The 57671-nt window shown below is 43.2% G+C and carries 53 protein-coding genes and 1 pseudogene (1 of these 54 running past the window's edge); 31 read left to right on the top strand and 23 right to left on the bottom strand.

From position 1 onward, the window contains the following. Positions 1-141, top strand: partial view of a sulfite exporter TauE/SafE family protein gene (locus tag ACE1CD_RS11380; RefSeq protein WP_374824030.1) — the 3' end only. Its footprint begins 654 nt before the window's first position; only the last 141 of its 795 coding nucleotides appear in the window; the start codon falls outside the window, past its left edge; the stop codon is at positions 139-141. 98 nt (positions 142-239) lie between these two features. Here the strand turns inward: ACE1CD_RS11380 and modB are convergent, their stop codons facing one another. Continuing rightward, positions 240-2090: a molybdate ABC transporter permease subunit gene (gene modB, locus ACE1CD_RS11375; protein ID WP_374824027.1), complete on the bottom strand. Its 1851-nt coding sequence runs from the start codon at positions 2088-2090 to the stop codon at positions 240-242. 105 nt (positions 2091-2195) lie between these two features. Continuing rightward, positions 2196-2993 (bottom strand): molybdate ABC transporter substrate-binding protein, encoded by a 798-nt coding sequence (modA, locus tag ACE1CD_RS11370; protein WP_374794981.1) that lies wholly within the window; start codon positions 2991-2993, stop codon positions 2196-2198. A 127-nt stretch (positions 2994-3120) separates the two neighbouring features. On the opposite strand from modA, the gene ACE1CD_RS11365 reads away from it, so the two are divergent. Continuing rightward, positions 3121-3600, top strand: coding sequence for a molybdopterin-binding protein (locus ACE1CD_RS11365; RefSeq protein WP_374794982.1), 480 nt, complete (start codon positions 3121-3123; stop codon positions 3598-3600). A gap of 42 nt (positions 3601-3642) precedes the next feature. On the opposite strand, the gene purN is transcribed toward ACE1CD_RS11365, so the two are convergent. Next, positions 3643-4299, bottom strand: a complete 657-nt coding sequence (gene purN, locus ACE1CD_RS11360; RefSeq protein ID WP_374824024.1) for a phosphoribosylglycinamide formyltransferase — start codon at positions 4297-4299, stop codon at positions 3643-3645. 18 nt (positions 4300-4317) lie between these two features. Between purN and ACE1CD_RS11355 the strand changes: the two genes are divergently transcribed. Continuing rightward, the gene (locus ACE1CD_RS11355) at positions 4318-5208 is read left to right on the top strand and encodes a carbohydrate ABC transporter permease (protein ID WP_374824021.1); all 891 of its coding nucleotides are present in this window, start codon (positions 4318-4320) and stop codon (positions 5206-5208) included. 254 nt (positions 5209-5462) lie between these two features. Here the strand turns inward: ACE1CD_RS11355 and ACE1CD_RS11350 are convergent, their stop codons facing one another. The 3 genes from ACE1CD_RS11350 to ACE1CD_RS11340 all read right to left on the bottom strand — a co-directional run bounded on the left by ACE1CD_RS11350 (position 5463) and on the right by ACE1CD_RS11340 (position 9090). Beyond that, on the bottom strand, positions 5463-7811 hold the full coding sequence (locus ACE1CD_RS11350; RefSeq protein WP_374794985.1) for a heavy metal translocating P-type ATPase: 2349 nt from the start codon (positions 7809-7811) through the stop codon (positions 5463-5465). A gap of 286 nt (positions 7812-8097) precedes the next feature. Beyond that, positions 8098-8292 (bottom strand): heavy-metal-associated domain-containing protein, encoded by a 195-nt coding sequence (locus ACE1CD_RS11345; RefSeq protein ID WP_374794986.1) that lies wholly within the window; start codon positions 8290-8292, stop codon positions 8098-8100. A gap of 69 nt (positions 8293-8361) precedes the next feature. Beyond that, complete coding sequence (locus ACE1CD_RS11340) at positions 8362-9090, bottom strand: DUF305 domain-containing protein (protein WP_374794987.1); 729 nt, start codon at positions 9088-9090, stop codon at positions 8362-8364. 302 nt (positions 9091-9392) lie between these two features. Between ACE1CD_RS11340 and ACE1CD_RS11335 the strand changes: the two genes are divergently transcribed. Beyond that, positions 9393-10286, top strand: a complete 894-nt coding sequence (locus ACE1CD_RS11335) for a branched-chain amino acid ABC transporter permease (RefSeq protein WP_374824018.1) — start codon at positions 9393-9395, stop codon at positions 10284-10286. A 31-nt stretch (positions 10287-10317) separates the two neighbouring features. Here ACE1CD_RS11335 and psaX read toward each other — a convergent pair whose 3' ends face one another. The 3 genes from psaX to ACE1CD_RS11320 form a co-directional block, all read right to left on the bottom strand. Beyond that, on the bottom strand, positions 10318-10458 hold the full coding sequence (gene psaX, locus ACE1CD_RS11330; RefSeq protein ID WP_190463243.1) for a photosystem I protein PsaX: 141 nt from the start codon (positions 10456-10458) through the stop codon (positions 10318-10320). A 134-nt stretch (positions 10459-10592) separates the two neighbouring features. After that, on the bottom strand, positions 10593-11540 hold the full coding sequence (gene lipA, locus ACE1CD_RS11325) for a lipoyl synthase (RefSeq protein WP_374824015.1): 948 nt from the start codon (positions 11538-11540) through the stop codon (positions 10593-10595). Positions 11541-11599: 59 nt separating this feature from the next. Then, entirely contained in the window at positions 11600-11785 is a 186-nt protein-coding gene (locus ACE1CD_RS11320) for a hypothetical protein (protein ID WP_374824012.1), read from the bottom strand. Between the two features lie 321 nt (positions 11786-12106). On the opposite strand from ACE1CD_RS11320, the gene ACE1CD_RS11315 reads away from it, so the two are divergent. The 6 genes from ACE1CD_RS11315 (at position 12107) to ACE1CD_RS11290 (ending at position 17526) form a co-directional block, all read left to right on the top strand. Further along, the gene (locus ACE1CD_RS11315) at positions 12107-12694 is read left to right on the top strand and encodes a response regulator (RefSeq protein WP_374824009.1); all 588 of its coding nucleotides are present in this window, start codon (positions 12107-12109) and stop codon (positions 12692-12694) included. A gap of 300 nt (positions 12695-12994) precedes the next feature. Then, positions 12995-14143 (top strand): protein kinase, encoded by a 1149-nt coding sequence (locus ACE1CD_RS11310; protein ID WP_374824007.1) that lies wholly within the window; start codon positions 12995-12997, stop codon positions 14141-14143. Positions 14144-14187: 44 nt separating this feature from the next. Then, a complete protein-coding gene (locus ACE1CD_RS11305) occupies positions 14188-14427 on the top strand; it encodes a hypothetical protein (protein ID WP_374824004.1) in 240 nt (79 codons plus the stop codon). A gap of 327 nt (positions 14428-14754) precedes the next feature. After that, a complete protein-coding gene (locus ACE1CD_RS11300) occupies positions 14755-15306 on the top strand; it encodes a COP23 domain-containing protein (protein WP_374824001.1) in 552 nt (183 codons plus the stop codon). A 46-nt stretch (positions 15307-15352) separates the two neighbouring features. Then, positions 15353-16549, top strand: a complete 1197-nt coding sequence (locus tag ACE1CD_RS11295) for a serine protease (protein ID WP_374823998.1) — start codon at positions 15353-15355, stop codon at positions 16547-16549. A 23-nt stretch (positions 16550-16572) separates the two neighbouring features. Further along, complete coding sequence (locus tag ACE1CD_RS11290; protein ID WP_374823995.1) at positions 16573-17526, top strand: serine protease; 954 nt, start codon at positions 16573-16575, stop codon at positions 17524-17526. Positions 17527-17830: 304 nt separating this feature from the next. On the opposite strand, the gene ACE1CD_RS11285 is transcribed toward ACE1CD_RS11290, so the two are convergent. Further along, entirely contained in the window at positions 17831-18493 is a 663-nt protein-coding gene (locus ACE1CD_RS11285; RefSeq protein WP_374823992.1) for a glutathione S-transferase family protein, read from the bottom strand. Positions 18494-18902: 409 nt separating this feature from the next. Between ACE1CD_RS11285 and ACE1CD_RS11280 the strand changes: the two genes are divergently transcribed. Together ACE1CD_RS11280 and ACE1CD_RS11275 are read left to right on the top strand one after the other, a co-directional pair. Continuing rightward, complete coding sequence (locus ACE1CD_RS11280) at positions 18903-19106, top strand: hypothetical protein (RefSeq protein ID WP_374823989.1); 204 nt, start codon at positions 18903-18905, stop codon at positions 19104-19106. Positions 19107-19192: 86 nt separating this feature from the next. Beyond that, the gene (locus ACE1CD_RS11275) at positions 19193-19807 is read left to right on the top strand and encodes a chorismate lyase (RefSeq protein ID WP_374823986.1); all 615 of its coding nucleotides are present in this window, start codon (positions 19193-19195) and stop codon (positions 19805-19807) included. 56 nt (positions 19808-19863) lie between these two features. Here the strand turns inward: ACE1CD_RS11275 and purF are convergent, their stop codons facing one another. The 4 genes from purF to ACE1CD_RS11255 form a co-directional block, all read right to left on the bottom strand. Next, positions 19864-21360: an amidophosphoribosyltransferase gene (purF, locus tag ACE1CD_RS11270; RefSeq protein WP_374795000.1), complete on the bottom strand. Its 1497-nt coding sequence runs from the start codon at positions 21358-21360 to the stop codon at positions 19864-19866. Positions 21361-21573: 213 nt separating this feature from the next. Beyond that, positions 21574-24636 (bottom strand): phosphoribosylformylglycinamidine synthase subunit PurL, encoded by a 3063-nt coding sequence (gene purL, locus ACE1CD_RS11265; RefSeq protein WP_374823983.1) that lies wholly within the window; start codon positions 24634-24636, stop codon positions 21574-21576. A 191-nt stretch (positions 24637-24827) separates the two neighbouring features. Continuing rightward, positions 24828-25382 carry a Uma2 family endonuclease gene (locus ACE1CD_RS11260; RefSeq protein WP_374795090.1) on the bottom strand — a complete coding sequence of 185 codons (555 nt, stop codon included), beginning with the start codon at positions 25380-25382 and terminating at the stop codon, positions 24828-24830. 74 nt (positions 25383-25456) lie between these two features. Further along, positions 25457-25816: a helix-turn-helix domain-containing protein gene (locus ACE1CD_RS11255; RefSeq protein WP_374795002.1), complete on the bottom strand. Its 360-nt coding sequence runs from the start codon at positions 25814-25816 to the stop codon at positions 25457-25459. Positions 25817-26021: 205 nt separating this feature from the next. Between ACE1CD_RS11255 and ACE1CD_RS11250 the strand changes: the two genes are divergently transcribed. Beyond that, a complete protein-coding gene (locus ACE1CD_RS11250) occupies positions 26022-26183 on the top strand; it encodes a hypothetical protein (protein WP_374795003.1) in 162 nt (53 codons plus the stop codon). A gap of 279 nt (positions 26184-26462) precedes the next feature. Here ACE1CD_RS11250 and ACE1CD_RS11245 read toward each other — a convergent pair whose 3' ends face one another. The 3 genes from ACE1CD_RS11245 to apcD all read right to left on the bottom strand — a co-directional run bounded on the left by ACE1CD_RS11245 (position 26463) and on the right by apcD (position 30087). Then, on the bottom strand, positions 26463-27278 hold the full coding sequence (locus ACE1CD_RS11245) for an Rpn family recombination-promoting nuclease/putative transposase (protein ID WP_374795004.1): 816 nt from the start codon (positions 27276-27278) through the stop codon (positions 26463-26465). A 134-nt stretch (positions 27279-27412) separates the two neighbouring features. Then, positions 27413-28699: an ATP-binding protein gene (locus ACE1CD_RS11240; RefSeq protein ID WP_374823980.1), complete on the bottom strand. Its 1287-nt coding sequence runs from the start codon at positions 28697-28699 to the stop codon at positions 27413-27415. Positions 28700-29601: 902 nt separating this feature from the next. After that, positions 29602-30087, bottom strand: a complete 486-nt coding sequence (gene apcD, locus ACE1CD_RS11235; RefSeq protein ID WP_190463214.1) for an allophycocyanin subunit alpha-B — start codon at positions 30085-30087, stop codon at positions 29602-29604. 112 nt (positions 30088-30199) lie between these two features. On the opposite strand from apcD, the gene rlmD reads away from it, so the two are divergent. After that, the gene (rlmD, locus tag ACE1CD_RS11230; protein WP_374824051.1) at positions 30200-31600 is read left to right on the top strand and encodes a 23S rRNA (uracil(1939)-C(5))-methyltransferase RlmD; all 1401 of its coding nucleotides are present in this window, start codon (positions 30200-30202) and stop codon (positions 31598-31600) included. A gap of 8 nt (positions 31601-31608) precedes the next feature. Here rlmD and ACE1CD_RS11225 read toward each other — a convergent pair whose 3' ends face one another. Continuing rightward, positions 31609-31830 (bottom strand): type II toxin-antitoxin system VapB family antitoxin, encoded by a 222-nt coding sequence (locus tag ACE1CD_RS11225; RefSeq protein WP_374823977.1) that lies wholly within the window; start codon positions 31828-31830, stop codon positions 31609-31611. 202 nt (positions 31831-32032) lie between these two features. On the opposite strand from ACE1CD_RS11225, the gene ACE1CD_RS11220 reads away from it, so the two are divergent. From ACE1CD_RS11220 to larE, 5 genes are all read left to right on the top strand, one after another. Continuing rightward, positions 32033-32629: a Uma2 family endonuclease gene (locus tag ACE1CD_RS11220; protein WP_374823975.1), complete on the top strand. Its 597-nt coding sequence runs from the start codon at positions 32033-32035 to the stop codon at positions 32627-32629. A gap of 64 nt (positions 32630-32693) precedes the next feature. Next, a complete protein-coding gene (locus tag ACE1CD_RS11215) occupies positions 32694-33836 on the top strand; it encodes a formylglycine-generating enzyme family protein (RefSeq protein WP_374823972.1) in 1143 nt (380 codons plus the stop codon). Between the two features lie 172 nt (positions 33837-34008). Further along, the gene (locus tag ACE1CD_RS11210; RefSeq protein WP_374823969.1) at positions 34009-35142 is read left to right on the top strand and encodes an SUMF1/EgtB/PvdO family nonheme iron enzyme; all 1134 of its coding nucleotides are present in this window, start codon (positions 34009-34011) and stop codon (positions 35140-35142) included. Between the two features lie 132 nt (positions 35143-35274). Next, on the top strand, positions 35275-36453 hold the full coding sequence (locus ACE1CD_RS11205; protein ID WP_374823966.1) for a WD40 repeat domain-containing protein: 1179 nt from the start codon (positions 35275-35277) through the stop codon (positions 36451-36453). An 86-nt stretch (positions 36454-36539) separates the two neighbouring features. Next, positions 36540-37385, top strand: coding sequence for an ATP-dependent sacrificial sulfur transferase LarE (larE, locus tag ACE1CD_RS11200; RefSeq protein WP_374795093.1), 846 nt, complete (start codon positions 36540-36542; stop codon positions 37383-37385). 19 nt (positions 37386-37404) lie between these two features. Here the strand turns inward: larE and ACE1CD_RS11195 are convergent, their stop codons facing one another. Continuing rightward, the gene (locus ACE1CD_RS11195; protein WP_374795012.1) at positions 37405-37785 is read right to left on the bottom strand and encodes a pentapeptide repeat-containing protein; all 381 of its coding nucleotides are present in this window, start codon (positions 37783-37785) and stop codon (positions 37405-37407) included. A gap of 578 nt (positions 37786-38363) precedes the next feature. After that, positions 38364-38666, bottom strand: a complete 303-nt coding sequence (locus ACE1CD_RS11190) for an RNA recognition motif domain-containing protein (RefSeq protein WP_374795013.1) — start codon at positions 38664-38666, stop codon at positions 38364-38366. 696 nt (positions 38667-39362) lie between these two features. Here ACE1CD_RS11190 and ACE1CD_RS11185 point away from each other — a divergent pair. The 3 genes from ACE1CD_RS11185 to ACE1CD_RS11175 all read left to right on the top strand — a co-directional run bounded on the left by ACE1CD_RS11185 (position 39363) and on the right by ACE1CD_RS11175 (position 43366). Continuing rightward, on the top strand, positions 39363-40346 hold the full coding sequence (locus ACE1CD_RS11185) for an RNA polymerase sigma factor, RpoD/SigA family (RefSeq protein ID WP_374795014.1): 984 nt from the start codon (positions 39363-39365) through the stop codon (positions 40344-40346). A gap of 383 nt (positions 40347-40729) precedes the next feature. Further along, positions 40730-42406 (top strand): phosphoenolpyruvate carboxykinase (ATP), encoded by a 1677-nt coding sequence (gene pckA / locus ACE1CD_RS11180; RefSeq protein WP_374795015.1) that lies wholly within the window; start codon positions 40730-40732, stop codon positions 42404-42406. A gap of 273 nt (positions 42407-42679) precedes the next feature. Continuing rightward, positions 42680-43366, top strand: coding sequence for an SAM-dependent methyltransferase (locus ACE1CD_RS11175; RefSeq protein ID WP_374824048.1), 687 nt, complete (start codon positions 42680-42682; stop codon positions 43364-43366). A 4-nt stretch (positions 43367-43370) separates the two neighbouring features. Here the strand turns inward: ACE1CD_RS11175 and ACE1CD_RS11170 are convergent, their stop codons facing one another. After that, positions 43371-43733 carry a DUF4864 domain-containing protein gene (locus ACE1CD_RS11170; RefSeq protein WP_374823963.1) on the bottom strand — a complete coding sequence of 121 codons (363 nt, stop codon included), beginning with the start codon at positions 43731-43733 and terminating at the stop codon, positions 43371-43373. A 438-nt stretch (positions 43734-44171) separates the two neighbouring features. Between ACE1CD_RS11170 and ACE1CD_RS11165 the strand changes: the two genes are divergently transcribed. The 7 genes and pseudogenes from ACE1CD_RS11165 to ACE1CD_RS11135 form a co-directional block, all read left to right on the top strand. Continuing rightward, the gene (locus ACE1CD_RS11165; RefSeq protein WP_374795017.1) at positions 44172-45194 is read left to right on the top strand and encodes an endonuclease NucS domain-containing protein; all 1023 of its coding nucleotides are present in this window, start codon (positions 44172-44174) and stop codon (positions 45192-45194) included. 66 nt (positions 45195-45260) lie between these two features. Next, the gene (locus tag ACE1CD_RS11160) at positions 45261-45491 is read left to right on the top strand and encodes a hypothetical protein (RefSeq protein WP_374795019.1); all 231 of its coding nucleotides are present in this window, start codon (positions 45261-45263) and stop codon (positions 45489-45491) included. Continuing rightward, on the top strand, positions 45491-45925 hold the full coding sequence (locus ACE1CD_RS11155) for a type II toxin-antitoxin system VapC family toxin (protein WP_374795020.1): 435 nt from the start codon (positions 45491-45493) through the stop codon (positions 45923-45925). The genes ACE1CD_RS11160 and ACE1CD_RS11155 overlap by 1 nt, the downstream gene beginning before the upstream one ends. A 59-nt stretch (positions 45926-45984) precedes the next feature. Continuing rightward, positions 45985-46245: a hypothetical protein gene (locus ACE1CD_RS11150; protein ID WP_374823960.1), complete on the top strand. Its 261-nt coding sequence runs from the start codon at positions 45985-45987 to the stop codon at positions 46243-46245. A gap of 46 nt (positions 46246-46291) precedes the next feature. Then, positions 46292-46951: a histidine phosphatase family protein gene (locus ACE1CD_RS11145; protein WP_374823958.1), complete on the top strand. Its 660-nt coding sequence runs from the start codon at positions 46292-46294 to the stop codon at positions 46949-46951. A gap of 130 nt (positions 46952-47081) precedes the next feature. Beyond that, complete coding sequence (locus ACE1CD_RS11140) at positions 47082-48122, top strand: glucokinase (RefSeq protein ID WP_374823955.1); 1041 nt, start codon at positions 47082-47084, stop codon at positions 48120-48122. A gap of 89 nt (positions 48123-48211) precedes the next feature. Further along, positions 48212-48388, top strand: a pseudogene (locus ACE1CD_RS11135) (Uma2 family endonuclease); the annotation flags it as partial. Between the two features lie 7 nt (positions 48389-48395). On the opposite strand, the gene ACE1CD_RS11130 reads toward ACE1CD_RS11135, so the two are convergent. Next, the gene (locus ACE1CD_RS11130) at positions 48396-49067 is read right to left on the bottom strand and encodes a class I SAM-dependent methyltransferase (protein WP_374795024.1); all 672 of its coding nucleotides are present in this window, start codon (positions 49065-49067) and stop codon (positions 48396-48398) included. 153 nt (positions 49068-49220) lie between these two features. Here ACE1CD_RS11130 and ACE1CD_RS11125 point away from each other — a divergent pair, with 153 nt between their 5' ends. Together ACE1CD_RS11125 and ACE1CD_RS11120 are read left to right on the top strand one after the other, a co-directional pair. After that, positions 49221-49988 (top strand): YebC/PmpR family DNA-binding transcriptional regulator, encoded by a 768-nt coding sequence (locus ACE1CD_RS11125; protein WP_374795025.1) that lies wholly within the window; start codon positions 49221-49223, stop codon positions 49986-49988. Between the two features lie 188 nt (positions 49989-50176). Further along, the gene (locus ACE1CD_RS11120; RefSeq protein WP_374823952.1) at positions 50177-52297 is read left to right on the top strand and encodes a methyl-accepting chemotaxis protein; all 2121 of its coding nucleotides are present in this window, start codon (positions 50177-50179) and stop codon (positions 52295-52297) included. Positions 52298-52473: 176 nt separating this feature from the next. Here the strand turns inward: ACE1CD_RS11120 and ACE1CD_RS11115 are convergent, their stop codons facing one another. Further along, positions 52474-57558 carry an AAA family ATPase gene (locus ACE1CD_RS11115; RefSeq protein WP_374823949.1) on the bottom strand — a complete coding sequence of 1695 codons (5085 nt, stop codon included), beginning with the start codon at positions 57556-57558 and terminating at the stop codon, positions 52474-52476. Positions 57559-57671 lie beyond the last annotated feature (113 nt).

Raw genomic sequence — 57671 nt, 5'->3', positions numbered from 1 at the left:
ATGGCTTTAGGATCAATTTTAGGTGCATTTATTGGTAGTAATTTGTTAAGGTTTGTATCAAACTCTTTGCTGTATCTAATTCTGGGTACAGTTTTGTTATTGTCTGCGTTGAAATTAGCAAAACATAAGCCAGCGGCATAATATAGCTAGGGCGTCGAGAAGAGGGAAGAGGGAAAAGCTTACGAAGTAAGCCTTAATTTAAAGAGGATAGAGAGTTTTGCACCGTTGTCGATCTGGGCTTAGTCAACCATTAAAATTAGACGGAGGGGATCGAAGCGAGCATACCAAGGAAACGGATGATTCTTGATTGCTTGCCACTTCTCTTTGAAAATTTCTGCCTGCACATGGTAATCCTGGGCGTTTTGAGGTGCCGCATTTAACTTGAGGAAAAGTGTCATTCGGTGTGGTGTTTCACTGGTTGAAGCTAACCAGCACGGAAACGTATTATTCAAATTTGAATCAGCATTAGGTATAAGACTAATTTGATGGGCACGAATACCCACATCTGCCAGGTCATCGGGAATTGCTTCCAGGACTTGTAAGGTAACGCCCCAATCGATCGCGTCGATCTCATCCACTCCGACCGCAGTAGCACGAGAAAAGTTTTTGCATCCCGTCAGTTGTGCAACGCGAATAGTACGAGGATGTTCAAAAATTTGATGTTTGTAATCAAAAGCGATCGGTTTCCCACCTGACATCACCATCAATTTTTCACAGACCCGATAGGCTTCCTCTAAATTATGGGTTACAAACAACGTTACACCCGAATAGGTAGACAAGGTTTCGATCAATTGACGCTCGACTTGACTGCGAAGATAAGTATCCAGTGCCGAAAATGGCTCGTCGAGTAATAAGGCTTCCGGTTCGGTTGCTAGCGCCCTTGCCAAGGCAACTCTTTGTTGCTGTCCGCCTGAAAGTTGATGGGGATAACGATCGCCTAATCCCTCTAATTGTAGTAAAGCCAGTTGTTGATTCACTCGTTGCGATCGCAATCGTTTTGCTAAACGCTGCAAGCCAAAAGCAATATTTTGGGCAACGGTCATATGAGGAAACAAGGCATAGTTTTGAAACACCAAACTGACTTTGCGCTCATGACTGGGGACATCGATCCGCTTTTCGGAATCAAACAAAGTCTGACCGTTCAAGACAATTCGTCCTTTGGTCGGTGTTTCTACTCCAGCAATACAGCGAAGTGTCATACTTTTGCCAGAACCAGATCCACCCAGTAACCCTAAAGTTTCTTCGTCAGCCGTAAAGGTAGTTTTGAGTGTAAAGTTGGCTAGCTGTTTCTCAATATCAACTAACAATCCTCCCTCAAACTGGGGTGTCTGGAGTCCAGCCAGTGGCACGATCTCAGCAAGTTCAGTGGTTCTATTCCTGCCATTAACAGGTTCATTGGCTTCAACAATTCCAAACTTCCCTTTAATCTTGCGCTCGTATTGCTTTTGCCATAAGTTTACCGCTACGATCCCGGATAGCGAGATCGTCACGATCGCGATTACCCACAGCCAAGCTTCATTAATAGCCCCTGCTTCCATCGCAAAGTAAATTGCCATTGGAATGGTTTGAGTTTGACCGGGAATATTTCCTGCTAACATCAACGTTGCGCCAAATTCTCCTAACGCTCGCGCAAATCCCAGCATTGTTCCCGCCAGAATGCCAGGGGCGGAAAGTGGCAGCAACACGCCCCAAAAAATGCGTGCCTTAGATGCGCCGAGGGTTTGGGCCACTTGCAGCAAACTGCGATCGACTTGCTCAAATGCCCCTAATGCGGTTTTGTACATCAAGGGAAAACCCACAACTGTCGCCGTAATAACTGCCGCGTACCAGCTAAAGACGACTGTGAAATCAAACTGAGCCGTTAAGTGACCCAGCGGCCCGTTTTTGCCAAACAACACCAGTAATATAAAGCCCACAACAGTAGGCGGCAGAATCAACGGCGAAACAAAAATGCCCTCAATGACTGACTTCCACCGTCCTCGATAACCCAACATCCAGTAGGCAGCTGCAATCCCTGTAAAGAATATGGCAATGGTTGCAAGCCCTGCGGTTTTCAGCGAAATCCATAACGGGGAAAGATCGGCAGTCATAACAACGAGGTATATCAATAAAAAGTGTCAGGAGGGAATGAAGTAGCTAGCTTCATGTGAAACCTGCAATTCCTTTGAGCCAACTATAATTGAATCGGTCAGTTTCTATCGAGCAATGCCGAAACCGTATCGCCTAAATACAGCTTGAGCTTGTCCGCTCGTTAAGAATTGAGCGTAGGTACGAGCAGCTTGCTGATTGCGGCTGGCTGTAATTACTGCCATTGGATAAACGATCGCAGAGTGCAGGTTACTGGGAGCAATTGCTACTTGTTTCACCTGGTTAGAAATTTTGGCATCAGTGGCATAAACAATTCCGGCATCTGCGTTACCGCTTTCTACACTTGCTAAAACATTCCGAACTGAGTTGCCATATACGAGCTTGGGTTGCACTTGTGCTAAAATTCCCAAATTTTTAAACACTTCTTCTGCGTATTGCCCAGCCGGGACGCTACGTGGCTCTCCAACGGAAATCTTTTTGATGTTTGAGTCGGTTAATTGCCGGAAGTTTGTCAGCTGTAATGTCGAGTTGCTGGGTACTACCAGAACTAAGCTGTTGGTTAGTAAGTTGCGACGAGTATCGGTTACGATCAAATTTTTCTGCTGCAATGTATCCATTTGTTTATTTGCCGCAGAAATGAATAGGTCGATCGGTGCGCCCTGCTCGATTTGCTGTTGCAGCGGCCCAGAGGCGGCGAAATTGTAGTTGACTGTAATGCCTCGATTGGCAGATTCAAAGAGGGGATCGAGTTGTTGCAGGGCATTTTGCAAACTAGCTGCGGCTCCAATTAGAAGCGTGGTAGACTGCGCGTTCGCTGGAACGGGTATGAGTACCTTCAAGCCGATCGCTAGCAGGAGAGTTCCTAGAAATCCGCTCAGAACGGCGATAATGCGTCTTCGTTTCATCAGACTTGAGTTGGGAAGGTAGGGTTGGTATGGTTAGATTGGGGAAATCGAACATCGATTTACCGCTAGAATATATAACCATCGGGCTATCATACCAACTTTATACCAACATATTTGGTATCAAAAAATGCCAAGAAAAGAGCAAGGCTGGATCACTTTCCAATCCTCAGATGAAGAGCGGCGAATTCTGGAACAGATGAGCCAGCAGACCCAGCGCACTAAAACAGAAATCTTGCGAGAAATGATCCGTCAGATGGGGAAATCGCTTTCCTCTGCCCCGTTTGATGTCAACGCGATCGATTTTTCCGAGGATTTAGAGGAAGAAGCAGAAGAAGCGATACCTTCGGCGAGCGTCGCGAACGAGTCAATCAATACAGCAACGTTACAGTCTGTACAAATCAGTGCCCGCAACCTCTTGACAGCAAAAGTGAAACGAATTGTCAAAGGGAGCGTGAATGCGGAAGTTACGCTGGAGATCGCACCGGGAGTAGAGCTAGTATCGATTGTTACTCGTACATCGGCGGACAAACTGGGGTTAAAGAAGGGAAAAGAAGTCTTCGCGGTGATTAAATCGAGCAGTGTAATGATTGCAGCAGTCGGTAGCTAAAAGTAACTCATTCAAAATTCTGCTTCCCTCTCCCTTGCTTTTTTATTGATACATTTTGGCAGCTAACGCGATCGCTTTCGGTAAAATCCGATGTTCCTGTACCTGTATTCTCCCGTGCAACGTTTCCGAAGTATCATTTGGCAGTATCGGTACGGCAGCTTGCATCAAAATCTGGCCGCTATCCACTTCCGGGACGACTAGGTGAACTGTACAACCAGTAATTTTTACACCAGCAGCGAGAGCTTGTTCGACAGCGCGGACACCCCGAAAACTGGGTAACAAGCTGGGATGAATGTTAATCAACCGATTGGGAAAAGCATCAATTAATACCGGGGTAACAATTCGCATCCAACCCGCCATGATAACCCACTCAACGCCGAATTGCTGGAAAGTCTCCACAATTTTGGCATCCAAATCTTCTCGCTTTTGATAATCTCGGTGATTGAGGAGGATAGAAGGAACACCCCAACGTTCTGCTCTGGCGACGACTTTGGCGTCGGGATTATTGTAAATCAATACTTGTGTTTTGGCATTGAGTTCTCCAGATGCGATCGCTTCTGCAACTGCCTCAAAGTTACTACCATTCCCAGAAGCCATGATACCTAATTTTAAAGGTACGGCTGGGATTGAGCGATCGAGCGGAACATCGGGCGAAATGAGACTGGGGGTAGAATCAACTGATATGGGATTAGCAGTCATAGCAACTGGGAGGAAACTTTGCTGAGGCCAAAAGTATATGGTAAATCTTGGTTGGACAACGATGCGATCGCGGCATGGATTTTTTTAGCTCCCGCACTGATTTTACTCGGTGTGTTTGTCCTGTGGCCGATCGCCTACCTGTTTTACTTAAGCTTTACAGCAGGTAACTTTACTCAAGCCGGTACTCGCTGGGTGGGATTGCGGAACTACTGGCGCTTAATCGTGACCCCAGATTTTTGGCAAGTTGTGGCTAACACAGCTTATTTTACCGTTGCCACGGTCATTCCCAGCTTAGTTGTTCCTTTAGGATTGGCTGTATTGTTGAATCGCAGCTTAAAATGGCGGGGTATACTGCGAACTGCTTATTTCATCCCCTCCATTACTTCTCTAGTTGCAGTTGGATTGGGATTTCGGTGGCTGTTTCAAACCGATGGGCCAGTTAATGGGTTTCTGAATGCGATCGGTATTCAACCAATTCCCTGGCTGAGTAGCACAACTTGGGCAATGCCTGTATTGATTTTATTAAGTAGCTGGAAACAAATCGGTTTCAATATGGTAGTGTTTCTAGCGGGACTGCAAGCAATTCCACAACAACTTTACGAAGCAGCCGAGTTAGATGGCGCGAATTCCTGGCAACAATTTTGGCATATTACTTTGCCCGGTTTGCGTCCTACTCTTGTTTTCGCTACCGTGACTGCGGCTATTTTTACACTGCGAAGTTTTGAGCAAGTTTATGTTATTACTGGTGGCGGGCCTTTAAACTCTACTAATTTGCTAGTTTACTATATTTATGACCAAGCATTTGGCCAATTTGATTTTGGCTATGCAGCTGCGGCGGCAACTGTTTTGCTGGTAGTAACGCTGTTGTTGATTTATTTGCAATTGCGTAGTTGGGGTGAGGAAAGGTAAGGGAAATAATCTGATTTTGCTCTTTTGGATTTATGGTTGAAAATGTTTGTTATCTTAGGTTTTTTGAAAAAAAACTTATTTAATTGTAGGATTGGTTAGGCACGGGCGATGATTTCAACACTTTCAAGTAATAATTAAGTTGCCGTGCCGTAACTCACCATTCACCTATCCGTAACAGAAACAAACATTTTTCAGCATAAACCCAAAAGACTCGATCGAGCTTCAGGTGCGTTACACCACATTAACGTACCCTACTAAATGCTTTTCGGCTGAAAGTTTCGCAAGCGCAGTGCGTTAGTCACAACAGAAACGGAACTAAAAGCCATTGCTGCGCCAGCAATAATGGGATTGAGTAGCCAACCAAAAATGGGAAAAAGAACACCAGCCGCAATGGGAATACCAGCGACGTTATAAATAAAGGCAAAGAAGAGATTTTGACGAATATTTTGCATGGTGGCGCGACTGAGTTGAATAGCTGTGACAATCGCTTGTAAATCTCCAGAAATTAGTGTGATATCGCTAGCTGCGATCGCTACATCTGTACCAGTACCGATCGCAATGCCTACATCGGCTTGAGCTAGTGCAGGTGCATCGTTAATTCCATCTCCCACCATTGCTACAACAGATTTAGGATTTTGCTTCCTTCCCAAAAGTCTACGTGATAATACGGATTTTGAATTAGAAATCCTGTGACTGTTTTCTGCTTGAAGAGATTGAATAACAGTTGCTTTTCGATCGGGACGCACTTCCGCAAAGACTCGATCGATCCCTAAATCATGTGCGATCGTTTCAGATGTTTTTCGATTATCTCCTGTCAGCATAACTACTTGTAAACCTAGCTTTTGCAGCGCTTTTATAGCGTTAGCTGAAGAAACTTTGAGAGTATCGGCAATACCTATTAATCCTTGCACTTCTCCATCTACGGCTATCCAAACAACTGTTTTACCAGTTCCTTCCCACTGCGCTTGATAATTTTGCAAAGGCACGTCAAAATTTGCAGTATCGATCGTCAGTTCTTGCATCCAGCGCTGCGTACCTATTTGTACAAGTCTTCCAGAAACAATACTTTGCACACCACTCCCAGCAATTGCTTGAAAATTTTCAGCTTCTGGGAGCGGAAAATCAACGCCTTGAGCTTTGGCATAATTAACAATTGCTTCTGCTAAAGGATGTTCTGAATAACGTTCTACAGCAGCTGCCAATCGCAAAAGTTTGATTTCGTTGCTGTGAGCAGTTCCTAAAACCGTCACGTAGTTTGTTACAGTTGGTTTTCCTTCTGTGAGAGTACCAGTTTTATCGAATACAATGGTTTCAATTTTATGGACGAGTTCCAGACTATCTGCACCTTTAATTAAAATGCCGTTTTCTGCACCTTTACCGGTTCCCACCATCACGGAAGTGGGTGTAGCTAAACCCAACGCGCAAGGACAAGCAATAATTAAGACGCCGACAGCAGTCATTAAAGCTAGTGTCAAGTTGCCTATGAGACTAAACCAGATAATGAAGGTTGCGATCGCAATGGCAATTACAGTCGGCACAAACCATCCTGTAATGCGATCGGCTAATCTTTGAATGGGTGCTTTAGAACCTTGAGCTTGTTGTACTAATTTGACAATTTGAGCCAAAACAGTATCTTTTCCTACTCGCGATGCACGGAATTTAAAACTACCAGTTTTGTTTATTGTCGCTCCAATTACTTCATCCCCCGAATGTTTGCTCACGGGGAAACTTTCTCCTGTCACCATTGCTTCGTCTACCGTTGAGCTACCTTCAATCACTTCTCCATCAACGGGAATTTTTTCACCAGGCCGAACTATAATAATGTCACCAACTGTAACTTCAGCAATGGGAACATCTACTTCTTGTCCTGCGCGAATCACGCGAGCGGTTTTTGCTTGCAAACCCATCAATTTGCGAATAGCTTCTGATGTTTGTCCCCTGGCGCGACTTTCCAAAAATCTTCCTAACAAAATTAACGTAATAATAATGGCGGTGCTTTCGTAATAAACATCAGGTTGTAAGCCAGGTTCTTCTGGTTCTACAAATAATTGCGGTAAAACAGTCGCAACCAAGGAATGTAAATATGCTGCACCTGTACCGAGAGCAATCAGAGTATTCATATCCGCAATACGACGTTTTACAGATTTCCAAGCTCCTCTGAAAAAAGATTGACCGCACCATAATAGCACTGGCGTTGTCAATCCTAATTGCACCCAAGCATTGTGCAAAAATTTCGGTAGAAATGCTATATGTAAGCCGGTCATTGCTGGGAGGGAACCGACGAGCAATATAATGCTGATAATTGCCGCTACTATCACTTTACGTTGCAATATTTGCTGTTCTTTTTGGCGGGATGTTTTTTCGCGATCGTCTTCACCAGTTCCCAGTTCTTGCAGCGGTTGTGCTGTATATCCTGCGTCAGCTACAGCCTGTTGAATATTTTCTAAACTTGTGCGCTGCGGATGATACTTAACAGTAGCCTGTTCCATCCCGAAGTTAACGTTACAGTCCATAACTCCCGGTACAGATTTGATGGCTTGTTCAATGTTAGACGCACAAGCAGCACAGCCCATTCCTTCTAATCGTAGATACTCTGTTTTCATAGTTTACCACCTTTTTTGTTTGAGAAAGTTTTATTAAATATTTTTTATGCAGAGTTATACCTAGCCTTAACATATTTTTAATAAAAATCCCAAAGCGATCATCTGAATGACAAGGTTAGTTTTTATTTTCATGGTAGGTTATGTGACTGGTATTTCTAACGGGATATCAATCTAGACAATAACCTTATTTTGTTTTTTATTTTATTCTTTTTAGAAACGAATTAAAAGTTAAAAATTCCACAATGTACTTAATATTTACATTATAAATTTTTAACTTTTAATTAATTTAGGCGACTGGATAACCTGCTTGAACGATCGCGTGTTTAATTTCTGTCTCAGCGTGCTGCGTTTGAATGCTAACTATCTTAGATTTGGGATCGGCTTGCACCTGAGCATTTGGATCGACTTTTTGCACGGCTTTGGTAATCTTGTCTGCACAAACAGAACAAGCCATAGAAGGAACTGTCAATTCTAGAGCCATAAAATTCTCCTTTTTTTGTGAAAATCAAATAGATACGATCGCCCTTACCTCGTTCGCTCGCTTGAAATTTTATATGCCAATTCCACCCATACCAAACGGACGATTGGTGGGATTGTTTGTACCGGCGGGGTAATTGCGATGTCTCATCATGGTTGTATTACCAAACCAGGTTTGCAACCAAGCTTGCATTTGATGAATTTCGTTACGTTGAGCAGTGCGGATTTCTTGTGCGAGTGTTTTCACCTCGTTGTGTTGAGCTAGATTACCGATTAAAAGACGTTGCGACATCATAATGGCACCCATGTGGTGCATCCGCATATCTTCTAAGAATGCTCGATCTAAAGCGTCTCCTTTGAGATTAGTTAGATCTCGCATCATCGCCATATATTGTACTTCAGCTTTCTGAGATGGATACCATCGATTCAGCCATGCCTGCATTTTTTCGATTTCGGCACTCTGAACGCGGATAATATCGTCAGCAAATTTTCTCATTTCAGGGCGATTTGTCCCGGCTTTGAGAAGTTTGGCTGTAGCAATCGCTTCTTCGTGATGAGGAATCATTTTGCTGAGGTAATCAAACTCATTTTGCACCTGCATCGACGACATCATACCCATCCCTGTCGATGCTAAACCTGTAGTTTGCATCCGGCAATTCATCATATTTCCAGGCAATGGGGAATTTGCACCTTTTATTGGCAATGCTACAGTTCCCGATGTAAAGTAGCTACTAGCTAATGTTGTGGTGACACCAGCACCAGTGCTTACAAGAGCGATTAATAATCTTTTTTTGAGTGACATAACTTTACCTCTTAGACAAGACTTACACAATGAGGTAGATTACGTTTTAAGCGAAACTGACAATACTAAGATAAACCCTCCCCTGGACTGGAGAGTCAAGCAGAAACAAAAAAATTAATATTTTCTTCGGGTCAGACAAAGCTGAAAGTAGGCAAGTGCGCTTGTATGAAGCCAGTCAGTCTGCTTTTCTGAGATTTCGCAGCATTTTTATCGGCTTTCAAAATATGAAGCTTTTCAAACCAGTTGTGTTGGGAGACAATCTATCAAAGCGATAGGACTGGGTAAAGGTTACAAATCAAAAAATGGACGTACAACAAATTGCACAACTGTTTGTAAATGGGATTGCCGTCGGCAGTATCATTGCCCTAGCAGCAGTCGGTTTAACGCTGACCTATGGAATCTTGCGGCTAGCCAACTTCGCTCACGGTGACTTTATGACGCTGGGAGCTTATCTCGCTTGGGTAGTAAATACGAGTGGAGTAAATATCTGGCTAGCGCTGATTTTTGGTGCGATAGTAACGGTAGCTGGAATGGTGTTGTCAGAAAAGCTGCTGTGGTCGCCGATGCGCGATCGCCGTGCTACTTCTACCACTTTAATGATCCTATCCATAGGATTGGCCTTATTTATCCGCAACGGTATTATCTTCATCTGGGGAGGTAGCAATCAATCCTATGCTTTGCCTGTTGCGGAAGCGATCGACATTTTCGGTGTCAAAGTCGCTTTCTACCGGATTGTCGTCGTAATTTTAGCTATTTTAGCAATTGTGGCACTGCACTTGTTATTGCAGAATACCAAAATTGGCAAAGCGATGCGAGCCGTCGCAGATAATGTTGACCTAGCCCGCGTCACTGGTATCAATGTCGATCGCGTCGTGATTTGGACTTGGGCGATCGCGGGCATTTTAACCGCTTTAGGTGGCGGTATGTACGGCTTGATTACGGGAATTCGGCCTAATATGGGATGGTTTTTGATCTTGCCGATGTTTGCCTCTGTAATTTTGGGTGGAATTGGCAATCCTTACGGCGCGATCGCAGGTGCTTTCGTCATTGGTATAGCCCAGGAAGTTACCGCTGGCATCGGTCAACAATTCAACATTCCCTTTTTAGGGCCAGAATATAAACTCGCTGTAGCACTAGCCATCATGGTAATAGTGCTGCTCGTTCGTCCCCAAGGTTTGTTCAAAGGCACGCTCTGAGCAGCACCGATGGCAAAACAAATTGTCGCGATTATACCAGAATATGGAAATAATAGGCTGCTACCAAGAAGTTGATACCTAACAGCAGTAGAAACCAAGCGGTACGAAACGGATAGGGGCCTTTTGTGCTAGGACGAGTTGCATTAGTCGTTTTTGGGACTTTAGCAGTCATAGGCTGTTCTCCTAATTTGGTTTTGGTGATTGATCCACAAATACCAAAGATCGATCCCCAATAACACAACATCAGAGAAAGATTTGTGAATTTCTCAGGTGTGCCTCAAGTGACAAACCTTGAGGCAGTTTAGCTCAAGCGCTCTCACCTGCGTGGTAGGAGCTACGGACGAGTGGCCCGGAACGAACGTGAGAAAAACCCATCTCGCTGGCGATCGTACCCAAACGATCGAATTCTGTCGGTGTCCAGTACTTCTGCACCGGCAGGTGTTCCAGAGAGGGACGCATATATTGACCCAAGGTGATGCGATCGCACCCCACTGCCCTTAAATCTGCCATTGTCTCGATTACTTCGGCTTCCGTTTCTCCATGTCCCAGCATTATCCCGGATTTGGTGGGAATTGTGGAGTCGAGTTGTTTGACAATCTGGAGGACGGCCAGAGTGCGATCGTACTTAGCCCCGCGCCGCACCGGTGCTTGCAGCCGTCGCACCGTTTCAATATTGTGGTTGTAACAAGCCGGCTTTGCCTTCACCACCGTAGCAATCCGTTGATGCTGTTTTTCTTCTGGCGTAAGCTCTGCATCACCTTGACCGCCCCAAAAGTCTGGTGTCAGCACCTCTATTTGCGTCTGGGGATTTAACTCGCGGATAGCCTCCATTGTCGCCGCAAACCAACCCGCTCCCCCATCTGCCAAATCGTCTCGCGCCACGGAAGTCAGCACCACATAGCGCAAACCGAGCAACTGCACTGATTCGGCCACCTTTTGGGGTTCTTGAGGATCTAAAGGCATGGGTGCGTGACCTTTATCTACTTGACAAAAAGCACAAGCTCTGGTACAGGTTGGCCCCATCAACAGGAAAGTTGCTGTTTTTTGGGAATAGCACTCACCCCGATTGGGACAGCGCCCTTCTTCACAAATGGTGTGAATCTGGCGCTGCTTAATAATGCGCTGCACAGTTGAGATTTCACTGGCTTTACCAATACCTCGACTTCGCAACCAAGGCGGCATAGCCTCAATTTCAGATCTCATTTGGGTATTGGCTTTTGGGCTTAGATCTGTACGATTAGCTTCAGATGGCATAGAACTTAAGTATTTATGCTGAAAATCAAGGTACTAGCACTTTTAAAAATTGGTCTGCCTCAAATTGTAGAGCGTTGGCTAAACTGGTATGGCGATCGTATCTCACCTGAGACGCTGATGCGATCGAAACTATCAGAGTTTAGTCCTGCCACCGCCCCACTTGCGCTGATGTCAAAGAAAGTGCTGCTAGGGTGGGCAAGGAACTGATAGTATGGGTGCGTAGACATAGAAATATTAGTCGTCATAGACAATTTCAATTGTCCGTATCGAGACTAAAGCTCGTGAGTGTGGGAGGTTTTGATATACTTAATTTCCCTTGGGGAAGTAAAACGTCGTTCGTTGGTAAGCTGAAAAAAGACTAACACAGTCTATCCAAACGCGGCCCATCTCATCGTGTTTGCCAGGATTCGGTTGTTAGCGGCAAAAAATACTTGCCTTTATCGGACAGCCGATGCAACAGAAAAACCCAAACCGTGTTAGCGCTGCGGTGTCTAGCACAGTGAAGAAGCCCACACGATAGCATTAGTTTTAGAAAAAAATCACTGTTCCCGGCAGAGGAATCGGTCGTGCCTAACAAAATACTCGTTATAGACGACAGCGGAGTCATCCGAAAAACTGTAAAAGATATGTTACCTACGGGTAAATTTGAGATCGTCGAAGCCAAAGACGGCGTAGAAGGACTCAATTTAATCCGCAAGGAACGTCCGAACTGGATTATGTTGGATTTCATCCTGCCAAAGAAAAGTGGTTGGGACGTTTTTCAGGAAATCGAAAAACAACCAGAGCTCCGGACGATTCCTTTAGTGGTAATGTCAGGCCGTAAAGACGAAGTTACTAAAGAAATTCCGGAACCATTTGAATTTTTTGAGTTTTTGGCAAAGCCATTTGACCAGAAGCAGCTGATGGCAGCACTGAAAACTGCCCTGGACAAGTCGAAAAAACGTCCGGCAGCAGCAGCACCTGCGGCGAAAGCAGCGCCAGCTAGTGCAGCAGGTGCTAGTGCAGCAGCGCCGGCAACTGCGGCCACTGACGGAGCGGCAGCAGGTGAAATCCAAGCCCTGAAACAGCAAATGGCCAAAATGCAGGCTGAAATCGAAGGGCTCAAGAAGCAAAATGCTCAGATCATGGCTTTCCTTCAGAAGTTAAAAAAGTAGTCGCTGGACTGTAAAGCCGATTTTGTACGTTTAGAGAAACCGGGTTTTGTGGTGGGTAGCTTTTGTTGTTACTAGCCAAGAAAACCCGGTTTTTCCCATTACTCGACCGATGCGGTGATAGCAGGAACCTACCCCTCTCCATAGAAAGGAAAGTGGCTGGGAGCAGATTACAGAGAAAACGTGTAAGCGAATAGCATTGGTGGCAATTCGGCAATTCATCCTTTAGGATGGGGAAAAATAAGGGACTTGGTTTTAGCAAATCTAGGCCCAAAGCCACAGCGCTCTTCACGGTAGTATGATATGACTTTCTTGCAGGGACAACCTCTCCAAGTTGGGCAAATTGTAGGCGGACATTACCGAATTATTAAACTGCTAGGTAAGGGTAGTTTTGGCGAAACCTACCTGGCGGAGGATTCTCAAGCAATGGATAAAAAGTGCGCGGTTAAACGCCTGACTTTTGTCAGTAACGACCCAAGCACTTTCAACAAAGCCAAAGATTTATTTAAACGCGAGGCGTCAGTTTTACACAAATTAACCAATCCGCCCACAAATAACCAAATACCGCAATTTTTTGCCCATTTTGACGATAATCAAGAGTTTTATTTAGTCCAGGAATTGATAGAGGGACATACTCTGAGCGATGAATTGCAGCGAGTCAGAACGCTTCCAGAAGAACAAGTCGTGGAATTATTGGAAGATGTGCTGAAGATTCTGGAATATATTCACAGTCAAGGGATTATACATCGGGATATTAAACCGGAGAATTTGATGAGACGAAATCGGGACAAGAAAATAGTCCTGATTGATTTTGGTGCGGTGAAGGAAGTAGTGGCGCGATCGATTTTCCAAAATTCGCCACAGAAAGGAACGCAAATTCACACGGCGGGATATGCACCGAAAGAACAACGTCAAGGGGATGCAAAACCAAACAGCGATATTTACGCGCTGGGGATGACAGCAATTGAAGCTTTGACAGGATTAAACCCTGAAAAATTACCCACAGATCCTCGTACCGGTGAAGTTGCTTGGCGGGATAAAGCGCAGGTAAGTAATGGGTTGGCAAAAATTTTAGAGCAAATGGTGCGGGATGATTGGCACAAGAGGTATCGATCGACTTCTGAGGTATTGGAAGCGGTAGAAAAGTTTAAAAATACTTTGATAGTATCGCCGGGACAAGGACAATCAGTGGCTAAGACTCAACCAATCCAAGGAAGAGCAAGTGGGGTAATATCTCAAATGCCTTTGTTGTTGTTGTTTGCAATATTAGCCCCAATAGTGATGTTTGTTTCTTTTGGTATTGCGTTTTTAGTAAAACCAATTGATCCCACACCAAGAGTTTCTACACCCACTTCTACAAAAGAAGACGTTGACGCTCAAAAAGGGAATACCGAAAATAAGCCATGTCCGCCCATTTTGGCTCCAGGTCAGCGTTGTAAATCTGAAAATTAAATAGAACTTTGTTAGCAGATAGTAGGAACAAAACATAAAATATTATGTCAGCAAATCCATCATCTAGTAACAATAATTCTGGCGGCAATAAACTCACAAAGTTAGGCAAGTTAATAGGCGGATTAACAGCATTGGTAGTGTTTGTTAAAGGGGGAATAGAGATAGTAGCGGATTCGACGCAAATCTATGACTATTGTAATAAAACAGACTGGTGCAAGCGATTGTGGCCAGAACCTCCCCTCTGTCCTGTTATACTTCCTCCAGGCCAGCGTTGCGATCGCTAGTCTGCAAATTGCACTGTCAAGTAGGGTAGCTGTAGTTGAGGCTACCCAGACCAGCCAAAGCAGAAATTTATGAAGAAAGCAAATAATCTGCCTTTCCGGGATGTTTGGTATAAAAAGTAGTGAATGATACATTTTGGCTGGACAATGAAGGCTGAAAACCTTGATGCAGCTAGATTATAAGCTTGGGTGATCACCACAAGCACAGGAGAGCCAGCTTAAAGAAATGTAATTTCGTCAGATAATATACTTTTACGAAAAAAATGCTACCATCTTTGGAAATAAATATTACGATATGGCTTTCTTCAATAGAGTGAGTTGAGTGTACCTATGAGCATAAAGCGGAGTATATCCATCCTTACAGCATCCATCGTTGGATTAGCATCTAGCATTGCAATAACTACCCCAGCTAAATCTGAGTCGCAATACCGTTTTACTTGTAGGCAAATGGGAAGCGTGTGGACAACTGTCGCTCAAACTCCTCGCGGGGACAGACCCTATATCCAATGGACTTCTGATTTCGGTGGATTTGCTGGGTACAGCCGTGAAGATCGCTGCAAACAAGTTAGCGCTAGACTGGATAGCTACGTTCGTGAGCAAAGTCCGCTTTACCTTACCCACGGCAGGCACGAGAATGGCTATCCAATTATCTGCCGCACGAACTTTGAGGGAAGAGGTTGCAGTGGAAATGATATGGTTTATACGATCGATCCTAACGGCACTCAGACTGCTCAGGACGTTCTTAAACAGTTACTAAGACTATCTGGAAATGACTTTAAAGATCCGGTTCCCGTTTTTGCAAGTTCCTGCCGTTTATATGTCAATGTTCGCCAGCATTTGCAAGAACAACCCAGCGCTTCATTTGCTTGCAGTCCTCGATAATCCTTAGTTTTTTCTAGTTTCAGGAGTTTCGGGCAAACTTTATTCAATGAACCGTAATCTCGCCCTATTTATGACTATGGCCTGCGTGTTTAGCTCAACAATACAGCTACCTACGCAGGCATTTAATTCAGAGCCTACTGCCATAGGAGAAAGAGCAACTTCTTTACCTTTATTTGATAAAGAAGTACAGAAGAAAGCTCAAGAAATTACGATAAAAGTTTTTGTAGTCTTGCCCCAAAATTCTCAGGAAATTAATGGTTCTGGGTTTATAGTTAAACGGCAACAATTTCAAAAAGGCAAACCTTATGTTTATCTAGTTCTGACTAACAATCATGTGTTAGAAGATTTAGTAAATCCGTACCAAATCCAAACACCAGACGGTCAGATTTACAAAGCATATCCACACCGAAAAGTTGACTTTAAGGGAAATGACCTAGCTTTGTTAGAGTTCAGTAGCAATAAAGTTTATAAAGTCGCCGAATTAGGTGATTCATCAAGATTACAAGAAGAGCAAAAAGTATTTGTGGCTGGCTTTTCATGCGAACCAAGTCCATGTAAATCAAAGTTGGTATTTACATCTGGTGTATTAGCTCCTATGTCTTTTTTATTAGGTGGTAAGACTTTTATTAAAGGCTACGGAATCGGATATGACAATAATACCACTCCGGGAACAAGCGGCGGCCCGGTTTTGGACTCTATGGGTAAGGTAGTGGCTGTGAATGGAAAGGGTAAGAATTCAAAATCACCTTTTGCCAATACAGAAAATCCGTATACATTTATGAATGGGGATAAGCCTGACGAAAATATCGAACAGTTAATGAGATATTTTGCTTGGGGAATTCCTATAGAAACCTATAAAACACTAATAAGTGAAACTCAGGTAAAAGTTGACAAACCTGCAAATCATCCATCTGGATCGTTAACAAATGCGGATTCAGGACAAAAAACTGGTGAGTCAACAAAAACACAAGCCAGCACACCTACCAGTTCTTCCAAATCGCCTGAAGAACAAAAGACTTCACCAGAAAACTTAGAAAATTGGTTATGTCCCCTTGTTGGTGTAGTATTATTAATTAGCTGTGGGTTTAATGCTTTTTTACTCTGGAAATTGTCCAGAAAAAATCCGGCAATTAGTCAATCGAATGAAATAGATTTAATGTACAGAAATAAAGATTATCCAGAAGACCAATTACGAGCCGATCATTCTCAAAGATTCAGGGAGAAAGAGACAAGGAAAGAGTAATCAAACAGAGGTGACTTGTAATTGTGAAAATATATCGTTTAATTAAAATACCAATAGTTTTGACTTTGATAGTACTGATAATTATAACTTTGGTGAATTGTGGTGGAGGTGGAAAAATATCTCCTACTCCCCCTGAACCTCCTTCTCCCCCCACAATAGAGGAACAAATAAGGAAAATAGCTGAAGAAACAACCGTTCTAATCGGTGGAAGCTCCGATTCTGGATCTGGGGTAATAGTTGCTAGCAAAGGTAATACTTATTATGTCCTTACAGCGAAGCACGTTGTCGGGATAGAGCCTGGTGAGTCTGAATATCCATACCAAGTACAAAGTAAAACATACGCTAAGCCCCTACGGGTAGCAAGTGCTAAGGATTATAAAGAGAAAGTCAAAAAATTTAAAGATAACGTTGATTTAGCAATAATAGAATTCGAGGCAGAAGCTGGTCAAAAATTCCAAGTTGCTCAGATGGCAGACTCTTTATATAAAGGTATGTCTGTTTATGCCTCTGGTTGGACAAGTTGCTTACCATTAGACAAAAAACAAAAAAGATTCCATTTTACTGTCGGAAAAATATGTAAAATTGAAGGAAATGCAGAAAATGGTTATAATGTACGATACACTAATAACATAGTTAAGGGACTCAGTGGTGGCCCGATTTTTGATTCGATGGGTCGAGTTGTTGCTATCCAAGCAGCCTTAGTAGATGACAAAGGAAAAGAATTTGACCGTCAAGCTTGCGAATCTATACCTAAAAACCCTAATAATGATTTCTCTGATGCCAGGGGTGTTTCCATCAAGCAAAACTTGTCTGAGTTGAAATCAAAGTTGCCCTCTGAGACTGAGTTAAATCTGCAAAAAAGCATTTCACGTCAAGCTGATTCAAAGGATGATACAAGCTGCCGGACATTACCTACTTATTGCCCTCCTATATTACCCCCCGGTCAGCGTTGTCAGACTAAACCAGTATCGGAGTAGCACAAATTTTACTAAATCGTTGAGGTAGAAAGAGCGATCGCCCTCGCCAAGTCTACCCCACCCCCTAGAACGCCAGTCCAGTAAACGAGGTTGACAAAATAAACATAATGTGGATTTCTATTTAGACCCAGGGCAGGGCGAAGCAAGAGGGCAGAAAATCTTGGGTGTTGTGTCATAAATTGTCGCCCTCTTGCTTCGCCCCTACATAATTCATATTTCGTTGTTTTTGTCAATTTATTGTACTGGACTGGGGCTCTAGCTCCCTCTAGACGGAGAGGGGGAAAAGAGTTCTAGGTCATCGATTTTAATGTGCTGCCATTAGCTGTTGCAATCGAGGCTTTAAAAAGGCTTCAACTTCTTCCAGACTTACTTCCGTATTTTGCCAAGTCTCACGGGCTGTCAAGCGATCGCACCAAGCGCTCAATTTGGGATAATTATCCAGAGGCACTCCTAGACTGGGCAACCAAGGCATGACTGTTCCGGCGACGAGTTCGGCGAGAGTAAGACTATCGCTATTCCCAAAATAAGGTCGATCGCCCAGTAACCCCTCAAAAAAGTTCAGCACCGTATGTATTCGCTGCTCTGCTTGCTTTAGTTTCTGTGGGTCATCCGTAGGAAGACCCATCATCCGATAAGTCAAAGGATTCGTAGCTGGTAACAGTTCGTTGACAGTCACCATTTCCACCATCCGCACGGTTGCTAGCGCTTTGGCATCGGTGGGTAGCATCGCAGGCGCGGGATACTTCGCTTCCAGATAGTCAAGAATTGCTAAGGATTCGACGATCGTGAAGTCGTCATCGACTAAAACTGGAATGTGGTGGAAAGGATTAAGGGCGAGAAAATCCGGTTGCAACTGATCTCCATCCAGCTCCATCTTCACCAATTCAAACGGGATCTGCTTTTCTAGCAGCGCAATCCAGACACGGCGAGAGTTTGGGGAAATGGGGGTGTGATAAAGTTTAAGCATGGTTTTTCGCTCGATCGCACTTCAGGCTAATTTTAATTTTTGCTTAAAATTTGCCCATTGTGGCATAAGGTGCAGAAAAAGCTTTTAGTTTCAATTGATAAATTTTTACTTGTTTACCTACAAATGGTTTTAGATCCAAATAAGCATAATGAGCTTCCGATCGCGATTGTCGATCGCATCCCAGGATAAAATTAAATTAGATAGGGCTGTTCTTTGCGATCGCTCTCATCAACCCAATACGCTTCTTGCGAAATTCCGGACAGATAAATTTTTTATTCTTAGTAACCAATATCCTGCTTAAGACTGATGTAGATTACTAATAAATTTTCAACCTTTGTGGGATAACCGATCGAGAAAGTTTGCTGAAGTTATAGCTGTTTGCGATCGCATACAAGATTGAGGCAAAAAAATGACATCAGAAGCTAATAAACCTGTAGAAAAAGCTGATGCTGACAATTTTGATGATTCCGGTTTCTTAACCCCTGAGACTGGTTCAGATCCTGCTGACGCGGATGATAATACCGATCGCTCAGCTTCCGAAAGCGATCGCACCGAAGAGGACGACAAAGCTGCTGAGCGTCAGAAAAGAATTATGAGCCGCATACCGCAATAAGTCCAGTTAGCCTTGAAATTGACCGATCTCAGGAATATATCGCCAGCAAGGTTATCATTGTAAATAGTTAAGTTATGTAATGAACCTTGACTGCAACCCACAGAGCCACAGAAATCCTGACCCAGCCAACCGCTTGGCACCCCCTTACTCCCATCTGGCAGGGAGGAGAAGCAATTATTCAACAAGGATTGCCGCACACTCAACTGGCACCAACATGGCAAATGTTTCTGCTGGGAGACGGTTCTCCAACGCGCCATCTGCAATTGCTCACTGGTGAGAAGATCGAAGTAGATGTGATTGATATGTCCGCCATTGGGATAGACTCGGATGGCGCACCCGCACAAATGGAAGTCGTGCCGGGGCCACGCATACGACGACAGGTATGGTTACGCAAGGCTTCTGGAGAACGGTTAGCTTATGCTGCTTCTTGGTGGGAAGCTAGCCATGTGGATGAATACTTGCAAAATCGCTCTTTGCCAATTTGGGCTAGTTTGGAACGCCTGCGAACCGAGTTATATAGAGATGTGCAAGGAATTTATTACGGTCGATCGTCAGCCTTAGAAGCTGCATTTGGATATGAGGGGCCGTTTTGGGGCCGTCACTACCTATTTTGGCATCACAGACAGCCCCTAACGCTGATTTATGAGGTGTTTTCCCCTTATTTAACCAAGTATCTTGGCCCAATGCAGATGAATGGATAAGGGGTAGCAGGTGCGTAGTTGCGATGAGCGCTAAAGCGCAACTACGTACCTGTTGGCTAACAGCTAGCAACTTTTTCCAGGATCAGTTTAGAGCGTTTGACAGGCTCCGGAACTGCGATCGGATAATCGCCAGTGAAGCAGGCGGAACAGAAAGTTTGCGGGTCTTCTCCAGTCGCTTTGAGCATCCCTTCGCGGCTGAGATATGCCAATGAATCAACATCGATTTGCTTGGCAATTTCTGCGACAGATTTGGTAGCGGCAATCAGTTGGTCTTGATTGTCGGTATCGATACCGTAGAAGCAAGGGTGAGTGACTGGCGGAGATGAAATTCGCATATGCACTTCGGTCGCACCAGCATCGCGCAATGCCTTGACGAGTTTGCGACTGGTAGTTCCCCGGACGATCGAATCATCGACAATCACAATCCGCTTCCCACCCAAAACATCTTTAAGAGGATTGAGTTTCATACGGATACCAGTTTCCCGCATTTTCTGAGTAGGCTGAATGAAAGTCCGACCCACGTAGCGATTTTTAATCAGACCTTCAGCGTAGGGAATGCCGGAAGTTTGCGAATAACCAATCGCAGCAGGAATGCCAGAGTCGGGGACGCCGATTACAATGTCCGCATCAATCGGTGATTCTTCTGCCAGATGACGCCCCAGTCGCAGCCGATAGCTGTACAGGCTCTCACCTTCCATAATGCTATCTGGGCGTGCGAAGTAAATCATTTCAAAGATGCAAAGTTTGCGCTTTGGCTGTTGCGTCCAGTGGAAGGAAGCTAATCCGGCATCTGTGATCCAAACCAATTCTCCCGGTTCTACATCGCGCAGGTATTCGGCTCCAATGATATCTAAGCCGCAGGTTTCGGAGGCGAGAACGTAGCGCTTGGTACGGGCATCTTCGCCTGTGTCGATCGTACCAATGACTAGGGGACGAATGCCGTTAGGGTCGCGGACGCCCATTATACCAACTGGAGTGCCAATTGTTAAACTAAAGGCTCCCTGACACCTGTGGAAGGCGCGAATAGCACCTTCGAGCCAATCATAACCCGCATTCACTTCTTCGGCGATCGCATGAGCAATCAACTCTGAATCCGTTGTGCTGACTAAATTACAGTTACTTTCCAGCAACTCTTGCCGCAGAACTGCCGTATTGACAAGATTCCCGTTATGTGCTAAACCCAATGCACCCAGACGAGTTTCGACAACTGCTGGCTGAGCATTAACAACGCGACTGGAACCGGTGGTAGAGTACCGAGTGTGACCGACTGCCAAATTACCAGGAAGATTTTTGAGGATAGTTTCGTTAAAGACTTGGGACACCAACCCCATTTCTTTGTGCAAATGCACGCGATCGCCTTCAAAAGTGGCAATGCCTGCCGATTCTTGACCTCGGTGCTGCAAAGCGTACAGCCCAAAATAAGTTAATTTAGCGACATCTTCTTCCGGTGCTAAGATGCCAAAAACACCACAGGCTTCCTCTGGTTTATCGATTCTTGCCTCGTCGCTCATGCCAGGATAGTCGTCACAGGAGAAGGGATCGTTGGGGATCATGCTACGGCTTTGCTCCTAATAGGAATTTTGAGTCAGAGGTATCGCTCTTAAGAAAGAGATTAACAAAAGTTTACCCATCTTAAACAGCTCTTAACAAGACGGATTTTTTGAGTAGGGGAGGGTTTTTGCTCCAATGATTGACCGAAGTCGCCCCTACTGCGGTCTGGACTATTTGTACTGAAACACTCAATCAAAGAGAACTGAGCTAATTGGCTAAATACTTAAACGCCGTTCGATAGCGTGAAATGAGCGATCGCACACGTCCGTAATGGTAACGTCGATTAAGGGTCGATCGTCTGCCGTAATTACCCGTAAATGGGCATCGGCATTACCGACTTGACCGATTTTTTGCCAATTTTCGCTCAGTTCCTCCTTCAAATAGGATTCCCAAATTTGCGATCGATCTTGCGCTACCGACACAATAATTCTTGCGCCGCCTTCCCCGAATAGAAGACAATCCCAGCGCACAGAATCTGATGAACTAACTCCTAAATTAATTTCGGCACCTAACTTACCGCCAATGCAAGCTTCCGAGAGTGCAATCGCCAATCCTCCTTCAGCACAATCGTGAGCCGATCGCACCCAACCTTGACGAATTCCCTCGCGACAGGCAGCTTGCACGCGGCGTTCCAACTCAAAGTCTACCACTGGTGGAATTCCGGCGACAACACCGTGAATTGCGGCTAAATACTCAGAAGCAGCCAATGTTATCTCTCTTGTGGGGCGGGCATCCTGCCCGCCTTCTGTTTGTGACAGGCGAGACGCCTGTCCCACAAGTGCCTGTTCCGCAAGAGGTTGTCCCAGTAAATAAATTAAATCTCCCGCTTGTTGCCAAGCTTGGCCACAAATCTGGGTAATATCGGGAATCAATCCCACCATTCCCACCACCGGAGTCGGATAGATAGGTTGAGGATTACCATCGCTATCGAGCGTTTCGTTGTAGAGGGAAACATTACCACCAGTGACAGGTGTACTGAATTCCCGACAAGCTTCCGCGATTCCCCGACAAGCTTCTGCCAATTGCCAATATCCTACAGGCTTTTCCGGACTGCCGAAATTGAGGTTATCCGTAACTGCTAAAGGTTCTGCCCCCACACAGCTGAGGTTGCGTGCAGCTTCGGCGACAACTGCTTTAGCACCTTCGTAGGGATTGAGATAGACGTAACGGGAATTGCAATCAACAGTTGCAGCAACTCCCAATTTTGGATTTTCGATTTTGGATTTTGGATTGGGGAGTGTTTCTGCGGCGCGAATCCTGACAACTGCTGCATCGGCACCACCGGGTAAAATGACAGTATTGTTCTGCACTTGATGATCGTATTGACGATAAACCCAACGTTTAGATGCAATAGTGGGATTATCCAAAAGTGTGAGCAGGATATCGTTCCAACTTTTCAAATTACCTTCAATTTCAATCCCCCCTATACTGCAAGCAGGTAGAGATTCATCTGTCCATTCCCAAGCTTTGCGGGCATATTCTGGAGGTTGTGCCAGTAACTCGCGATGATAAATTGGTGTATTATCCGCTAATGCAGTAGCCGGAATTTCAGCTGCCACTTTACCTTGGAACAAAATTCGCACAATTGGTTCGGAAATAACCTCTCCCGCGACTACTGCTTGCAATCCCCAACGATGGAAAATATCAATTAATTCCTGTTCGCGTCCTTTATGGGCAACAAACAGCATTCTTTCTTGGGATTCTGACAGTAAATATTCGTAGGGAACCATACCGCTTTCCCGCACTGGGATTTTATCTAAATCCAGTTCTATTCCCACACCGCCTTTTGCTGCCATTTCGGAAGTCGAACAGGTAATTCCTGCTGCACCCATATCTTGTGCTGCGACAACCGCACCTGTTTTAAAAGCTGCCAAACAAGCTTCGATGAGGGATTTTTCTAGGAAAGGATCTCCCACTTGCACGGCGGGGCGATCGTCCATCGATTCATCGCTAAGTTCCGCACTGGCAAAACTTGCGCCTCCCATCCCATCTCTCCCCGTAGTAGAACCGACATAAAGTACGGGATTGCCGATTCCTACTGCACCAGATTTTACGATATCCTGGGTTTCCATTAACCCCAATGCCATGACGTTGACTAACGGATTTCCGGAATATGCAGGATCGAAATAAACTTCACCGCCAACTGTGGGTACTCCAACGCAGTTGTGAGTGATAATGCCGGAACTGGTAACGAAAAGATGAGTATTATCTACCTCAACATCGTAGACATCGCACTCATCAACAGAATTAGTTTCGATGCTTTTAATCTTGACAAAAGCGACATCATCTGATGATTGGCGAAAACGCGGAAACGAATATTTTGTTCCGTTATACCGATTTAAAGCTGTTGCTAACTCGACAGTGCGTTCTTCATAAACGTCTTTACTGTGCGCCTCATCCAAGGTGCTGAGTAAATCTAGCGCCGGAACATCTTCGCTGTCCGAGTAAGGGAAATTGGTAAGTATGGGAATCTCATCGCCAACGCTTAAAGATAGTGCTGGTAGGATGTCCCACTGACCGTTACGTCGAATGAAGCTGGGATGATCTCGTGTAACCGTGAGAGTACGACCTAAACTTGTACGAATAATTACAAGGTTATTGCTGCGTCGCTTGAAAATACGTCGCACTGGTTGCCAGCAACTTTGCAGGGTGTCGGGGTCTAGGGAGAGCGTTTCTACAGAGGTAGCAGCATCTAATTCTACGGTTGTTTTGTCGGATCGCAACCGCGATTCCACAAAGTTTCCGATGGTATCAAAATGGACGCCGTTCTCGTCGCGCCAGATAAATGTCTCTTTGGCGACTAAGCAATTTCCATAATGGGATATTCCCGAAACTACGCCACTGAACAATCTTCTGGTACGCGCATCTTCCAGAGAACCGAAGCGGAGGGAGTTCAATAGAGCGATCGGTCTAGCACCCATTGTAAAGATATCGCGCAGAATGCCACCAACGCCTGTGGCTGCACCTTGAAATGGTTCGACTGCTGAGGGGTGGTTGTGAGATTCTATTTTAAAAGCGAGTCGGATTCCGTCACCTAAGTCTACCACTCCGGCGTTTTCTCCGGGGCCGACGAGGATGCGATCGCCTGTGGTGGGAAACTGTTTGAGTAGGGGTCGGGAATTCTTGTAGCAGCAGTGTTCCGACCACATGACGCCAAACATTCCCAACTCAGCTTTGTTGGGATGGCGACCGAGACGGTTAACGATTTCTTGATACTCTTCAGGTTTGAGTCCTTCAGCGGCGATTTCTTCGGGAGAGAACGGAGAAGTGGTAGACATGGAACCCTTGCACTAATAGCACAGGCTTAATTTTATCGATTATTGTCCTGTTTCGTGTCATCTTTTCGTATTTGGCGAATGCAGTTGTACAAAATCAGGATGGCATAACTAAGTACGATCTTTAAATTAGTCTAAATGTCGTTAGTGTTCTGCTTTGCTTTATTTCCATAGTTTTTTCATTAGCTAAATTTCTATTCAAACACGGTCGGCCATATTTCAGAAATCAATAATTCCCAATCAGGAAATAGGTCTGGGAGAGTAAGAATATCTCCATCGTTTAATACTACTGGTTGGTTATTGAGGCGATATACGGTAACAGTTAGCCGATCCGGGTCGATAAGTATTCCAACTTTAGCTCCTTCGTTCAGAAATAATTGAATTTTTTCTCGCAGGGGACGAATGCGATCGCTTTGAGATTTAATCTCTACTACTAAATCTGGAACTATCCGACCGAAGTATCGGGGACTTTGCCTGAGTCTTTCTGCACTGACAAAGGAAACATCCGGTGCGGTTAGGTCTGAATTAGGCAAAATAAATCCGCCACTGGATTCAAAAACACGCCCCAACCGGCGGGGGTAAACCCAATTCCCAAGCAGCCGACAAAATATTGCGCCAACTTCACTGGATACGATATCTGATGGTCCCATAACAATGATTTTTCCGTCCCGTAATTCCAGTTGGTAGTCGAGATGATTTTCCTTGAGGATTATTTGCAGCTGTTCCAGATGTTTGACGGTTAAGGCCATTGATGTTGAGGAATCGTCAGATTCGTCAAGTAATGCTAGTTCTTCTGGCAAGGTTTCCATAATTCGCTTATTAGCTAGGTTTCTTGCAAAACGTTGTGAATCAGTTCTGCTGCTAGTTCTAGCTTATCGCGGTGGGTCAGGGCTTCCAGGTCAACTGTAACTACAGACTTGCGTTTGGATGTCGATGGAGATGGCGTTGCAGCTGGTAAGTCTAAAGTTTCGTAAAAGTAGTCGATCGACTTACCATAGACCCCTGCGAATGCGGGTAATTCCCTCTCAGCGTCTACCTTGCGCTTCCCGTTCTCGATTGTGGATAGCGTCTGCTGACTCATAGTGATGTCGTAGCGAAGATCCAGCTGCTCAATGACTTGTTCTTGGGTCATTCCTAGCAATTCACGGGTAGCACGAAGACGCTGACCAAGGGAAAACGCCATGTTTAAATATCACAAAATCTTGTACTTACATGAAAATCCTATAATTTTCCTTAAGAAGGCTCCACTAGATAACCTTGTTGAGCTTAAGATAATCAAGTAATGTTTCAGATCATCATCTTGAGACTTTGCGTAACTTAAGGATTGAGTAATAAAAATATGGAAAGCCAGACTACAATGCGTCCCGACCAAACTGGAACGAGGATTGATGTTGAATATTTATGAGGGAAAAGGCAAGGAAATGTCCATGTCCAAAACGCAAGCTATGGCAAAAACACTTTATTTAGATACGACGGAGGAACGCCTAGTATCTCAGAAATTGAGGCTGCAATTGAAGATTCTGAGGTCTTACGGAGAGCATACAACCTGAAAAAGAGAGAAGTTATGGAAAACCTAGTAGAAGAAATCGAAAAAGCGATCGGAATAATGAATAATTATGCCGAAAATGGATAAAAAATATAATGGTTAATCCTAAATAACGCTTGGCTAACCATCTCTTAATAAACAACTCCTGACGACTGATGGCGGTAAACTTGTAAATCAAGACGCTCTCAATCAATTTGAGAATTTTTCCCTCCATAAAAATGCGATCGCACTTCCATATTGGGCAATTTCAAGTGCGATCGCTGTTAATCTAAATCCCTATAAATTATCCTTTTGGCGTATCACCAGTTTCTGCGCGAGAAACCCGTTTTACTGCTTCAATATCCAAACCAAGCCTTTCGGCTATTTGTTGGACAGTCAAACCCAATTGCAATAAAATGGGTACTGTTTCTAATTTGCCTTCTAATTTGCCTTCCTGTTTGCCGTCTTCTTTGGCTTCCTGATAAAATCTTGTCTGTTTTAAATCGCTTAATCCAAACATGGTTTCTATCTCCTGGCGACTTAGTGCTGTAAATTTGTAAATCAAGACGCTCTCAATCAATTCTATAACTTTCCGTAAGAGAGCTTCATCCGACAGTTGCGTGCGTGCTTGTTCTAGGAGTCGATGAGTTATTTCAACTGCTGTTTCTGCGCTTCCAACTACTAGCTGTACTATCCCCAAGCTTAGGGATGAGGATGCTGTTTCCCCTAACTCATCGAGATATACAGATATGATTTGCTGACTCATTAGCAATCCTCGATACTGCATTGGTACTCCCGGATCGAGATTGCGCCTTGCAAATAGTGCTACTGCACGCCAGTCGTTAGCAGGTTTATACTGACCCAAGTAGACGAATATTTCCGTTATAAATCGCCAGTAAAAGTCTGATTTTGGCTGAAACTGAACTTCGACAAAGTAGATGGGTTGTTCGATCGCATTTTCGGGGGGTAAAAATAAACCATCAACGCTACGCGCCAGTTCTTTAATTTCTTGCGAACAAAATTCATAGCGATTAGCTAGTGATGGCGCTTGACCGATCAGTTCAAACAACAGACTGGGGAAGGTTTGAAAGATTTGATAAAAGATGGTGTCTGTTCTCACAGGGGTTGGTTGTCATATCAGGATTAGTTAAGTTTATTTTGGCACGATATGGGTGCGATCACCTGGTTAATAACCTATACGAAAAAAAAGCGATCGCTTGTCAAGGCGATCGCTCTATTCCACTGTCACTTTTGTTATAAGCTGCTATTTTGGAGAGAGCGATCGAGATCGTCGCAAACACAAAAGATTTTAGTTTCCCAATTGCTGGTAGGTAAGTTCGTACAAATAGTTGGCAGAGTTACTTTAATCGTTGTTCCAGTACCCACTTCACTTTCGACTGCGATATTACCACCATGTAATTCCACCGCTCGCTTAACAATTGCCATTCCCAGACCAGTACCAGAAAAATTCAAAACATTACTGGATCTATGAAACGCTTCAAATAGGTGTTTGCGATCTTCTTTAGGAATGCCTACACCCCGATCTTTTATGATAAAGTTTATTTGGTTTGTTTGGCAATCTAGCTGAAAGTAAATTGTGTTACTATGCGGCGAATACTTAACAGCGTTTAACAGCAAATTAATCAAAATCTGCCTCAAAAGAATTTTGTCCGATACTAAAGTAATATTCTCGCAGTTGCTGTCAAATACCAGTCTGTGTGTGGTTTTTGTAATTGTTTGAACGTCTTGCCAAATCGATTCGCAAAAACCCTTAATTTCAAATGGCGAAATCTTAACTTTTGTTTTCTTTAATTCCGCTTTGCCAATCGCTATAAAGCCTTCTAAAAGCTCATTCATACTTTTAACATTTTCAGTAATTCTATCGAAATATTGTAACCGATCTTTGGCATTTAATTTATTGCCGTGTAGTTTTAGTAAATCGCTTGTTGTTATAATAATTGTTAAAAATGTCCGTAATTCGTGGCAAGCCATCGAAAAAAACCGATCTTTAATAAGATTAATTTCTTTTTGTTTTGCCAGTTGCAACTGCATCATTTCTTCAGAATGCTTGCGCTCCGTCATATCCTCGACAGATCCTTCATAACCAACTATATCGCCGTTGCTATTATAAATAATGCGTACATTTTCAGAAATCCATATTATACTGCCATCTTTGCGATATACTTGAGATTCAAATTTACACACGGTATTTCGAGCTTCCAATAGTTCCATTAACTCCTCATAGCGATTTGGATCGACATATAGCTGCTCTTTGATATTTGTAATATTCCCGATCAGATCAGCGGGTGAATCGTAACCGTATATGGAACATAGCATTTGGTTCGCTAGCAAGTATTTACCGTTATTTGTAGATTGAAACATACCCACAAGGGCGTTTTCAAAGATGCTGCGATACTTTACTTCTGTTTCCTGTAACCTTTTTTCTAGTATCTCTCTTTTGGTAGAGATGCTGGGCGGCAATTCAGGTGTATCGTCTATCCTGTCGATAGTATGGTATTGATGTTCTACATTCAAAGACATTGGCTAAAACTCTCCATAATTTAGGACACTAATTTTTTTAGTTTAAGATTCCGACTTGAGCTGTCGCCAATTTTACAAATGGCTTCAATTTTACTTAAAACCCAGCATAAATCTAGACAAAACAGTGCTATTTCGCTCTACTAAAATAACTGCTTAGAGATTTTAGTTGGCGCAGCAGGAGTAAGTCTTTTGGCGATACCAAAAGAGCATAAAAAGTCTTGCAGATTTTTAAGCTTTATCTATGGTAAGCGAATTAAGATGTGTTAGTTGTAACATTGATTACAAATAAATAAATTTTATTTTTTCGATTAAGGAAACGATTGTTTTGAAAGTTTAATTTTTCTATGAAAAATAGTTTATAAAACTACAATTTACTTTCACGATCCATTGAGAACTTTTTACCTGGAAATAGTAGGTGTGGTGATAGTCGTAAAACCTGGGTTACCAATTTATAACCAAGACAGGAAGGATTTGGCCATCTCTTGAAATTCTGGATATTTTCCGCTTAAGTCGAGATAGGTAGATAATGCAAAACTTCGATATAAATTTAGTGATGTAAATCACAAAATAACATGATTTAGATCGCGATCGCACCTTTGCGAAACGGTCATACTACAAAACAACTGAACTCTAGCCGAGTCATCGACAGGGAACACACGACCAGCCGACAGATCCTACAAGCAGACTGTCGGTTTTTTATTGACAAAAGTTTATTTTAATTTAAGATTAAGACCATGAAAATTTCCCCACCGATTGTCAGTGTCCTGACAAAGAGTCAGCCAGGAAGCACCGACAAGGGTGGGGAAGGAGGCTAAAATGAAAAGGTTGAAGTCTATTGACGTCCCGAAGGCAAACTTTGGCTCAGCTCAGTCAGCTTTCTAAGGGTACTCAGAAAGCGGGAATTAGGACATCCCCTGAATAATGTAATCAAAGTAAGGCGCTGCTTCGGCAGCATCTTCTTCACTCAAAAGAGCCAAAGAAGCTTTCTTCAAACAACGGATAGCTTCAGCCATTCCCGGTACGGGTACGCCCAATGAATTGTACATTTCCCGTGCGCCAATCAAACCGATCTTCTCGATCGGTTCTTTGTCGCCGCAGAGAATGCCATAAGTGACTAGGCGCAAGTACCAGCCATAGTCTCTCAAACATAGCGCCCGTTGGCGCTGCCCGTAGGCGTTACCGCCAGGGGCGATGAAGTCGGGACGTTTCTGCCACAGGAGTTTGCTAGCTTCTTGAACTATCTTCTTTTCATTTTCAGCTAGTGTGGCGACGATGCGCGTCCGCTGTACGCCCGTTTGAAAAAACTCTTTGATACTCTTGAGTTCGCCAGTGCTAGGATAGCGAAGCTCGTCGTCGGCTTTGAGAATAACTTGGCTAACTACGCTCATGATATTGCGATTGCGTTAACTCAGATAACATTACGTAGTTTAACGATTCTGAGTGACACAAAGAAAGAGAGGCGATGGGGATATGGGGAGAGGGGGAGATTGGAAAATGGCGATGATTCAAAATTCTGAGTCTAAAACGGAATATTCAAAATCTGATGATATCTGGCAACAGGGCGACTTGGTTGAGATCGATATTAACGATTTAACCGACTCTGGGGATGGGGTGGGGCGTTGGAGGGAACGGGTGGTGTTTGTTCCGGATACGGTGGTGGGCGATCGCATTTTAGTTCGTCTGGTGCGGGTGAAACCGGAATACGCCCACGGCAAACTAGACCAAATTATAGAACCATCTGCCCACCGCATTCGCCCCAGCTGCATTGTGGCAGATAAATGTGGGGGCTGTCAGTGGCAACATATCGATTACCAGTACCAGCTAGAAGCAAAGCAAAATCAGGTGATTCAAGCTTTGCAGCGGATTGGGGGTATTGACAATCCACCAGTCGATCGCATTTTAGCGGGTGATTGCGATTTGGGATATCGTAACAAAGCGACATATCCCCTAGCGATATCATCAGCAACGGGACAAGTGCAAGCGGGATATTACCAAAAAGGCAGTCACCAACTGATTAACTTGAATCAATGTCCGACGCAAGATGCACGTTTAAATCCCCTCCTAGCAGAGGTGAAACGGGATATCCAGCAGCGGGGTTGGCAAGTTTACGACGAAAACCGTCACAAAGGGCAAATTCGGCATCTGGCGTTGCGAATTGGACGCCGTACCGGTGAAATGTTGCTAACTCTGGTAGTGAAGGATTGGAAGTTACCGGGAATGAAAGCGCAGGCAGAGGAGTGGCTGAAGCGGTATCCTGAGTTGGTGGGGGTGTCGCTGAATCGCAATGGCGATCGCACTAATGCTATTTTCGGTGACGAAACTCGCTGTATTGTGGGCAAACCTTACCTGCGCGAGGTGTTTGCCGATTTGGAGTATCAAATTCGTCCGGATACTTTTTTCCAAGTTTACACAGAAACTGCTGAGGCGCTGTTGCGGGTTATTGAGTCGGAATTGCATCTGCAAGGCGATGAGTTTTTGCTAGATGCTTATTGCGGTATCGGTACGATGACTTTGCCGTTAGCGAAACGGGTACGGGAAGCAATTGGGTTGGAAGTGCAATCGGAGGCGGTAGAACAGGCAAAGACAAATGCAGAATTGAACGGTATTAATAATGTCACCTTTCAAGTTGGCGAAGTGGAGAAGTTACTACCGCAGTTAGATGTCAAGCCGGATATTGTATTGTTAGATCCGCCCAGGAAGGGATGCGATCGGGCTGTTATCGAAACTTTACTGCAAATTAAACCTCAGCGCATTGTTTACGTCAGTTGCAAACCCGCCACCCTCGCCCGCGACCTTAAATTATTGTGTCAAAACGGCGAATATCGCTTGACAAAAGTGCAACCTGCCGATTTCTTTCCGCAGACAGCGCACGTAGAAGCAGCTGCTTTTTTGGTGCGTTGAATCTACTTTCATTGTTTTTGCCGTTGTTGCTTGTAGTCGTAATCTTCGTCGTAGTCAATAGTGCCGAAAAGTTCTAATACTTTAAGTTGCTTGCGGTGTTGGATGTACTCACGCAGAGCAGCTTCGATCGCAGCGCTGGTTGTAGGATGTTTACCCAGCGCAATGGCTTCTTGGAGGAGGGTTTCGTCGATTTGGAAATTTGTCACTAGACTTCGGTAGAGCGATCGCATTATTCAGATTACATATATTTTATAACGGTTTGCAGCCCAGAAACTCGGTTTCTTAAAGAAACCGGGTTTCTGTCTACACTTTACCTTTTTTTCTTTTTCCTTGCCGTCAGAGGTAGCTATCATTTGAACCGAAGTGATATAACTATATTATTGGCAAATACGCTAAATTTACCCGCTCGATTTTTTCCTCTTGCAATTCGCTATGATAACAACCGCAGTAACAACTAAACGACTCACCTTTGAGGAGTACCTTGCTTACAACGATGGTACAGATACTCGTTACGAATTAGTTAATGGACAATTGGTTCCTATGAGTCTTGGTAGTGGAAAACATGGTGCAGTAATGCACTTCCTAGAGCAAACTTACAATCTTGAAATTGCTCGTTTAGCAAGAGATTGGATTGCCCTAAAAGCATTAGTCGGCGTTCGTTCTCCCCGTGGCGGTCGATGGGATACTTCGCGCATCCCAGATGTGGTTGTGATTCCAATGTCTCAATGGCGCGAATTGCGAAATCGAGAGGCTGTTATTGAACTCAACGAAGCGCCTCCTTTGTTGGTGGTAGAAGTTGTCAGTGAATCGACAAAAACGGCAGATTATCGAGCTAAGCGAGTTGAGTACAATGTACGAGACATACCAGAATATTGGATTGTGGATTTGTTAAATAATAAAATTACAGTTTTTAGTCTAGTTGAGGAACTATACGAACCAGTTGAATTTACGGGTTCGGATAGGATTGTGTCTGGAACTTTCCCTGAGTTAGAATTAACGCTTGACCGGGTATTAGCAGCGGGAGAGTAGCAAATTTGGTGGTGCGATCGCATATTAATCCAAAACCCCAAATCAGCCAGTTATCAAAAGCACAATGAGAAAAAAACCTAATCAACCGAAAAAACATGATGTTGTATTTGGCGGTCAAAATCCGCCACCTATTGATGCACCTATATTAGAAGGAATTGAAGGGGTTAAACTACGGTTAGCTAACCCAGAGGTAGAAGTGAAAGTTGCTGCACTAAAAGACGCCATCAATTATGGAGACGCCGGGATAGATTTGATAATTAAAGCTTTGCAAGAGGAATCAAGGCAGGTAAAGTTTACCGCTTATGACTTGCTCAAAGATAGAACAGAACCAAAAGTAAAACAGCATTTCGCTAATTTCCTCTTCTTCGAGTTTGATGCGATCGCAGTCAATGAGTTTGGACAAGAAATTAGCCGTGAGTGCCACGTTGCCGAATACTTTGTTGAAGACTTAGACAATGGCGTTTTTTTGGAAATGGTATTGATTCCCGGCGGGACTTTTATTATGGGTTCGCCGGAAAATGAGAAGGGATCGTCTTTCTATGAAATTCCCCTACATGAGGTAAAAGTTCCACGCTTCTTCATGGGGAAGTATGTTGTCACTCAAGCGCAGTGGGAAGCTGTCGCGGCTTTACCTCAAATCAATTGTTTTCTAGACCCCTATCCATGTTATTTCAAAGGTGCTTCTCTACCAGTAGAGCAGATTTCATGGGATGAAGCAATGGAATTTTGTGCTAGGTTATCCCAAAAAACAGGACGCAACTATTGTTTACCTAGCGAAGCACAGTGGGAATATGCCTGTCGTGCTGGAACAACGACACCTTTTCATTTTGGCAAGACAATTACTAGCGAACTGGTGAATTTCGGACAGGGAATTTATGCCTTTGAACCCAAAGGAACTTATCCTTTTAAGACAATGCCTGTGGGGAATTATCCCCCAAATCCTTTTGGGCTATATGATATGTATGGGAATGTCTGGGAATTTTGCGCTGACTCCTGGCATGACAATTATGAGGGTGCGCCCACAGATGGCAGTGCTTGGTTAGCTGATAACGTTCCTCGCAAAGTGCTGCGCGGTGGTGGGTGGTCTATTGGTCCGTACTGTTGTCGATCGGGAGCTCGCTACTGGTCCGATCGCAGCAACAAGCACAGAGGCAGAGGTCCCGAAATCGGTTTTCGGGTTGCGTGTACTGCGGTGCGAACTAATTAGCCTTTAATATTACTAAACTCTTGTTCAGCAAATGCTAAAGCTTTATTAAGATGTTTGCCAATTTGGATATTAGTCGCTAGATTTCGGTGGATCGATCGCATTTTTTAGGCCACATTTTTCCTAAGTCACATATTAATCCAAAATTCCAAATCGGTTGGTTATCAAAGGCACAATGACAGAGAATCTCGATCGACCCAGAGAATATGATGCTGTATTGGGCGGTCAAAATCCGCCGCCTATTGATGCTGCTGTTTTAGGAGGATTGCAAGGCGTTAAACGACGCTTAACAAATCCAGAAGTAGAAGTAAGACTTGCGGCACTTTCGGATGCACTTAAATATGGAGAAGCAGGCTTAGACTTGATAATTCAAGCTTTGCAAAATGAATCAAATCAGGTTAAATTTACTGCTTATTCTTTGCTTATAAATATAAGAGGCAGAAAATTTAGAGAGCAAATAGCTAATTTTCTACCCAGCTTCGAGTTTGATGCGATCGCAGTCAATAAATTGGGACAAAAAATTAGTATTTGCCGTCGGGTTGCCAGATATTTATTAGAAGACTTAGGTAATGGTGTTTTTTTAGAAATGGTGTTAATTCCAAGCGGAAGTTTCCTGATGGGTTCGCTGGAAACCGAGGCGGAAAGACAAAGTTATGAAAGCCCTCAACATAAGGTAAAAATTTCATCGTTTTGTATGGGCAAATATCCTGTGACCCAAGCACAGTGGAAAGCCGTTGCAGCTTTACCTCAAGTCAATATTTCTCTAAATCCAGATCCATCCTGTTTTAAAGGTGCAAATCTACCAGTAGAGCAGGTATTATGGGAAGAAGCAGTAGAATTTTGTGCGAGATTGTCTCAAAAAACCGGATATACTTATCGGTTGCCCAGCGAAGCGGAATGGGAATATGCTTGTCGCGCTGGAACAACAACACCTTTTTATTTTGGCGAAACAATCACGCCGGAACTGGTGAATTACAAGCAAGCGGAGACTTCTACCTCTGAAGCCGAAAGTGGCTTTCATGATAAAACAACACCAGTCGGGAGTTTTCCTCCTAACTCTTTTGGATTATACGATATGCACGGGAATGTGTTTGAATGGTGTGCTGATTCTTGGCATGACAATTATGAAGGTGCCCCCAGCGATGGTAGTGTTTGGAAATCTAACGATCCTAAAAAGCTACTGCGCGGTGGTTCTTGGGCTTACTATCCCAGAGTTTGTCGTTCGGCGTTTCGCTTCCATCACGATGCGAGGCAAAGGTATCCAGTCATTGGTTTTCGGGTCGTGTGTGTCGGTGCGTGGAATGAGTAGCTTTTTTATGTGATTTTACTCTTTTATTTTTATTTTTCGTAAATCGGGGATTATAAGTACGAAAATAGCAAATTTGGTGGTGCGATCGCAAATTAATCCAAAATTCCAAATCGGCTGGTTATCAAAGGCACAATGAGCGAAAATATTAATCAACCCAAAGAATATGATGTCGTGCTTGGCTCTCAAGTGCAAGCAGCATCTGGCAGCGTTGTTTTAGGAGGATTAGAAGGAGTTAAAAAACGTTTGGCGAGTGCCGTAGAAGCGCAACGAATTGCTGCTCTTTATGAAGCCGTGAAATATGGAGAAGCTGGCTTAAAATTAGTAATTCAGGCGTTGCGAGATGAGTCACGCAAATTACGGCAAACAGCCTATTCTATATTGCAAAAAGTACCAGACCCAATTATTCAACAGACATTACAAAATTACTTATACAATTCTTTAGAATGTTTCCACGTCATCAATTGGCATTCCAGTTGGGTTCATTCCCTTGCCGTTAGTCCTGATGGCCGAAATCTAGTTACTTGCGGTCAGGATAAAACGATCGCAATGGGAGATTTGCATACAGGAAAGCAAATTTACCGTCTCGTTTATCCCGATACACCCATGTCTGTAGTAATTAGCCCAGATGGGAAAAAAGTTATCGGCGGCTATCACGACAATACAGTCAAAGTATTAGATTTCCAAACAGGGCAAGAATTTTGTACGCTTAAAGGTCATTCAAAATGGGTAACTTCTGTTGCTATTAGCCCAAACGGTAAAATAATAGTCAGCGGTTGTGGAGATGGAAATGTGAAAGTTTGGGACTGGGAGAAAGGAGAAGTTATTTACACGCTGAAACATCTAGATGTGGTATACTGTCTCGCTATTAGTCCAGATGGAAAAACGGTTTTTAGTGGCAGTCGAGACTGCACGATTAAAAGGTGGAATTTAGAGACAGGAAAAGAAATTGGCACTCTCAAAGGACATTTAGTTTCTATTCGATCGATCGCGATTAGCCCAGATGGGCAAGTGCTGGTTAGCAGTAGTGAGGATGAAACAGTAAAAGTGTGGGATTTGTCCGCACAAAAGGAAATTTATACGATTAAACATCCTGATTGGGTATCTGCCATTGCTATTAATCCAGATGGGCAGATTTTTGTTAGCGGTTGTGGCAATCGCGATAAAATGATTAGAGTCTGGAATTTGCAAACTGGGAAGGAAATTCGGACGCTGGGAGAACATACTAATACAGTCGGTTGTCTCACTTTTAGTCCAGATGGACAAACGCTGGTTAGTAGCAGTTCTGATATTAAAGTGTGGGGGTTGCGGTAGTTGCGATCGCGACAGCGATGCGTAGCATTATCGCATTTTTCAACTATCTTGGAAATATGGCTAGTTGTACTGAAGTCAAAGGAATTATGATGTTGCAAAAATTACAACATATAAAAGATATTTTTGCCGAAATGGAGATGGCTTTGATTGCCTATTCCGGAGGAATTGATAGCACCCTGGTAGCAAAAATTGCTTATGATATGTTAGCCGATCGCGCTTTAGCCGTCACCGCCGAATCTCCCTCCTTGCTACCGGAAGATTTGGAGGATGCTAAAGTTCAAGCTGCTGAAATTGGCATTCCCCATCAAGTAGTTCAAACTCACGAAATCGAAAACCCGAATTACGCTTCTAATCCGGTGAATCGCTGCTATTTCTGCAAAAGCGAATTGCACGATACGCTAAAACCTTTGGCGCTAAGTTTGGGTTATCCTTATGTAGTGGATGGCGTGAATGCGGACGATTTAAAAGATTATCGTCCGGGAATACAGGCGGCGAAAGAAAGAGGTGCTAGGTCTCCTTTAGCAGAAGTCGGTATAACTAAAGCAGAAGTGCGAGAAATTTCCAAACATTTAGGTTTACCTTGGTGGGATAAACCCGCCCAACCTTGTCTGAGTTCTCGCTTTCCTTATGGGGAAGAAATTACTGTCGCCAAGTTGCAAAGAGTTGGCAGATCCGAACTGTATTTGCGAAAGTTGGGTTGGCGAAATTTGCGCGTTCGTTCTGAAGGTGATACCGCACGAATTGAATTACCGCCAGAACAAATAAAAGAGTTTGTGTTAACTACCGAATTACCTGCTTTGATATCTGCTTTTCAGTCATTCGGCTTTGTTTATGTGACTTTAGATTTGGAAGGTTACCGCAGCGGAAAACTGAATCAAGTGTTGACGCCACAAGTCCGCAATTCCACATATTCAGCACTTGACATCAGTTGACATTAACCTTCAAAAGTGCTTAAATCGAAATTCGATCGGGAGTGAGTGAATATTTATCGAGGTTTGATGTAAAAGTGGGGTTTATTTCAGGCGGCATAATTGTGCCACGCAAACAGGCATGACTTAGATTTGCATTACTCAGATTGACATCACTGAGGTTCGCGTTCGTCAGGTTGGCCTTAGTTAAATTTGTTTCAGTTAAATTTGCCCCTGTTAAAATTGTATCTGTGAGATTTGCATGGCTCAAATTTGTCCTCGTCAGGTTGGCCTTTGTTAAGTTAGCACCGCTCAAGTTAGCGCCACGAAGATTCACGTTCTTGAAATTTGCTGCCATCAGGTTCAGATTTCTGAAATCCCGTTGTCCTGCATTATAGCGACTTAAGAGTTCTTTGATATTCATATGGGTGTTTGAAATGTTCAGAGGGGGACGTAATCTGCTCTTCTTAATTCTCAGGTCGCAGCCGGTAGGTGAGAACCGAGATTTTAGCGCTAGGAACGAAGTAGCTTTCGATCAATTCTTTGTCCTTAAGATGTTGCAGAGCTTGAACCAGGACAGTATACTTTTTACCAATAAGGTCAAAGAGCTGACCCCGGTTCTTGTCCCCATGCTTGAGCGCTTCCAGAATGATTGATTCGGTAGAATTGCTATCAGTTTGAAAGTTCAATAGTGAAAGCGCCTCCGACGCGGGTTATGATTGCCAATTGCTGTGTGCTTGCGTTTTTCAATAAGCTTTTCAAAGTAAAGATACTTCGTCGTCTCAGGGAAAATTTCCAGGCGAGAAAGTTTTCGCTTTAATCAACCTATATATGACTCAATAGTTTTATTTTGACCCGGCATTGCTTGGATAATTTCATCAATTGAAGAATAAACTGCATTAGGCCGGGATGTGGGCGATCGAGTTCGCAAGCACTTGTTAAAAACGCTAGACTCAGAGCCTACTCTCAAGACTGGAAAGTTTTAACTTTCGTCGAGAGAACTTAGTAGCGCCTTTGAGAGCCGCCTCTATTTCCCCAGCTTCCTCCAGAAGAGCCTCTTTCTTCACGAGGTCTTGCCTTATTTACCTTGAGGTCGCGCCCCATCCATTCAGCACCGTTGAGGGCTTCAATAGCAGCGGTTTCTTCTGCTTCTGTATCCATTTCGACAAAGGCAAATCCACGCAAACGACCTGTTTCTCTGTCTGTAGGGAGCTGAACGCGCTTCACCGTACCGTATTCAGCAAAGGTTGTATTGAGGTCATCTTGGGTAACCTCGTAGGATAGATTGCCAACATAAATTGACATGAAGTGTCTCCAAAATCAGTAAGTGTAGAGAGTTAGATTCGGAGAAACGCTTTTCAAACGAATTACACAGCCGAAAATAATCCTTAGTAAGGATAGTAGCATAATATTTTGGGAAATACATTGCCAATAATAAATCCGCCCAAAAGCTGATGGTTAAAGGCTGATAGCTCTATAGCTGCCGAGAATCCAAGGATATCGATCGGCGACAAACTCGCAATATTTTTGTTGAGCGTCCATAATGGAAATACCGATTAAGCCAAGCAGTTCGGTAGAGCAGGCTGAATCTTCAAAGCTTAAGAAGCGATCGATCGCTATAGTGAGGCAATCCGCTTAACCTACCTGGAATTTAGTTTGCTGGAGTTGTTGTTCGAGCGAGCAGGAGAGTGTATTTCTCGCGCAGAAGTTTAAGAAAAAATTTGATGATGCCTGCTAGGTCGTTATGGATGGGCGGATTGTGGATGTGTAAATGTCTCGCTGCTTAGATTTGGCATGGTTGTCAATAAGGCTTCAAAAATCAGGTTTATGAACGAAAATAAAGGTTTTAACCTTTCATCATTCGCAATAAACTGAGTTTCTCAGCGTGGTGCAAGATTGAGAGGCTGGCGAGAAAAACTTCAACACAGCCCTGTCAACTCGAATGAATTGTGAGGATTCGAGGTTGGGGGTAAGCATTTGAACACATTGGGCAATAAATATATGTCTATTTCTGCAACTTCAGTACACCGCGCTCAAACCAACTTTACCAGGGATACGATCGGAACCTACCTACTCGAAATTGGTCGAATCCCCTTGTTAACCAAAGAGCAAGAAATCATTTATGCCAAACAAGTCCAGCAGATGATGGCTCTATACGAGCAAAAAGAAGCGCTGACTCAGAGGTTAGGTAGCGAGCCAAGTACTCAAGAGTGGGCGGAGCAAGCTCATCTCGATGGGGCCGAAATGATGTCTGTTTTGACCAAGGGCCAACAAGCAAAGCACAAGATGATAGAGGCTAACTTACGTCTGGTGGTCTCTGTGGCCAAGAAATACCAGAGGCGGGGCGTTGAGTTTTTGGACTTGATTCAGGAAGGAACGTTGGGTCTGGAGCGAGGGATAGAAAAATTTGACCCCAAGCAAGGCTATAAGTTATCTACTTATGTTTACTGGTGGATTCGTCAAGGAATGACAAAAGCGATTTGCCAACAAGGTCGTACCATTCGGCTCCCCAGTCACATTTATGAAAGGCTCACCAAAATTAAGAAGATTCAAAGGCAACTTTTTCACGATCTGGGTCGTAATGGAACCCCATCGGAGATTGCACAAGCGCTGGAGGTAGAGACCTCGGAAGTTAGGAAATTATTGCTGATAGCTCGACGGCCTTTTTCTTTAGATCTACGAGTCGGAGAAAATCAGGACACAGAATTAGTTGAGATGCTGGAAGATGAGAGTCCGTCGCCAGAGGAGTATATGATGGGCGAAGCATTGTGTAATGATGTTCGCCAATTGTTAGCAGAGCTGTCTCCTCGGCAACGGGAAGTGGTCATACTGCGCTTTGGTTTAGAAAACAACCAAGCCCACAGTTTGCAGCAAATCGGAGAACTGCTTGGGCTCAGTCGCGAACGGGTTCGTCAGATTGAGATGCAAGCTTTAGCTAATCTGCGTCGCCAGAGGAGTAGGGTGCGCGAGTATCTTGTAGTTTGATTTTTACGATCGCAATAGGAGTTCGCTCTTCTGTGCTTACTATGCTATTTGAGATCGATCGAAGAGGAGCAGAGGAACAGAGGACAAAAGAAATAAAAAAGTTGTTTAATTAATAGAAGCATAACAGCTCCGAAAGAGCCCCAAGTTTGGACTGCCAAACATGATGCTAAATTTGCATCTATTATCAGCAAAAAACGCATGACTGTGCATCTTTCATGTAACTAAATTTTAATTGACGAACCATAAACTGTATTAAATAATACGAACAATTATTAATTAGCTCGTTAGGGGTTCAGCTTTTTGGTAAAAGTTAAACAGAAAGTATAAATACCTGGCCAAAACGAACTAGGTTTAACCCTATTTCCGAAGAGTAGGTGCTTAATATGAAGAATGGCAAAACTTACGAGTTGGATTCTCTGAACCTTAAAAGCTTAAATCGGTTGGCTTATAACTTTTCCCAAATCGGCAATTACCAGATGAATGGGAAGGCATTCGGACTGGAAGCTTTAGGTATAAAAAACCCAGGCAGAGTGTATAATAACCTATCAGTACCTGAGCTAGTAGAACATACTTTAGCACGACGAGAAGGAGTTTTAGGAGAAAACGGGGCTCTTTTTGTTAAGACTGGTAAATACACGGGTCGATCGCCTAAAGATAAATTCATAGTTGACGAACCGAGCGTCCATGACGAGGTAGATTGGAATGGAGTTAACGTTCCTCTATCTGTGGAGAAATTCGATCTGCTCTATAAGCGAATGCTTACTTATATCCAAGGCAGAGACTTGTATGTATTTGAGGGTTACGTGGGCGCAGATAGCCAATACCAACTTGGTGTGAGAGTCATTAACGAACTAGCTTGGCAAAATTTATTTGCCCATCAAATGTTCCTGAGACCAACAGCAGAGGAACTGAAATATTATCGCCCAGACATTACCGTCATTGCGGTTCCGGGTTTACAGGGAGACCCGGATATTGATGGCATCAACAGCGAAGCATTTATCGTTCTCAATTTAGTAAAAAGAATTGTCTTAATTGGCGGTTCTCACTATGCTGGCGAAATTAAAAAATCCGTTTTCTCGTTCATGAATTACTTAATGACGAAACGGAATGTTTTGCCGATGCACTGCGCTGCCAACATGGACGAACAAGGCAACACAGCTTTATTTTTTGGACTTTCTGGCACTGGCAAAACTACTTTATCTGCCGATCCGACACGTCGGTTAATTGGAGATGACGAACACGGATGGTCAGAGCATGGCATCTTTAATTTTGAGGGAGGATGTTACGCGAAAACAATTCGGCTTTCCAAGAAAAACGAACCGCAAATATGGGAAGCTATTCACTTTGGCGCTTTGCTGGAAAACGTAATTTTGGATCGAGAAAACAGACTGCCAAATTACAACGATGATAGCTTAACGGAAAATACCAGAGTCGCCTATCCAGTTGAATTTATCCCCGATTGCGTTATTCCTGGCGTTGGCGGTCATCCTAAAACTGTACTGTTCTTAACAGCTGATGCTTTTGGAGTTTTGCCACCTATTGCGAAATTAACCAATAGACAGGCGATGTATCACTTCATGTCCGGTTACACGAGCAAGCTGGCAGGTACGGAACGAGGTGTTACGCAACCGGAAACTACTTTTTCATCCTGTTTTGGTAAGCCGTTTTTGCCACTACCGGCGACTGTTTATGCCCAGATGTTGTACGATCGACTAATCGAACACGATGTTGATGTTTACTTGGTGAATACGGGTTGGAGTGGTGGCCCATACGGTATTGGCAGTCGCATTGAAATTAAACAAACTCGCGCTATGGTGTCGGCTGCTCTCAACGGTCATTTAAATCAAGTCAGATTTCATCACCATCCGATTTTCAAAATTTTAGTTCCGGAAACTGTGCCTGGGGTTGATAGCGATATTTTAGACCCGGTGAAGACTTGGTGCGATCGCGCAGCTTACGAGCGACAAGCGAAAGCACTGGCGAGGAGTTTTGTCGCCAACTTTAAGCAGTTTCATTGCGTTCCTGTAGAAATTATGGAAGCCGCTCCAGAATCCGAATAAGTTTTTTCTCGATTGAAAGTTGAATTGACGATTGGATTTCCTCTATCTATTCCGTAGGGTGGAAAATATCCACCCTACTTTTTAAATGTGATGCTGCGTTATTTTTAGATGAGTGTGGTTACAGTGGAAACAAAAAATATAAATATCTACATATAAACTTTATAAAAGTATACATTTTTTCATCAGTGACACAAAGCGCCTGAATGCAGTTCACTCCCCCGCTCGATCGTTCTAGAATGAGTGGTACTTGTGAAGTGGAAGGCAGAAAAACAAGTGGGATTAAAGCTAGATCGAGTGATTCCGTGGGGGCGATCGATGCAGGAATATGTCAGGATGTTTGACCTGAAGCTCGATCGACTACCGCAAGCAATTCTGGATTGCGGCGGTGGCCCAGCTAGTTTTAACGTTGAGATGACCCGTAAAGGATACAAAGTTGTTTCATGCGATCCGATTTATCAGTTTAGTGCTGATGAAATTGCCCAGCGAATTCAGAATACTTACCCAACTCTTATTAAAGGTGTCGAGGCAAATGCGGACTCGTATGTTTGGCAGGAAATCCTTTCACCAGAACAACTGGGGCAAGTGCGAATGGCAGCAATGCAACAGTTTTTGGCAGACTTTCCGCTGGGGCTTCAAGAAGGGCGCTATTTAACAGAAGGTTTGCCTGTGCTGCCATTCAATAAGAATCAGTTTGATTTAGCGTTATGTTCTCATTTTCTGTTTACTTACTCCGATCGACTTTCAGAGGAATTTCATCTTGCTTCGATTTTGGAAATGAGTCGAGTTGCTAGAGAGGTGCGGATTTTTCCTATTTTGAATATTTCGGGAGAAGTATCGCCTTTACTCCAGCCTGCGATCGATAAGTTGGAAATGCGGGGATACAAGCTGGAAATCAGGCAGGTGCCTTATGAATTTCAAAAAGGCGGCAATCAAATGTTGCGTGTGTTTCCGCCAGTGTGAGGGTTTAAGTGGCATTCACTTCTACGGGAATGAGATAGCATCCGTTAATTTTCCAACCGCCGTCGGGCTGGTTTTCCATCAGGTAAAGTGCCCTGATCGGCACACCGTTGCGATCGAGTAGTAACACTGCTTGAGCTAAGTCTCCGTTGACTAGGGCAAGATCGTCAAATACGACCGATCGCGGACGATACACTGGTTGGTAATGATTCCTTACCATCTCCATAAATTTTTCGGGATCTTGGAATGTTGACTGAATTGCGGGACTTGCAAACGAGAAGGCTGTAACGGCGTCGTCGTTTTGAAACGCTTGCAGTTGGCTTTCGACAACACAGCGGATGGTAACGCGATCGCTGTCGGTGATTTGCATATATTACTCCTCGATGGATAAAGTGCTGCTAGTAACTGGGCTAATTAAATTATAAAAAGTGTAATGCCTTGGCGAAAACCGGCACAGAGGTATCTCTATTAGGACTTACGCAAAGAAACCGGGTTTCTATGCAAAATCGTGGGTTTCTCAACTAGATATCGACGAAGAAACCCGGTTTCTGGCTTCTTCGTGCGTAAGTCCTGTCTATCTACGACGGATACCTCTAAAGTCTGGGGCGAGAGTATCGTTCAAGTATTGTTCTGAGGCGGTCAGAAACTGCGTTTCTCTGTATGACAGCAACAAACTTTCGTTCCGATCGCCTCAAGAAACCCGGTTTTTTGGATCGTTTGACTGGCTTTCTATGAGATGTACTATGAAGTTAAACTAAGTTTTGATGTGGGAATACTAAAATTAGCAAAGTTCTGAAACAGGGGCAATATGGAAACTTACGTTAATTTAAGGAAAAACGGTACAGGCTGGGAATTTGAGAATGAGGATGTTTTGGAAGATTTCGTCTGGACTAATTTAACGCCCCTATTCGGCTTAACTCCTCTGAAGCGTCAATATATTATCAACGAGCAAAGATGCGATATTCTAGCTCTGGGTGAGAATAGGCAGTTAGTCGTACTGGAGTTGAAAAATGCGGAAGATAGGTATGTTGTTAACCAGCTAACTCGCTATTATGATGTTTTGCGCGAGGAGAAACCTTTCAGCGAGCAAATAGACTACGATCTGCCTATTGGGTTAATTGCGATCGCGCCAAATTTTCATAAAGATAACTTTAGAGATAGGAAGTATTGTCATCTGGATATACAATTTTTACAGTTTGACATTTTGCTAGATGGGGAAAAATTTCATTTACAATTAAAAGATGTAGATAATGGGAAACTTTCACAAGTAGAGATTCCCCATCGAGAAAGAGAAAGTACTGATAATATACCCAGTCCGCCCAGAGCGCTCCTTAACCTTTTATCTAAATTTCCTGATGCTGATAGTCAACTGTTATTGCAAATGCGGATAAAAATAATGAGTTTTGATAAACGAATACAAGAGCAAGTAAATTCTGGGACTTTTAGCTATGGGAAGGGAAAGAGTAAATTATGTGCCGAAATTTCTAGTAAAAAAGATACATATGGGAATCGAATCAGACCATACCTAATTTTGTGGTTACCCATTTCGCCGAATCTAAATAAATATAATAGCTGCAAAAGACTGGGAAGAATGATAATTTCAAGTAGATCCTTTCCCAGAAATTCATTTCTTAGTCATCTTGATGAATATTCCTATGTTGCCTACAAACCAAAGGAGTCGCGCTCTCATTCTGCTAATCAGTATTGGACGGTTGAACAATACATACGTTTATACTTAGGAACAGAAGAAGATGTATATCCTCATTTAGTAAAAATAAATGTTGATTTCTTAGTTGAACTAGCTTTAGCAGAATGGATTAAGAGAATTTAAAAATCCCTGACATCAAGACCAAAGTTAATGTTACTATCTAGTTAGCTATTGTGAATTAAAACCATTATGAAATTACAAGAATTGAAGAACCAAGCGTACAAATTATCGGCGATCGATCGCTTAGCTTTAGTGGAAGCGATCGTTCAATCACTTGCAGATGAACTCGAACCACGCTTACCAGTGCCAGCAGGAGTATTGGAACGATTGCGCGGCAGTCTCAAAACAGATACACCACCCCTAAATGATGCCCAAATTCAGGTTATGTTAGAAGAATCCTTGGAGGAAAAGTATCTGTAATGCGGATATTGCTGGACACCAATATCATTCTTGATTTTATGCTAGAGCGAGAGCCATTTTTCAATGATGCTAACGCTATAGTACAAAAAATAATCTCTAGAGATGTGGAAGGCTATGTAACGGCAACAACTTTAACCAATATCTTCTACATTGCCAGAAAGATCAAAGGTATTGAGATTGCCAAGCAGTATATTGCTGACATTCTTGCACTTATGCGAATCTGCCCGGTTAACCGCCGCGTCTTGGAGGAAGCCTTATCATCTAATTTGAGAGATTTTGAAGATGCTGTACAACTTGCTTGTGCCAATCGGTTAAAAATTTCCGCGATTATCACCCGCGATCGTCGAGATTTTGAGGGTGCTGCGTTACCGATTTTGTCACCAAGCGAGTTTTTGGAGATGCTGGATGAAATTAGTGAAGATTTGGCCGAGTAAATAAACACCAAACTTATGTTTGGAAGTTAGTATTGAATAATTGACAAGGAGTCATAACCATGTCTATGTCTTGGCAAGATATCCACAAAGAAGCAGATAAGTTATCGGTGGTAGAGCGCTTAGAATTAATAGAAGCGATCGTCCAATCAATAACAGATGAAATCAGAAAAAACCCACCAGCGCCAAAACAGCAAACGCCCGAATTACGCGAATTATTGGATAAAAAAGGAATTCCATATCGAGAAGTAAATGGAATAGCAATTTTAACACCGCGTCAGTTATTGGATACGCTAGATGAGGATAGCAAAACTTCTGGTTAGTTACCTCGCTATCCAAAATCCAAAATCCAAAATCCAAAATCCGATTATGCCTCAAACTGTTTGGATCGCCCGACACGGGAACCGCCTCGACTTCGTAAACCCCGAATGGTTTTTAACCGCAGAACGCCCCTACGATCCGCCGCTATATGATGGCGATGAAGGGGATAATGGCTTTATCCAAGCGATGCAGCTGGGACAACGCTTGAAGGGTGAAAACATCGCCCATATTTTCGCCTCACCGTTTCTGCGAACAGTACAAACAGCTAACCAAGTTGCGGAAGCGCTAGATTTGCCGATTAAAGTTGAATCAGGATTGAGTGAATGGTTAAATCCAGCGTGGATGCGATCGCACCCAGAAAAACTCCCCCTGGAAGCATTGCACGCGCAATATCCCAGAGTTGACCTCACCTACACCTCTCGCGTCATCGCCGAATATCCGGAAATGGGAGAAACAGCCCTAGAACGATCGGGCCAAACTGCCAGACGCCTTGCAGATGAGTTTCCAGAAGATATCCTGTTAGTGGGACACGGGGCATCGGTTTTGGGTGCAACAATGGGGTTGCTGGGCGTCACAACCAAACCGGAAATCAACGCCGCCCTTTGCTGTTTGGTCAAAGTTGTCCGTTACGAGCAAGAATGGGTGATGGAATTAAATGGCGATACTTCCCATTTGACCCAAACGGAGAAAGTAATTCGATTCCACTAAAGTTGTGAGATTACTTCTGACGAGGATACCAACAACAGCAGAACGCTTGTACGATCGATTCATTAACCAGGGTCGGGGATACTTCCCCATTGACAGAAACTAAATAAAGTAATGCGGTTTCACTACAGCTATGACATTGTTATTGGCAGGCGATATCGGCGGCACCAAAACTCTTCTGCGATTGGTGGAGTTGCCAGCAGAGGGATCGATGTACAGCTTGGATGAGGCGACTTACGATAGTCCCCACTATCCAGATTTGGTGCCAATAGTGGAGAAATTTTTGGGTGCGGCAGCAGAACATTTGGGCTATACGCCCTTACCGCAAAAGGCTTGTTTTGCGATCGCCGGCCCAATTGTCAACAATACGGCAAAATTGACCAATCTGACTTGGGCACTCGACGCCAAACGTCTGGAAAAAGAACTGGGAATTGGATCGATCGTTCTAATTAACGACTTTGCTGCGGTTGGTTATGGCGTTTTGGGACTAACTGAGTCAGATTTGCACACTTTGCAAAATCGTCAACCCCAACCAAACGCCCCTATCGCGGTAATTGGGGCTGGCACCGGTTTGGGACAAGGTTTTTTAGTTCCGCAGGGAAACAGCTATGAGGTTTTCGGTTCGGAAGGCGGGCACGCTGACTTTGCTCCCCGCTCAGAGTTAGAATTCGATTTGTTAAAATACCTGCGGGATAAACACGATATCGATCGAATTTCTGTGGAAAGGGTGGTTTCCGGTCAAGGAATTGTGGCGATTTACCAATTTTTAAGAGACAGAAACTATTGCCAGGAATCACCAGAAATTCAGGAAATTGTGAGGATTTGGAAACAACAAACCGGACGGAGTGAAAAGACGGTCGATCCAGCGGCTGCTATTAGCAAAGCTGCTTTGGCAAAGAGCGATCGCCTTTCCGAACAAACGATGCAAATGTTTGTAGAAGCTTACGGTGCAGAAGCTGGTAATCTCGCTCTCAAACTTCTACCTTATGGCGGTGTTTATATTGCTGGTGGTATCGCTGCCAAAAATTTACCTCTCATGCTGGAAGGTAGTTTTATCCACGCTTTTACTAATAAAGGAAGGATGCGAACTTTACTGGAAAAGATGCCCGTGCATATAGTGCTTAACCAGCAGGTTGGGCTTATCGGTGCGGCTATTTGTGCTGGCAGATTGTAGGCTAATCCGAATGATTCTAGATTTTAGATTGGTGGAAAATCTAGAATCTCATTTTTTTATGCAAACGAATGCGATCGCGAAAAACCTTTATGATTGCCGTTACTATCAATTTTAACTCCGTTATCAAACTAAGCGATGACCAATTTTACCAGCTTTGTCGGTCAAATCCCGATGTTAAGTTTGAACGCAATGCCAAAGGAGAATTAATTGTCATGCCACCGACAGGGGGAGAAACGGGAAATCGTAATTCAGAAATGAATGCTGATTTAAACTTTATATATTTGACCAAATAACGCCCATGAAACAACCCAATTTTGTCAACGAGCAATTGGGAAAAACACGACTGTAAATTTCTTGAAATTGCTGTGCGGATAAATAGCGATCGCTCGCTAAATGACCCAACCAAGGTTTAGATGTTCTCAATTCAAATAATCTCGTAGCGTTGCCCAAGCCATATTTTAAGCAATCCGGAATAAAATCTTGCATTGCACCAACTATGTACACAATTGTAGCTGGTGTTTCGACTTCAGAAACGTTATCTCGCAAAACTATTTTGCCAGCAGGATTTAATAAATTTTTGATTGCTTGCAAAGTTGAGGTAAGGTCTTGTAGATGATGAAATGTGGCAGAACTGACGATGAGATCGAATTTTTTATCCCACGCTAAACAATTGGCATCCATACATATATATTCTATGTTGTCAGATGCTCTTTTGGAGCGTGCGATCGCGACCATTTCCTCACTAATATCGATTCCCACTACTGTCTCGTAATATTTCGCCAATTCAAAAGCTAAAATACCCGAACCGCAGCCAATATCCAGAGCAGCACCTTTACGTTCTGATAAGTTAGTCAAAAAAAAGTCTTGCTTGCTCAGTAAAGTAGCCATGAAATCGTATTTAGCGGCAAATGTATCGAAGCGATCGTAACCCAAATTCACAGTCATAGTTTTTGATATTGAGAAGGCTTGACAAAAAAGGCAAAATAAGCTAATAGTGCCGAGAGCGAGGATCGCACAAAAGCAGCATTTGAGGGCAAGATCGGCCTATCCTAGAGATTGGATAGATGAACTTAATTGTATTTGTTTGAAATCGCGTCTATGGCTGGACACAGTAAGTGGGCGAACATCAAGCGGCAAAAAGCGAGAGTGGATGCCGTCAAAGGGAAAATCTTCGCCAAATTATCGCGGCAGATGATCGTGGCTGCACGCACGGGAATACCAGACCCGGAAGGAAATTTTCAACTGCGGACGGCGATCGAAAAAGCAAAAGCCGCTGGAATTCCCAACGAAAATATTGAAAGAGCGATCGCCAAAGGTGCTGGCAAACTCGGCGCTGGTGACAGTTGGGAAGCGATTCGCTACGAAGGTTACGGCCCAGGCGGTGTGGCGATTATTATCGAAGCGCTGACAAATAATCGCAACCGTACCGCCGCCGACTTACGCGAAGCTTTGAGCAAATACGGCGGCAATTTGGGCGAAACTGGCTGCGTTAGCTGGATGTTTCAGCAAAAAGGAGTTTGCATTTTACGCGGTGCTGTTGATGAAGATGCCTTGTTGGAGGCGTCCTTGGAAGGTGGAGCCGAGTCCTACGAACTGACTGAGGATGAGGAAGAAGGGGAAGGTGCGGAAGTTTTTACCGATGTCGCCAACTTGGAAAACCTCAGCAAAACATTAAAGGAAAAAGGTTTTAACGTCAGCGAGTCAGAAGTGCGTTGGATACCGGGGAATACGCTGGAAGTAACAGACCCGATGCAGGCGCGATCGCTAATGAAGTTAATGGATGCCTTGGAAGATTTGGATGATGTACAAAATGTAACGGCGAATTTCGATATGGCAGATGAGTTGATGTCTGTCAGTATGGCCTAGAGTGTGGCAAGCAAAGCTTTTAAGTGAGGAAATCAAAAGCCGGGTTTCTTTGCACGATCCAAGCAAGCACGATCTTTAGAAAAAGAAGTGAGGAAATCAGAAACCGGGTTTCTTTGCACAATCCAAACAAGCACGCTCTTTGAGCAAAAGAAACCCGGTTTATTAACCCACAGATAACTTTACAAATTATGCCAATAACTAAAAGGCCATTTTTTCAAAATATATTCCGCAAAATTTCGCTGCGGACTGTCTTGATTGTTCCCTTTGCGTTACAGATTGTTGGCATTGTGGGAATAGTCGGCTACCTTTCTTATAAAAACGGACAAATTGCGATCGCAAATCTTGCCTCTCAGTTACAGAGTCAAGCTACTTCCCGGATTTCTCAACACTTGGATACTCTTTTAGCTACTCCCCATGAAATAAACCAAATGAACCTAGCTGCTTATGAGTTAGGAAACTTAAATTTAGAAGACCTCGAACTGTTGGGTCGTTATTTTTACAAGCAAATGCAAATATTTAAAGATGTGGGTTACGTCAACTTTGGCAGCGTCAAAGGTGAATTTATCGGTATCGGTCGAGACAATGATGGTAGTTTGTATATGGAATTGATGCGACTTTCTGACAATGGTCGGTATAAACGATATGCGCTGGATAATCAAGGAAAACCGATTCGTGTCATCGGAGCAGAAGACTATGATTTCCGTAAAGAAGATTGGTACGACGCGCCGGTGAAAGCTGGTAAACCAGTGTGGAGTGCGATCTACAACTGGGACGATCGACCGGAAATTATGTCAATTTCCTCTAGTTATCCAGTTTACGATCGAACTCGCAAACTGCTAGGCGCGATCGGAGTTGACTTGATCCTTTCTCAACTTAATACCTTCTTAAAAAATTTAAAAGTCAGTCCAACTGGCAAAGTTTTCATATTGGAACGTGACGGTTTGGTCGTGAGTACTTCCAGTGATGAAAAACCTTTTCGGATAGAGGGAGATGAAGCCAAACGCCTCAAAGTACTTGACATTAAAGACCCTCTGATTCGCGCCACAGCCCAAAATTTAATCGATAAATTTGGTAACTTAAGTAAAATTGCTAAGAGTGAGCGAATTGACTTTCAATTCAATCGAGAAAGACAATTCGTGCAAGTAATTCCCTGGCAAGATCGATTGGGTTTAAATTGGCTGATTGTGGTGGTGATTCCCGAATCCGATTTCATGGCAGAAATTAATGCCAATACACGTACCACAATTATGCTAAGTATTGCTGCTTTGGTAGTGGCAATTATTATTAGTTATCTAACTAGCCTTTGGGTAACGCAACCGCTTGTGCAACTAAATTCAGCAGCGAAAAATCTTGCTAAAGGAGAATGGGATAAAAGGGTTGATATCGATCGCACTGATGAAGTGGGACAACTGGCAAAATCCTTTAACCAAATGGCAACACAATTAAAAGACTCCTTTGAAAAACTCAACGGCATCATTTTTCAGGCTGATGGAGTTGGCCAAAAAATTACGATTACCTCCAGTCAAATCGCCTCAGCAGGTAAGCAGTTAGAAGCGAGTGTCGCACAGCAAGCAGCTTCGACTGACGAAGTAAAAGCAACCGCAGCGCAAATTGCCGCTACTTCTGGACAATTAGTCAAAACGGTGGAAACAATTACCCAAAAAGCCCAAGCCACTGCTTTAGCCGCCACTAACAGTCAAGCCAGCTTAATGGAAATGGCGACAACAATGACTCAGTTGGCTACTGCGACTAAGTTTATCTCTGCCAAACTCGGATCGATAAATGAAAAAGTCACTAATATCAATAGAGTAGTTAATAGCATCAGCAAAGTAGCCGATCGCACCAATTTATTATCGCTCAACGCCGCCATTGAAGCGGAGAAAGCGGGAGAATACGGGGCAGGTTTTGCAGTAGTTGCTAGAGAAGTGCGTCAGTTGGCTAATAGCGCTACTATTGCTTCCCAAGAAATTGAAGAGATGGTCAAAGATATTCAAAACTCTGTTGGTAGTGGGGTGATGGAAATGAATAAGTTCAGCCAACAAGTGAGAAACTATGTGGAACAAGTAAGTCGCGTTGGCGGACAAATTGCCATAGCGATCGAACAAATGCAAAGTCTCACACCCCAATTCGAGACAGTTAGCCAAAGAATGGAGGGACAATATGAAGGTGCTACTCAAATCAGTCTCGCTATCTCTGATTTAAGCGAATCTTCTCAACAAATCGTGGCATCTCTCCAAAAGACCAATCAGGCTTTCGATCAATTGAACGATACCGCACAAGTACTACAGGCTGTAGTGAAAACCAGTTGAGTTTCACGCGATCGCACCTTAATTTAATGCTCTTCATCCTCAATATAGTTACCCCTACGATGAGGAAGCTTAGTTCAATTTTTGATAAGCTTCCTCATCAAAATATCGGAAGTGATATCCGACAAAAGGTGGCTTAAGTATTAGCTTTGCTGTGCTTGTTAATCGCAATAGCCAACTTACTTTGTAATTGGAAGCTGAATTATAAATTCAGTACCCTCTCCGGGCCTAGAAGAACAGTGGATAGAGCCCCCATGTTTTTCTTCAACAATTTGACGGGCGATCGTCAATCCCAAACCAGTGCCTTTACCCACTGCTTTAGTAGTAAATAAATGTTCAAATATTCGCTGTTTAACGTGTTCTTCCATTCCCAAACCATTATCTTTAATATTAATAACAACTTGGTTTGACTTTTTTAGTACTTCCGTTTTAATTCTAATTCGTTGGGGATTGTTTGTGAAATATTCAAACGAATAGTTTTCTCCCATGTCATCAAACATATCGATAGCATTTGCCAAAATATTCATAAATACCTGGTTTAATTGCCCAGGAAAACCTTCAATTATTGGAATTTCATCATATTCTTTTATAATTTGAATTTGGGGTCTTTTATCATTTCCTTTCAGCCGATGTTTGAGAATCATAATTGTACTATCAATCCCTTCGTGAATATTAAAATATACTTGATAGTCTTTGTCAGCGCGAGAGAAAGTGCGGAGACTGGTACTAATATTTTTAATGCGATCGCAGCCTAGCTGCATAGAACTAAGCATTTTCGGTAAATCTGACAAAACATACTCTAAATCTATCTGTTCTGCATGGTCTTTTATTTCTGGAGTAGGAGCAAAGTTCTCGCGATACAAATTGAAGTGTTCGATTAAATCCTCTAAACAGGTTTTAGCTTCTGTTAAATTACCAGAAATAAACCCAACTGGGTTGTTAATTTCGTGCGCTACCCCAGCTACTAAATTGCCCAAAGCTGACATTTTTTCACTTTGTACGATTTGTAATTGAGCTTGTTTGAGGTCAGTCAAAGCTTGTTGGGCTTGTTGATAGAGTTGAGCATTTTGTAAAGAAATTGCAGCTTGAGTACAGAGAAAGTTAAGGACGAGGATGCGATCGCTCGTAAATACTCCTGTCGTTGCTTGATTCTGCAAGTACAAAATTCCTACCAAATCTCCTTGGTTGAGGACAGGCAAACACAAAGCGCTTTTTGGCTGATGTTGCAACAGATAATTATCAATTAATGGGAAATCTGTTTTCAATTCATCAATAACAACCATTTTTCGCGTGTTTTTGACATACTGAATTAGGGCAATAGGTAGATGAGGATAATTATCTATCGATTCCGAGCGTAATTCTGTAGTGTCGGGTGTGGTAATAGCTCTCACTTGCCATTGATTTTCAGTAGGAAACAGCAAGATACATCGATCTGCACCAGAGTTTTGCAAGATAATTTGAGTTAGTTGTTTGAGTAATTCATCAAGTTTAATACTGCTGGAGATAGCTTGAGCAGCTTTGAGAACCGAGGTAAAATCCAAAGCATCAGAAATACTCGTGCTGCCACTATTATATGAGCTAGTTACCGTATGTAGTGAAATACCGCTGACTTTTGCTAAGGTTGCTAGCGGATTTAGGTGGTGTTTCTGTTGCTGAAGGATGGGTTGAAGTAGTTCGGGATAGCGTTTTTCCAAGTCATCAGTTTTGGCTTTTGCTCCCCACCTGGCATAACAGTAGTAGGCTTCTTGCATATAGCCTGCGGCGACTTTCTCTTTACTCCAAGCCAGGTAGAATTTAGCAGCGAGCTCGTTGGCGAGGGCTTCTTCTTGGATGTATTCGTTAGCTTTGGCTCCAGATATGGCGCGATCGTAATTGGTTATCGCCTCTAAAAAATTACCAGAAATTCGAGCCATTTCAGCCTTAACTAAATCACAGAGATGCAGAAAATTAGTTGGGCTATTTTGCGACCAAATTTCCAATTTTTTCTGAAAATTAGAAATTTTATGCCAATACTCTAATCTTTGCTTTTCAGATATCTCTGGATATCGTGCCAAAAGCAGCAAGGCATAAATAAAGCAATGATGAGCGTATGGCAGCAATCCTTGAGGTGCAACATTGATAATTTCTCGTTCGGCTTGTTCACCGTAGTGGAATGCTTCCTCCAGCCGCCCATAAAAGAAAAGAACCTGACTTTTGAGAATATTGTAAATACAAATTACTTGCCAGTTTTTATGCTGGCGGCACTGTTCCAGATATTCCGATTCATTCCACTCAACACTTGTCCCCATCAATTCAGAAACGATCCTCTGACCGCCTATAAAAAGATCGATCGCCCACTGATTTTTATATTTCTGACTGAAGGCTAATGATGTTGCTATTTCATCGCAAAGTTCTTGCAGCCGAACACTTTGATAGAAGCGGCAATACATATTATGCCCAAACGCATAAGCTGCATATTGCAAATTACTAGACTCTAAACCCACTTGATAAGAGCAAAGATAATCTTCACTAGCCACTTTTAACGGATGTGACCAATGTCTCAAAGAACTACCAATCATTAGGTAACCAACACTCTCGGCTGATTTATTGTTAAACCCTTGCATTAACTTGAGAGTGACATCCAGTAACTCGTCTGTCCCTTGATAATTATCGAAAGCATATCCTCGTAAACCACCAAAAGCCGGGTAAATATATCCAATTTCCGGTGTATTTCCATATTGCAAGCATAAATTGATGGCTTTAGCACAAATTACAGACCACAATCTTTGGTGAGAACGATAGGTGGGAGGCCCCATACTAATTAATAGCTTAATTGCCATCTTTTTCTCTGGTTCTGCCATAATTGGCAAATCAACTAACTCAGAAAATGAGCGATTTTTTAATGTTTCTTCAGCCAGCGCGAGTTCTGCATCTCGGACTCGATCGAGATTTTTTTCGGGTAAATCTATATCAATTAAAGCCAGCGCTTGGCGACCAGCCTGTATTGCTTCTGGGTACTTGGCTTGCAGGGTATATTGTACGATGGAAATATTGTAAACTTCGGCTTTTTCCAATGGTGTTTTGGCATTTTCAACTGTTTGTTGAAGCCAAATTTCTGCTTGTTCAAAGTTCCCTTTCAAATACTCAACTTCGGCTCGTTCTTTAAATAACGCAAAGGTAAGTTCGTAATAGCGTTCCCAGCAATTAGGAGGTAAAAGTTCCATCCCTGCCTTAATGTATGTCAAAGCGCCAGAGTATGCTGTGGAAGCTTTCGCTTTAGTCCCTGCCAACAGATTCAGCTTTGCTAGTTCTTCTTTGCGAGTTGTTTCGGTAATTAATGTACTGCTAATATTTAAATGATTGACTATTTCAAAAATGCGTTCTTCTCTTTGTGTAAATGATAAATTTGCTAAAAGCAAAGTACCGATTTCAAGATGGGTGGTTTGCTTTTGTGCTGGTTCAATTAGAGAATAGGCGGCTTGTTGAACTCGATCGTGCAAAAAACGATAAGCAACATTTTCAATATGGCCAACCTTTGCATCTGTCTCATCATGACTTACATAAAATTTATACACTTCACTTTGCGGCAAAATCATTCCTTCCTGCAAGGCTTTCCACAAAGCCATCGCTGCATCTGCTACTGATTTTTCTGACACAATTGATAGTGTATTTAAATCAAACTGGTTGCCAATACAAGCAGCTAACTTAAGTATTTGTTGGGTTTCGTTCGGCAATTTCTGTAACTGCTGTGCCATAAATTCGACCACATCATCGGTAAGCGATAGCGCATTGATTTGGGCGATATCGCATTCCCAATAGCCTTGCTCCCGATTAAACTTAATTTGCCCATCTTCGTATAACGCCTTGAGAAACTGCGTAGTGAAAAAGGGATTGCCTTTGGTTTTGCGATCGATTAATTCACTCAGGGGGCGCGAAGGCTCAGTTGAGCAAAGCAAACTATCGGCAACCAACTGATTCGTATCTTCAAAAGCTAGGGGGGTGAGGGTAATTTTGTTGACGGTTTTACCTGCTTTTTTGAGTTCCTCGACTGTCAATATAAATGGGTGAACAGGTGAAACTTCATTGTCTCGATAGGCTCCCAACAAAAGTAAATAACTCTTATCCTCCATTAGCAATTTTATCAACTGTAAGGAAGCCAAATCTGCCCACTGTAAGTCATCCAAAAACATTACTAACGGATGTTCTTTTGCTGTAAAAACTTGAATAAATTTTTGAAATAGCAAATTAAACCTATTCTGTGCCGCTGTTCCCGATAATTCTTGCGCTGGCGATTGTTTACCAATAATTATTTCTAGTTCGGGAATTACCTCAATCAAAACCTGGCCATTCTCTCCCACCGCTTCTAAAAGCTTAGTTCGCCAAGCAGCCAATTGCGCGTCCGATTCTGACAATAATTGCCCCATTAAATACCGTAAAGCTTGCACAAATGCAGAGAAGGGTATGTTGCGATTAAATTGGTCAAATTTGCCTTTGATGAAATACCCTTTTTGGCTAGTAATTGGTTTGTGGACTTCATGGACAAGGGCGGTTTTGCCAATGCCTGAAAATCCCGCTACTAACATCATTTCGGCTGTGCCATTCGCAACGCGATCGTCTTTCGGACTCGCTACGCGCACAAACGCTTCCAAAAGTGTATTTACTTCTTTTTCTCTTCCATAAAGTTTTTCAGGAATGATAAATCGGTCTGATGTATCCCTTTGTGCGATGGGAAAATTGACGATTTTACCTGTTAATTTTAACTGATTTAAACAAATTTCCAAGTCATACTTCAATCCCAAAGCGCTCTGATAGCGATCTTCTGCATTCTTCGCCATCAATTTAGTTACAATTGCTGCTACTACCGCTGGGACTTGAGGGTTAATACTGTGAATATTTGGCGGTTGTTGAGCAAGATGACAATGCAACAATTCCATTGGATCTTGGGAATCAAAAGGTAATTTTCCGGTTAATAATTCAAATAGAGTTACACCCAAAGCATAGAAATCAGCGCGATAATCAATGCCGCGATTCATGCGTCCAGTTTGTTCTGGTGCTAAATAGGCTAATGTTCCTTCCAAACTATTGGGATTTTTGATTTCTTGAGTTTCTTTTGGTAATAATGAAGCAATGCCAAAATCAATTATTTTTACTTCTTTAGTGTTTGTGTTGATTAATATATTCGCTGCTTTAATATCTTTATGAATTACTCGATTAAGGTGTATTTCATATAAAATTACCGCTATTTGTTGGGCTATTTCCCTGGGGGGGAGACAACAATCGGTCAACCCCTTACTGCGTGCGGGGTTGACCGATTGTTGTCAAAAAAAAATAGGTCTGCTATTCTCAAGTAGACCTAACTAATGAAAAAAATGAATTTAATACCTTCATTTTACACCCA

This window comes from Aerosakkonema sp. BLCC-F183, assembly GCF_041929145.1.
Classification (GTDB): domain Bacteria; phylum Cyanobacteriota; class Cyanobacteriia; order Cyanobacteriales; family Aerosakkonemataceae; genus Aerosakkonema.
The sequence above is the reverse complement of the archived record's forward strand: the minus strand, read 5'-3'. Positions and strand labels throughout refer to the sequence as shown.

Coding starts and splice junctions, on each gene's coding strand:
- modB (WP_374824027.1), bottom strand. CDS start 2,090: ATGACTGCCGATCTTTCCCCGTTATGGATTTCGCTGAAAACCGCAGGG.
- modA (WP_374794981.1), bottom strand. CDS start 2,993: ATGAAACGAAGACGCATTATCGCCGTTCTGAGCGGATTTCTAGGAACT.
- ACE1CD_RS11365 (WP_374794982.1), top strand. CDS start 3,121: ATGCCAAGAAAAGAGCAAGGCTGGATCACTTTCCAATCCTCAGATGAA.
- purN (WP_374824024.1), bottom strand. CDS start 4,299: ATGACTGCTAATCCCATATCAGTTGATTCTACCCCCAGTCTCATTTCG.
- ACE1CD_RS11350 (WP_374794985.1), bottom strand. CDS start 7,811: ATGAAAACAGAGTATCTACGATTAGAAGGAATGGGCTGTGCTGCTTGT.
- ACE1CD_RS11345 (WP_374794986.1), bottom strand. CDS start 8,292: ATGGCTCTAGAATTGACAGTTCCTTCTATGGCTTGTTCTGTTTGTGCA.
- ACE1CD_RS11340 (WP_374794987.1), bottom strand. CDS start 9,090: ATGTCACTCAAAAAAAGATTATTAATCGCTCTTGTAAGCACTGGTGCT.
- ACE1CD_RS11335 (WP_374824018.1), top strand. CDS start 9,393: ATGGACGTACAACAAATTGCACAACTGTTTGTAAATGGGATTGCCGTC.
- psaX (WP_190463243.1), bottom strand. CDS start 10,458: ATGACTGCTAAAGTCCCAAAAACGACTAATGCAACTCGTCCTAGCACA.
- lipA (WP_374824015.1), bottom strand. CDS start 11,540: ATGCCATCTGAAGCTAATCGTACAGATCTAAGCCCAAAAGCCAATACC.
- ACE1CD_RS11320 (WP_374824012.1), bottom strand. CDS start 11,785: ATGACGACTAATATTTCTATGTCTACGCACCCATACTATCAGTTCCTT.
- ACE1CD_RS11310 (WP_374824007.1), top strand. CDS start 12,995: ATGACTTTCTTGCAGGGACAACCTCTCCAAGTTGGGCAAATTGTAGGC.
- ACE1CD_RS11305 (WP_374824004.1), top strand. CDS start 14,188: ATGTCAGCAAATCCATCATCTAGTAACAATAATTCTGGCGGCAATAAA.
- ACE1CD_RS11300 (WP_374824001.1), top strand. CDS start 14,755: ATGAGCATAAAGCGGAGTATATCCATCCTTACAGCATCCATCGTTGGA.
- ACE1CD_RS11295 (WP_374823998.1), top strand. CDS start 15,353: ATGAACCGTAATCTCGCCCTATTTATGACTATGGCCTGCGTGTTTAGC.
- ACE1CD_RS11285 (WP_374823992.1), bottom strand. CDS start 18,493: ATGCTTAAACTTTATCACACCCCCATTTCCCCAAACTCTCGCCGTGTC.
- ACE1CD_RS11280 (WP_374823989.1), top strand. CDS start 18,903: ATGACATCAGAAGCTAATAAACCTGTAGAAAAAGCTGATGCTGACAAT.
- purF (WP_374795000.1), bottom strand. CDS start 21,360: ATGATCCCCAACGATCCCTTCTCCTGTGACGACTATCCTGGCATGAGC.
- purL (WP_374823983.1), bottom strand. CDS start 24,636: ATGTCTACCACTTCTCCGTTCTCTCCCGAAGAAATCGCCGCTGAAGGA.
- ACE1CD_RS11260 (WP_374795090.1), bottom strand. CDS start 25,382: ATGGCCTTAACCGTCAAACATCTGGAACAGCTGCAAATAATCCTCAAG.
- ACE1CD_RS11255 (WP_374795002.1), bottom strand. CDS start 25,816: ATGGCGTTTTCCCTTGGTCAGCGTCTTCGTGCTACCCGTGAATTGCTA.
- ACE1CD_RS11250 (WP_374795003.1), top strand. CDS start 26,022: ATGTTGAATATTTATGAGGGAAAAGGCAAGGAAATGTCCATGTCCAAA.
- ACE1CD_RS11240 (WP_374823980.1), bottom strand. CDS start 28,699: ATGTCTTTGAATGTAGAACATCAATACCATACTATCGACAGGATAGAC.
- apcD (WP_190463214.1), bottom strand. CDS start 30,087: ATGAGCGTAGTTAGCCAAGTTATTCTCAAAGCCGACGACGAGCTTCGC.
- rlmD (WP_374824051.1), top strand. CDS start 30,200: ATGATTCAAAATTCTGAGTCTAAAACGGAATATTCAAAATCTGATGAT.
- ACE1CD_RS11225 (WP_374823977.1), bottom strand. CDS start 31,830: ATGCGATCGCTCTACCGAAGTCTAGTGACAAATTTCCAAATCGACGAA.
- ACE1CD_RS11220 (WP_374823975.1), top strand. CDS start 32,033: ATGATAACAACCGCAGTAACAACTAAACGACTCACCTTTGAGGAGTAC.
- ACE1CD_RS11215 (WP_374823972.1), top strand. CDS start 32,694: ATGAGAAAAAAACCTAATCAACCGAAAAAACATGATGTTGTATTTGGC.
- ACE1CD_RS11210 (WP_374823969.1), top strand. CDS start 34,009: ATGACAGAGAATCTCGATCGACCCAGAGAATATGATGCTGTATTGGGC.
- ACE1CD_RS11205 (WP_374823966.1), top strand. CDS start 35,275: ATGAGCGAAAATATTAATCAACCCAAAGAATATGATGTCGTGCTTGGC.
- larE (WP_374795093.1), top strand. CDS start 36,540: ATGATGTTGCAAAAATTACAACATATAAAAGATATTTTTGCCGAAATG.
- ACE1CD_RS11195 (WP_374795012.1), bottom strand. CDS start 37,785: ATGAATATCAAAGAACTCTTAAGTCGCTATAATGCAGGACAACGGGAT.
- ACE1CD_RS11190 (WP_374795013.1), bottom strand. CDS start 38,666: ATGTCAATTTATGTTGGCAATCTATCCTACGAGGTTACCCAAGATGAC.
- ACE1CD_RS11185 (WP_374795014.1), top strand. CDS start 39,363: ATGTCTATTTCTGCAACTTCAGTACACCGCGCTCAAACCAACTTTACC.
- pckA (WP_374795015.1), top strand. CDS start 40,730: ATGAAGAATGGCAAAACTTACGAGTTGGATTCTCTGAACCTTAAAAGC.
- ACE1CD_RS11170 (WP_374823963.1), bottom strand. CDS start 43,733: ATGCAAATCACCGACAGCGATCGCGTTACCATCCGCTGTGTTGTCGAA.
- ACE1CD_RS11165 (WP_374795017.1), top strand. CDS start 44,172: ATGGAAACTTACGTTAATTTAAGGAAAAACGGTACAGGCTGGGAATTT.
- ACE1CD_RS11160 (WP_374795019.1), top strand. CDS start 45,261: ATGAAATTACAAGAATTGAAGAACCAAGCGTACAAATTATCGGCGATC.
- ACE1CD_RS11155 (WP_374795020.1), top strand. CDS start 45,491: ATGCGGATATTGCTGGACACCAATATCATTCTTGATTTTATGCTAGAG.
- ACE1CD_RS11150 (WP_374823960.1), top strand. CDS start 45,985: ATGTCTATGTCTTGGCAAGATATCCACAAAGAAGCAGATAAGTTATCG.
- ACE1CD_RS11145 (WP_374823958.1), top strand. CDS start 46,292: ATGCCTCAAACTGTTTGGATCGCCCGACACGGGAACCGCCTCGACTTC.
- ACE1CD_RS11140 (WP_374823955.1), top strand. CDS start 47,082: ATGACATTGTTATTGGCAGGCGATATCGGCGGCACCAAAACTCTTCTG.
- ACE1CD_RS11130 (WP_374795024.1), bottom strand. CDS start 49,067: ATGACTGTGAATTTGGGTTACGATCGCTTCGATACATTTGCCGCTAAA.
- ACE1CD_RS11125 (WP_374795025.1), top strand. CDS start 49,221: ATGGCTGGACACAGTAAGTGGGCGAACATCAAGCGGCAAAAAGCGAGA.
- ACE1CD_RS11120 (WP_374823952.1), top strand. CDS start 50,177: ATGCCAATAACTAAAAGGCCATTTTTTCAAAATATATTCCGCAAAATT.